Below are 57,671 nucleotides of genomic sequence, written 5' to 3'. Positions count from 1 at the left end.
GCCAACTCATCGTTGAGTTGCTCCAGCTCAGCCATCAGCGACCAGTCATTGCGCTCCGGGTCGGCAGTCAACGCCGCGATGCGTTCGCGATTGCGCGTCAGTAGTTCATCGACAGCGGGCACGGCATGCTCGGGCTGGATACGGCTGAACGGGGGCAGCAGGTGGGTCTCAAGCAGCGGGTTGGACATCGGTGTCTCCATCGGTTGCGGCCTTTCAGCGGTTGTACGTCTGCAGGCGTTCAAAAGTGCACTTTGCTATACAATGGGGACCACAGAGCCTTATTTCAATCGATTCAGGAGCGGTTATGAATATACGCCCTTATCAGGGGATGACACCAAAACTGGGCGAGCGGGTGTTTGTCGATCCCAGCGCGGTTGTACTGGGTGACGTGGAGATCGGTAACGACAGCTCGGTCTGGCCGCTGGTGGTGATTCGCGGTGACATGCACCGCATCCGCATTGGTCGCTGCAGCAGCATTCAGGATGGTTCGGTACTGCATATCACACACGCAGGCCCGTACAACCCGGATGGATTCCCGCTGATTATCGGTGATCATGTCACCGTCGGTCATCAGGCGATGCTGCACGGCTGCACCATCGGCGACCGTGTACTGGTGGGGATGGGCGCGATGATCATGGACGGCGCCGTGGTGGAAAATGAAGTAATCGTGGGTGCCGGCAGCCTGGTGCCACCGGGCAAGACACTCAAAAGCGGCTATCTCTACGTAGGCCGTCCGGCAAAGCCCCAGCGCGAGTTGACAGAACAGGAGCGCGCGTTCTTCACCTATACCGCCGAGAACTACTCACGCCTGAAAGACAAGCACCGAGCGGAGGACTGGGCCCAATAAACATATTTGATAATCATTATCGTTAAATGCAGAATGTGCGGCAGGTCATAACCAACGTATTGGAGCCCACCCCACATGCCTCCGTACATCATGTCCCTGGCGCTGACATTATGTGCTTTTGCAGCACTTAAGGCGCAAGCGTTCTCACCGGATGACTACCGGCAGCCGGCTTCGCAGTGGCCTGCTGCCGAACTGCACAAGCAGGCAGGCCCCGTAGCTGAGCTTGCCCCGCTGCCTGAGCTTCCTCCTGTCGACTGGCATACGCCGGCTATCGAGACGCTGGGACAGCAGCTGTTTTTTGACCCCCGACTGTCAGGCTCTGGCCAAATTGCCTGCGCCAGTTGCCACGATCCTGACTTGGGCTGGGCCGATGGCCGCCGTGTCGCCTTTGGTCATGACCGTCAGGCCGGGGCACGCAACAGTATGAGCATTCTGAATGCCGCCTGGTTCGATCATCTGTTCTGGGATGGCCGCGCCACAGGCCTGGTTGAGCAAGCACTGCTGCCGATCACCAACCCGATAGAAATGAATGCCAATCTGGACCAGGTCCTGACGAGGCTGAACCAGATCCCGGGCTATCGTCAGGCATTCACAAACGCTTTCGGTCCCGGGCCTGCGGATGCAGTGCGGCTGGCCAAGGCTCTGGCCGCTTTTGAGCGCCGCATTGTTTCACGACCCAACAGGCTGGACCGTTTCATTCAAGGACAGTACAACGTCCTCAATGACCAGGAAATCTTCGGCCTGCACCTCTACCGAACCAAAGCTGGATGCCTGAACTGCCACAATGGCCCGTTATATTCCGATGGCAAGTTTCACCACACGGGACTTAGCTACTATGGCCGTAAATACGAAGATACGGGACGAGAGCAGGCAACAGGGCAAATCGAAGATCGGGGCAAGTTTCGCACACCAAGCCTGCGTGATCTCAGCCACACGGCTCCCTGGATGCACAATGGTTTTTTCCCCAGCCTTCGCGGCATACTCAACATGTACAATGCCGGCATGATCGGCGATAGTCAGTTGCATCCCGATCTGCCTCAACTATCGCCACTTATACGCCCACTGCACCTGAGCAACCATGAACTTGATGCTCTGGAAGCCTTCCTGAATACCCTGAGCCGGCGCCCACTGGCCTTGCGGCCGCCTAAGTTACCGCCCAAACAAATAAACCTTAATGATAATGATTCGTATCATTAAATAGTTTACTATGTTGTCGCTTCCCGCTGTCAGCTGCTTCTTCTGACCTGCGGTACACCTGCCATCAAGACGTTTGCCAAGGGACAACATGCGATATATCCATCTTACTCCTCTCATTACCGTGCTGGCCGGACTGTATATGCCACCCACACTGGCAGATGCCCTCAGAGATTCAGGCGAAGCCTGCGATAACGAGGAGCCTTGCATTACATCGTTGCCGCAAATCACAGTAACCGGTTATGACATCGCCACCGGGGTTCAGGTCATCGATCAGACGTTGATCGAGCAGCTACCCACAGGCGAAGGTAACCTGGCCGACCTGCTGCGCATCAATCCGGCAGTGGATTTTTCCCGCAACGGCCGAGGCTCTGCCAACAGCGGCATCATGCGCCCGGAGGAGTTTTCTTTCCATGGTCAGCCGTACTACCAAAACCTGTTCATGATTGACGGCATCGATACCACCAGCGATATAAACCCCGGTTCCGGCGGCGACCTATTCAGCAGTCCCAGTCTGACCGGTGTGATCGGTGGCAGCTCACCCCAGGGCTACTATCTGGACGTGGACCTGCTGGAACAGGTAGAAGTCTACGACAGCAACGTGCCCGCCAGCTTCGGCGGCTTTGCCGGCGGGGTGGTCAGCGCCAAGGTGAAGCATTACGACGGCAACGACTTCGTCAACCTGCGCTACGGCATCCAACGTGACGAATGGGAATCCTTCCACATCGATGCTCGTGACGAGGAAGAGTTCGACACAGCTGACAGCTATAGCGCGGAATACACCCCTATTTATCGCAAGGACAACTACACCTTGTCTGCTCAACAGGGCATCGGTGAGGATACCGGCCTGACCCTGGGTGTCAGTCGACGCAGTTCCAATTTCCTGCAAAGCTACAGTGATGGCCTGGACATGCTGCACCGGGTTTACTATGACGACCGAATCGACAACCTGCACGCCAAGCTGGATCACCGCTGGCATGAGCGACTGCACACCAGCTTCAGCCTGAGGCATTCCGATCGTAGCCATGACGGTCTGACCTCCACCCGCTATGACGACATGTTCACCAAGAGCCACAGCAGCTGGGGCCTGGGTGGTAATCTGGAATACACGCTGGACTCCGGTGCCCGCTTCAACCTCGATATGGCGCTGGATCGCATGAGCGACGAGCTGGACAGCGGCAGCAACCTGTTCACACGGCACGAGTCACTGGAAGGCATCCTGCCAACCCAGTCCGGCGGCTATGGCGATACCAACCAGCAACAGACTGCCTTTTCCCTGTCACCCGAACTGGAGCTGGCTCCCATGGCCTGGGGCAACAGCCGCCATAACCTGATCATCGGCGGCGACCTGAAATACACCGAAAGCTTCTATGAGCGACCGGAAGGCGCCTTCTTCCGCGAATACAACTGTGTCGTCGACAACGGCAGCAACGGCTGCATAGACCAGAATGGCAGTGGTGACAGTGATTTTGGCGACGAATATCTGGCTCGCGCATTCGACTACGGCGCCGGCAAGGTATCACTGGACTTCACCACTGCAGCCCTTTATCTGGACGACCGCATCGAGCGGGGCAATTGGCAGTTCCGACTCGGCCTAAGGGCCGATTACAACAGCTGGCTGGAAAACCTGGATGTCGCACCCCGCCTGAGCGCGACCTGGGATACCTTCGGTGACGGCAGCACCCGACTGACGGCCGGGGCCAACCGTTATTACGGGCGCAGCTTCCTGCGCTATGCCATCAATGATGTCATTCGCAGCTGGAACACCCTGACCTATTACGACACCAACGGGAACATAACCAAGACAACCACCTACGCTGACCTCTCCCGCAGCAACAATCTGGCTACCCCCTATTCAGATGAGCTGATGCTGGGTTGGGCACAGCAACTGGGGCCCTTCAACAGCAGCCTGAAACTGGTGCGTCGTGCCAGCCGTGACAGTATCCGTCGCAACGAGGACGACGACGGCAACTACTACGACAACAGCGGCAGCAATGACACCGATAGTATTACCTGGACACTGGATCATGCCGGTCACCCTTTGAAATTAGCCGGCACTGAAACGGTCGCCAGCCTGTCCGTCGGCTGGAAACAAACCGAATCTGACCTGCAAAGCGATGACGCCTATGACCAGGAACCTAACCCTGTCTATTACAAGGGCCGCGTCATCGATGGCAGCGAGTTGCCCGCCTGGGATTACAATATTCCGCTTAACATCGGCCTGAGCACTATTACACAGGTCCCTGCGTGGAACCTGACCTGGTCCAATTTTGTCAGCTTGCGCAGTGGCGGCACCATCGCCCGTGACAACGGCGACAACTACACCGACAGTGATGGCAGCCGATACGATATCTATGAGGATTACACACTGGCCGACCTGGTGACCCTGGACACCAAAGTGCAGTGGAAACCGCGCCTCTGGTCATCCAACCAGGGTTATCTAATGGTCGAGGTCAGCAACCTGTTCGATCAGGTGGTTAGTACCAAAATCAGTCGCTACGACAGCATCAGCGATACCTACACTCCCGGCCGCAAGGTCTGGCTGGAAGTGGGCATGCGCTTCTAACGTTTTGAGAGAGCAGAGCAGTCCGTCATCCGGGCTGCCCAGCCATATTGATTCAGGAGGTCAGGCCTTGGCCTTGGCGATCTCCCGCAGCCGCTTCACCACCTGCGCATTGATGCTGCGCTGGGTGAAGTGGCCGTCTTCCTTACGCACACCGGCGGTGCGACCCATCAGGATCTCCAGGCACTCATCCACGCTGGCCACGGCGTAGATGTGGAACATGCCATCTTCCACCGCCTTGACCACCTCGGCCTTGAGCATCAGGTGACGCACATTAGCCTTGGGAATGACACAGCCCTGCCACCCGGTGAGCCCACGGGTTTTGCAGAGGTGGAAGAAGCCCTCGATCTTCTCGTTCACCCCGCCAATCGCCTGTACCTCGCCATACTGGTTGATGGAGCCGGTAACCGCATACTGCTGGCGAATCGGGATATGGGTCAGGGCAGAGATCAGGGTACAGATCTCTGCCAGTGAGGCGCTGTCGCCGTCCACATAACCGTAGGACTGCTCCATCGCCAGGCTTGCCGAAACCGCCAGCGGAAAATCACTGGCGTAGGTGTGTCCCAGAAAACCCGAAAGTATCAGAACACCTTTGGAATGGATCGGCTGGCCCAGTGTCACCTCACGTTCAATATCGATAATACCCTTGCTTCCGGGATGCACCGTGGCGGTAATGCGCGCCGGGCTGCCGAAGGAGACGTCGCCTACCTGCAGCACCGTCAGGCCGTTCGATTTGCCAATCGCCTCACCCTCGGTATCGATCAGCACCGTTTCATTGAGAATACTTTCCAGAATTTTCTCTGACAGCCTGCCGGTGCGGCGCTCCTTGGCCTCCAGCGCCAGCTCAACATGTTCGGCATTGATCAAGGCATCATTCTGTTCGCGACGGCGAAAATCCGACTCGCAGAGCAGGTCAACCAACTCCCCCACATGGGCCGACAGCAATTCCTGATCACCCGCCAAGCGAGAGCTGTGTTCAACAAGGCGTGCCACTGCGCGCCGAGTCAGGGGCGCAAGGCTTTCTTCCTGCGCCAGCGTTTTCATCAGCCGCGCATACTGACGGATGGAGTGGGGGGTACGGTGCACATCCTCGTCAAAGTCCACCACCACGCGGAACATCTTCTCGAAGTCGTGATCCAGTTCCTGCAGCAAATAGTAGGTTTCACGTTCACCTACCAGTACCACCTTCACCTTGAGTGACGCTGGCTGCGGACTCAGCGTGATCGCGCTGATGCCGGTATATTCGCTGATCGGGTTTTCGATGCGAATCTCATGAGACTTGAGGGCACGCTTAAGCGCACTGTAAACGAATGGCTGTTCCAACAGCTTCTCCGCTTCCAGCACCAGATAGCCGCCATTGGCGCGATGTAATGCCCCCGAGCGGATAAGGGTGTAGTTGGTGACCATCGAGCCCATTTCGCTGACGTATTCCACCCGACCAAACAGATTCTCGTAGCTGGGATGCGCCTCAAATACTACTGGTGCACCCTTGGTTTTGTGGTTATCGACCAGCAGGTTCAGGCCATAGTTCTGTTCCAGATATTCCCGACGCATGGCATCGGTCTTGGCTTCAAGCGGGCTGTCATCGCCCACCAGATCACCCGAGTTACGGATCAGATCACGCTCTATGTGGTTCAGGTAATCCACAATGCTGTTGATATTGGCGTACTTGTCTCGCAGCGGCTGAACAAGCGGCTGCACGGCCTGTCGTGCAGTTTCTCGGTCCAGCACTTTCATCTGTTCGGCCGCGGTACGGCGCCAGACCGGCAGACCGGTCAGGCTGTCATTCAGCATCTCTTCCAGTTCTGAGATATGCGCCTGGATCGCATCTCGATCTTCTTCAGGCAACTGCGAGAACACCGCTTCATCCATCGCCTGCCCATTGCTGACCGGAGTAAAGCCTACCGTTGCGCCATCCCGATAGACAGCAATGCTGTATTCGCGCCCCTTGCGTTCCACCTGATTGAGGGCGTCGTCGTAATGGCGATTGAACTCGCGCTCAATCTGGCTTTTCATACGCTGGTAAGCGGGGTTTTCAAATGCGGCCGGCAGCTCGGTCAGCACAGTATCCAGCAGCTGACGAGTGTCGCGTTTGAGCTGGGAAGCCCGTCCGGCGGGCAGTTCAAGCACGACAGGGTAGCGGTTGTCATTCAGGTTGTTGATGTAACACCAGTCGCTGGGCTTGCTCTGCTTTTTGGCCGAGCTTTTCAGGCTGTCCATGGCAAAGGAGAAACGTCCCGTATGCGGATTGCCCATTACGAACAGGTTATAACCCGGCCGCTGCATGCCGATGCCAAAGGCCATGGCTTCGATGGCACGGTCCTGTCCGAAAAAGCCGGTGAAGGGCTCCAGTGACTCGGTGGTTTTGAAAGGAAGGAGTTCGGGATCGCAGTTGCGATAGAGCGCCTCGGGCGCCAGGGGCAGATGCTTGTCCATGCGCGCACTCCGCAGACAGAGAATGTTTCTCTGTTATACCGCCTCACAATTGATTGATGCAAGGCGGTTGCGGGAAAAGGCTTTGAAATTCAGTGGGCTGTCAGAGACTCGCGCAGCGCCTGAATAACAGGAGTCGTATCGGGACGCACACCGCGCCAAATCAGGAAGGCTTCAGCGGCCTGCTCGACCAGCATCCCAAGACCGTCCATGACCCGGCCCGCGCCCTGGGCCTGTGCCCAACGGCAGAACGGAGTGGGCTCGGCACCATACATCATGTCATAGCAGGCTGTGTGAGCACTTACTGTCGCTTCGGGAACTGGCGGCAGCTCTCCCTGCAGGCTGGCAGAGGTGCCGTTGATGATCAAATCAAAGGCAGTCGCCGGAATGGCATCAAAACCACAGCCTGTTACACCGGCGGCCGAATCAAACAACTGCGCCAGTGCTTCGGCTCTGGCAGGGGTGCGGTTGGCGATCAGGATAGAGCTGGCACCCGCAGCCAACAGCGGCTGCAATACGCCACGAACGGCGCCACCGGCACCGAGGATCAGCACCCGAGCACCCTCCAGGTCGACTTCATTATTGTCGGCCAGATCACGCACCAGACCGACTCCATCGGTGTTGTCACCGGCAAGGCGGCCATCTTCGAGGCGATACAGGGTATTGACCGCGCCCGCCAGCTCAGCGCGTTCACTGCGCCACTGCGCCAGCGCCCAGGCCCGTTCCTTGAACGGCACCGTGATATTCAATCCCTTGCCATTGCCCTGCAAAAAATCCTCAACAGCCGCTTCAAACGCATCCTCATTAATATGCTCGGCGCTGTAGCTCAGATCCTGTGCCGTTTGATGCGCGAAACGAGCATGAATCTGAGGTGATTTGCTGTGGGCTATCGGATTGCCAAACACGGCGTAGAGGTCGGTCATGTTATACATCCAGCCAGTTGCGCGGTTTCAGGTAACGTTCATAGAGCACGGCTTCCTCGGTGTCAGGCTCAGGCTGCCAGTTGTAGTCCCAGCGCACCTCCGGCGGCAACGACATCAGGATAGACTCGGTGCGCCCCCCAGACTGCAACCCGAAGAGAGTTCCACGGTCATATACGAGGTTGAACTCCACATAGCGGCCACGTCGGTGCAGCTGAAAATCACGCTGCCGCTCACCATATGGCATATCCTTGCGTTTTTCGATGATCGGCACGATCGCCGGTACATAGGCATCGCCGATGGCTCGCATCAAGCCAAAACTGTCGTCAAAGCCCAGCTCATTAAGGTCATCAAAAAACAGACCGCCGATACCACGTGGCTCCTGACGGTGCTTGAGGTAAAAATAGTCATCACACCACTGCTTGAAACGCGGATAGATATCGTCACCGAAAGGAGCACAGGCGTCGTGCGCGACCTGATGCCAGTGTCGACAGTCATCGTCGTTGCCGTAATAGGGAGTCAGATCGAAGCCACCGCCAAACCACCAGACCGGCGCTTCTCCTTCCTTCTCGGCAATAAAAAAGCGCACGTTGGCATGGGAAGTGGGTACATAGGGGTTGTGAGGATGGATGACCAGTGACACACCCATCGCCTCGAAGCTGCGACCGGCCAACTCTGGACGGTGAGCCGTTGCTGAGCCCGGCAACGCCTTGCCATAAACGTGAGAAAAATTGACCCCGCCTTTTTCAATCACGCCGCCCTGACTGATTACTCGACTGCGACCACCGCCGCCTTCGGCACGTTCCCAGCTGTCCTCAACGAATCGCGCCTTGCCATCAGCCTGCTCCAAAGCAGCACAGATACGCTCCTGCAGATCGAGCAGATAACGTTTTACTTCTTGGGTATCAGGGACGGACATATATAATCTCCATTCTCAAGAAAGTAAGTATTTACTTTCGCTATAGAGCTTTAAATTTAGAGCACTCATCGTAGCCAAAAGACTGAGCAGGCAAAAAAAGGGCGCGCACCTTATAAAACAACACCCGTAGGCGTAGTCAACACTTACTTCGCCTGCAGGCCTTTATGAAACAGCCTGGATGAATAGCTCAACTTGCCAGCTGAGCCAGCGCCCATTCGGCAACCACGCTGTCTTCTTCATCCAGCTGAGCACCCAGCGCCTGCAGGCTTTCAGCAAGAGTAGGCACATCAGGCCGACAGATGTTCACGTGACCTACCTTACGCCCCGGACGGATCTCTTTGCCGTACCAGTGTACATGCGCACCCTGTACGCTCAGCCATTCGCGCTTCCAGTTGCGACCCAGCAGGTTGTACATAACCGAGACATCGCTGACTTCGGGGGTGATCAGCGGCAATCCTGCCAGCGCGCGCAGGTGCAGCTCAAACTGGCTGATGCTGGCACCTTCCTGAGTCCAGTGACCGGAGTTGTGCACTCTGGGTGCCAACTCGTTGACCAGCAACTTGCCGTCCACCACAAAGCACTCCATCGCCATAACACCGATGTAGCCTTCGTCATCCATGATGCGCCCCAGCCAGGCTTCGGCATCACGCTGTTGTTCGGCGGGTATGGGCAGGCCGGCAATGCTGGCACGCAAAATGCCGTCCTGGTGCCAGTTGCAGGTAAGGGGGTAGAACACTTTTTCACCTGCGGCATTGCGGGCACCGACCAGTGAAACCTCATGGCTGAACGGAATCATCGCCTCGGCAATGCACTCACCTGCCCACTCGGCTTCGGGTTGATCGCCTTTCTGCCAGCGCCACTGACCACGGCCGTCATAGCCACCACGGCGGCGTTTGACGATAACGCGTTCGCCAACCGACTCCAGCTGTGCCTGCAGATCATCGCCTTCGAGGGACAGCCAGGGGGAGGTCGGTACCTGCAGACGATCGAGCAGCGACTTCTGCCGCTGACGGTCGATCACCATATGCAGGGCAACCTTGTTGCGAAAGTTGGGGTGCTGTTTAAGCTGCAAGCCGCTGACGCTGTCAGACCAGTGTTCGATCTCAACCGTGATCACATCATCCGCACGCAGTTCCAGCTGCACGTCAGCGTTGGGATCAACCGGCATCACTTCCAGTTGCATGGGTGCACCGGCCTGCTGCAACATCTGGCCCAACTGGCCGTTACCGGCTACGACGATTCGTGGCAGCATCACTCAACCTCGCGGATCGGGATTATCAAGTACGGTTTGTGTCTGAGCCTGACGCCAGGCTGCCAGGCGCTGTCCCAGCGCGGAATCTCGAGTCGCCAGAATCTGGGCGGCCAGCAGACCGGCATTGAAGGCACCGGCACCACCGATGGCCAGAGTACCGACCGGTACGCCTCGCGGCATCTGCACAATCGACAACAGGCTGTCCTGACCGTTGAGCGCCTTGCTTTGAACCGGAACACCCAGCACCGGCACCAGCGTCTTGGCGGCAATCATCCCGGGCAGGTGGGCAGCGCCACCCGCACCGGCAATGATCACCTCAATACCGTTGGCAGCAGCGGTTTCGGCAAAGCGGAACATTTTGTCAGGGGTGCGATGGGCTGACACCACTTCTGTGTGATACTCGACACCCAGGGTGCCCAGAATTGTTGCCGCCTCTTCCATGGTGGGCCAGTCTGAACGTGATCCCATCACGATCGCCACTTTTGCGCTCATCGGTTATCTACTCCCGTCATCACTCTGACAGCACCGGCCGCCTGGCGGCTCCGGTACAATCCGGTCGGGTTTTCCGGCCGGACCGGAAAACGGAAAGGCGGAATTATAGCAAGCACTGAGGCAAAATTCCCCACTGGATCAGCGGATACGACACACCCGTGAGGCGGTCAGTTCTATCAGACCTTCCAGTTGCAGCTGCATCAGCAGCGCCTGCAGGCGAGGCAGGGGCAAATCAGACTGGCCGGCCAGCGTATCCAGCCAGATCGGTTCCCAGGGAATTTTTTGCAACAGCTGCTGCAACTCAGGTGCCAATGGCGAGCTTTGCGAAGAAGCCTGATGACGAGTCGGCTCTTGTACCAACAGCCCCAGAATACTGCCCACCTGTTCAACCACGTGGTCAATCGTTTCAACCAGCGTGGCTCCCTCCCGAATCAGCGCGTGGCAGCCACGGCTCAGCGGGTTGTGGATAGAGCCCGGGATGGCAAACACTTCGCGCCCCTGTTCCAGGGCTTGTCGCGCGGTGATCAGGGAACCGCTGCGCAACGCAGCCTCCACCACCAGCGTACCGATTGACAGGCCACTGATAATTCGATTTCGACGTGGGAAGTGCCCCGGCAGCGGTGCTGTTCCTGGCGGGTATTCCGATACCAGCACACCGCCGCTGGCCAGAATCTGCTCTGACAGCCGTTGATGGCGCCGCGGATAGATGCGATCGACCCCGGTCCCGAGTACGGCAACGGTGGCACTATCAACATCCAAACATGCCTGATGTGCCGCCGCATCAATCCCCAGTGCAAGGCCGCTACAGGCGATGACACCGGACTGCGCAAGTGCGGAGGCAAAATCATATGCCAGTTGTACGCCACTTCGACTGGCATGCCGACTGCCGACAATGCCCAACTGCGGCACATTCAGTGCTGCCACTTCCCCCTTGATCCACAGTACCAGCGGTGGGTCTGGAATAGCCGCCAACAACTCGGGGTAATCGGCGTGGCTGAACCCCAACACCTTAATGCCCAGTGTATCAGCCTGCTGCAAGAGCTGATCCGCCTCAGTGAATCGGGCGCCTTGATATTGGAACTGGTGTATCGCCTCGAGCGTATCGCGGCGTAACCGAATGGTGGAGGGCAGGGCGATTTCGGCTCTGAGCAGCCGTGTGATGCAGACACCTTCCTGGCGGAGTCGCGCCAGCGTTGCCGGGCCAATACCCGGCAGTTGGCTGGCAGCGATCCACTCCCTTGGATCGCTCATAACTACTGTTCCTTAACGTCCCGGGGCGCGCAACTCGTCGCCGACAGAGATCACATTGGTCGCCTTGAGTACCAGACCGTAGCTGACACGCTCGAACGCCTTGAACACCATCAGCTCACCGGCACGCTCCGCCGGCAGCGCAACAACCTCTTCCGTCACCGGATCCTTAACCAGCTCGCCTTTTTTGTAAACCGCGAATACATGGCCAGGCTCAACACCATCCGCTGCACCGAAGCTCAGTGCCACGGCGTCAAATTGACCAACCTTAGCGACACCACCCAGTACATCAATGATAACAGCGTCGGTCAGATCAGGGCCCGGCTGAGGGTGGAAGATTGACTGAATTCGCTCTTCTCCACTGGGCAGCAGGCGATCCAGTTTACGCACCTCTTCACGGCTGTTACGAAGATCCAGTGTCAGGATGTCCTCATCTCGAGATGTAATCTGCGCATCTGCCACCTTGTACAGCTCAAAGCCCAAGAACTCACCGGTTACAGGATGATGGTATTCACGCGCCGGACGATAAAGGCTCTGGATCTGGATATTTTCATCTACAGGTATGCCACGGGCGTACACGCGATCACCTGCCCCGGCGATAATGCTCTCGTTGCGACCACCGATAACATAGGGAGCTGTTTCAACCACATCCTGCTCTGTCACAATATTGTCGTTCAGGAAGCTTGCGATATCGCGCAGTGGAATCGCCGGAATCGGCTGATCCAGGGGCTGAACCCTAACCTGCGGGCTCAGTTTGCGAACACCGCGCCTGACGCCCAGTCGCGGCTGGCCATCAACCCATGTCAGGTAAACCACATCGCCTGGATAGATCAGGTGAGGGTTGTCAATCTGCGGGTTAACATCCCACACTTCGGGCCAGCGCCAGGGGCTCTGCAGAAACCGGCCTGAAATGTGCCAAAGAGTGTCTCCCTTGACTACAACATATTCTGTCGGGTGCCCATCCTGGAGCTGTATCCGGTCGGCACGTTCCGCTGCGGTCGCGACACCCGCCCATAACAGGCAGGCCCCGACCAAGCCATAAAGCAATCCTCTCATTCTTCCGCTCCCTTGTAGTTTCTGGCCCGGGCAACCCGCCACACAAGCGTGCTTGAAGGCCGCAAAGCAATGCATCAGGCAAGTTATTCAGTATAATGATGGCAGATCAAACTTTTTGCCACTAAACAGCCGGATTTTAACCTCCGACAAAGCAGATTACCTATGGCCAAGCTCAATATTCTTGAATTTCCTGATCCGCGTCTACGCACCATCGCGGAATCCGTCGAACAGGTTGATGATACGATCCGTCAACTGGTCGATGATATGTTTGAAACCATGTATGACGCCCCGGGTATCGGTCTTGCCGCCACTCAGGTAAATGTACACAAGCGTGTCGTCACCATCGATATCTCTGAAGATGGCAGTGAGCCTCTGGTGCTGATCAACCCGGAGTTCACCGTATTGCAGGATGAATTGGAGCAGATGCAGGAAGGCTGCCTCTCTGTACCCGGTTTCTACGAGGATGTTGAGCGTCCCAATCGCATCCTGCTTAAAGCGCTGGACCGTGACGGCAACCCTTATGAGCTGGAAGCGGAAGGGCTGCTGGCCGTGTGTATCCAGCACGAACTGGATCATCTCAACGGCAAGTTGTTCGTAGATTACCTGACTGCGCTCAAACGCAATCGCATTCGCGGCAAGCTGGAGAAAAAGCACCGGCTTGAAGCCCATCAGGCCTGATCCGGCCACGTGTTCTTAAACAGGTTTGCACACGCAAGCCTGTTTTTGTATGGAGCCCAACCATGAGTGATACACCGCTGCGCATCATCTTTGCCGGCACCCCCGATTTCGCCGCCAGCTGTCTGGATGCCCTGCTCAAGACCAAACACAACATTGTGGCAGTTTATACTCAGCCGGACCGCCCGGCAGGGCGTGGCCGCAAGCTGCGTCCCGGCCCGGTCAAGGCACTGGCTCAACAGCATGACCTGCCGGTATTTCAACCTCTGTCACTCAAGGACCCGACTGAGCAACAGGCACTGCGCGAACTGAACGCAGACCTGATGGTGGTAGTGGCATACGGCTTACTGCTGCCACAGGCAGTTCTGGATGCACCACGTCTGGGTTGCATCAACGTACACGCATCTCTGCTGCCGCGCTGGCGCGGGGCCGCTCCGATTCATCGCGCCCTTCTGGCTGGTGACAACACAACCGGGATTACCATCATGCAGATGGACGCCGGCCTTGATACCGGTGACATGCTGAGCAAGGTTGAATGCCCGATTCTGGCTGACGATACCAGCGGGAGCCTGCATGATCGTCTGGCCGACCTTGGGGCGAGAGCACTGGTGGAGTGTCTTACACCTCTTGCAGCCGGCACACTTGTTCCGGAAGTGCAGGATGGCAGCCAGGCCTGCTATGCACACAAGCTGGAAAAGCAGGAAGCACAGATCGACTGGTCGCAACCTGCAGAGCTTATCGTACGCTGTGTACGTGGTTTCAACCCATGGCCGGTGGCGTATACCCGCCTTGGCGATGACAACCTTCGAGTGTGGGCCGCTACCGCGGACCTCCACGAACCTGAAGCAGCCGTACCCGGCACCATTGTCGAATCCTCTGCCGACACCGTACGCGTGGCCACCGGCAAAGGCAGTGTATTACTGACCGAACTGCAGCTGCCCGGTGGCAAACCACAACCGATCAAAACGCTCATGAACGCCCATCAGGCACGCTTTGCTACTGGAGTTAAACTTGGCTGATTCCATCAACGTCCGAGCGCTGGCCGCCAAGGTACTGGCCCCCTTGCTGCGTCAGCATGGCTCCCTCAGCAGCCATCTGCCCGATGCCCTGCAGCACTGCCCAGAACAGGACCGAGCCCTGTTACAGCAACTCTGCTTCGGCACCATGCGAGAACTGTTCCGGCTTGAGGTAATTGCCGACAGCCTGTTGAAAAAACCCTTTCAGGACCGTGACTATGAGCTGCAGGCCCTGCTGTTAATCGGGCTATGGCAGTTGCGCCACAGCCGCATTCCAGCTCATGCCGCGCTGAACGAGACCGTCGATGCCACATCAGCACTCAACCATGACTGGGCCCGCAAGCTGATCAACGCAGTACTGCGTCGCTACCAGCGTGAAGCTGGACAGCTTGAAGCAGGGTTTGCAGACAATCCACAGTTCCACTGGAACCACCCGCAATGGATGATCAGCAAACTGGAGCACAACTGGCCTGAACACTGGCAGGGAATTCTTGCTGCCAATGACCAGCAGGCCCCCATGACCCTCAGGGTTAATAAGCGCCAACTTACACTGGAGAGCGCGCAAAGCAAGCTGCAGGGCGCAGAGATACCCGCTCAACAGGGCCATTTCAGTGATACCGCACTGGTGCTTGAGCACGCCGTAGATGTACGCCGTATTCCCGGTTTCGATCAGGGCTGGTTCAGCGTACAGGATGAAGCCGCTCAGTTGTCGGCCGGGCTTCTGGACGCAAGAGCAGGGCAGCGCGTATTGGATGCATGCGCCGCACCTGGTGGCAAACTGTGCCACCTTCTTGAGGCCACACCTGGCCTGCAGGATGTTGTCGCCGTCGAACTGGAACCCGCACGAGCACAACGCATTACCGATAACCTTATGCGCCTGGGACTGGAGCTTGAATGCCGACTGCTGACCGCTGACGCCACCAGTCAGGACTGGTGGGACCGACAACCCTTTGACCGCATTCTGATCGATGCACCCTGCAGTGGCACCGGTGTAATTCGCCGTCACCCCGATATCAAGCTGTTGCGCCGTGGCGAAGACATTAACGCACTGGCACAGGTACAACTCAGCATCCTCAGCAACCTCTGGCCGATGCTGGCACCGGGCGGACGCCTGGTGTACGCCACTTGCTCGGTATTCAGCCAGGAGAATGAGCGCATCATTGAGCGCTTCATCAAACAGCACCCTGATGCATGCCATGTGCCGATTAATGCCAGCTGGGGCATATCAAGGCCTTACGGCCGCCAGCTGTTTCCTCAACCTGGAAGCCATGATGGCTTCTATTATGCTGTTCTGACCAAAACGGAGGAGCGCATAGCCTCATGAAGATCATCATTCTGGGTGCCGGCCAGGTGGGCGGATCTCTGGCTGAACACCTTGCCAACGAAGCCAATGACATCACCGTTATTGATACGGATACAGCTCGTCTGCGTGAACTCCAGGATCGGCTTGATATTCGCACAGTAGAGGGCAAGGCTTCCTATCCATCCGTACTGGATCAGGCCGGCGCACAGGATGCCGACATGTTGATTGCGGTCACCAACAGTGACGAGGTCAATATGATCGCCTGTCAGATCGCTCGCGGACTGTTCAACATCCCGACCAAAATTGCGCGCGTGCGTGAGCACGATTACCTGCAGAAAGATCACGCCATCTTCAGCAGCGACAAGGGGATTCCGGTTGATGTTCTGATCAGCCCAGAAGAGCTGGTGACCCAACACATCAAGCGTATGATCCAGTACCCCGGTGCACTTCAGGTATTGGACTTTGCGGGTGGGCAGGCCCAGCTGGTAGCGGTCAAGGCCTACTATGGCGGCCCACTGGTAGGGCGTGAAATATCCTTCCTGCGTTCGCACATGCCTAATATCGACACACGTGTTGCCGCTATTTTTCGTCAGGACCACCCCATGATCCCCAAGGGGGACACCGTCATTGAAGCCGATGACGAAGTGTTCTTCATCGCGGCACGGCGCGATATCCGTGCAGTGATGAGCGAGCTACGCCGCCTGGACCGCTCCTACAAACGCATCATCATTGCCGGTGGCGGCAATATCGGCGCTCGCCTGGCAAGCTCTATTGAAAATGACTATCAGGTCAAGTTGATCGAACGCAACCTGTCACGCTGCAATCTGTTGGCACGCGACCTCAACAACACCATTGTGCTGCACGGCAGTGCCTCCGATCGTGATCTTCTGATTGAGGAAAACATCGAAGACACGGATGTGTTCTGCGCCCTGACCAACGACGATGAAGCCAACATCATGGCCTCCATGCTGGCCAAACGCCTGGGGGCACGCACTGTGATGACCCTGATCAACAATCCAGCCTATGTCGATCTGGTGCAGGGCGGCGTTATCGATATCGCCATATCACCCCAGCAAACCACCATTGGCGCACTTCTTACACATGTCCGCCGTGGTGATGTAGCAGCCGTGCATTCGCTGCGTCGCGGCGCCGCTGAAGCACTGGAAGCGGTTGCTCATGGTGACCGCAAGAGCTCCAAAGTGGTTGGGCGCGCAATTGAGGAGATCGATCTGCCACCGGGTACCACGATCGGTGCCATCATCCGTGGCAATGAAGTCTTGATCGCCCACGACGATCTGATCATCGAGAACGATGATCATGTCATTCTGTTTTTGGTCGATAAACGGCGTATTGCGGAAGTCGAGCGCCTGTTCCAGGTAGGCCTGGCTTTCTTCTGAGGCGACAGTATGCATTTTCATGTCATTTTACGGATCCTCGGCATACTGCTGATGATCTTCAGCATCACCCAGCTGCCACCTCTGGGGGTGTCGCTGTTCTATGAGGATTCCACACACTGGGCGTTCATCTCCGCCTTTGCCATTACGCTGGCGACCGGCTTTATCATCTGGGTACCGGTTTACACCGCCAAGCAGGAGCTCAGTATCCGTGATGGTTTTCTTGTTACCGTACTGTTCTGGACGGTGCTGGGGGTGTTCGGTTCGCTGCCACTGATGCTGGCCGAGTCACCGGGACTGACAGCGGTTGATGCCGTTTTCGAATCGATTTCAGGCCTGACGACTACAGGTGCCACCGTCATGACGGGGCTGGATCAATTACCGCACTCCATTCTCTATTATCGTCAGCAGCTTCAATGGCTGGGTGGCATGGGGATTATCGTGCTGGCAGTTGCCATACTTCCCATGCTGGGTATCGGGGGCATGCAGCTCTACCGCGCCGAGGCTCCGGGGCCGGTCAAGGACAACAAACTGACACCACGCATCACGGAAACCGCAAAGGCACTCTGGTATATCTACCTGTCCCTGACCATCGCCTGCGCAGCGGCATATTGGCTTGCTGGCATGACGCCGTTCGATGCCATCGGCCACAGCTTTTCCACGGTCGCCATCGGTGGCTTTTCCACCCATGACGCCAGTATTGGCCATTTCGACAGCGCCATCATCGAGTCCATCGGCATCTTTTTCATGGTGGTAGCCGGCATCAACTTTGGCCTGCACTTTTTTGCCTGGCGGCACCATACGCTGACACACTATCTGAAAGATCCCGAGGTACAGTTTTACCTGTCACTGCTCGGTCTTGTGATCCTGCTGACACTGTTTGTGCTGGTAATGACTCACACCTATCCTGCGGTAGAAGCTCTGCGCAAAGCCGCTTTCATGGTGGTTTCCGTTGCCACGACTACCGGCTATGCCACGGCAGATTTTGCTCACTGGCCTGCCATGCTACCGTTCATGCTGTTTGTATTGGCTTTCGTAGGGGGCTGTGCCAGTTCGACCGCCGGTGGCATGAAGGCGATTCGTGTCCTGTTGATACTGAAGCAGGGCTATCGTGAGATTCTGCGCCTGATTCATCCCAACGCCGTCATTCCAGTCAAGCTCGGACAGAGACCCATTCCGGATCGCATTTTACAGGCAGTGTGGGGGTTCTTTTCAGTCTATCTGATCGTATTCGTGGTCATGCTGATCGCTTTGCTGGCAACCGGGCTGGACCAGATCACCGCTTGGTCAGCCGTGGGGGCAACCCTCAACAACCTGGGCCCCGGACTGGGCGACGTATCCGCCCATTTCGGCGGACTCAACCCCACCGCAAAATGGATCCTGTGTCTGGCGATGCTGCTGGGGCGTCTTGAAGTATTCACCATGCTGGTACTGTTCACGCCTGCCTTCTGGCGCCGGTGATCAGTCGTAAAAGCGTGGCATACCTTCAGGCTGATGACTGAAGCGGCGGTACTCCCATTGATATTGGGCGGGCAGGGCGCGAACACAGGCTTCCACCGAGCGGTTCATGGCCGTGGCAGCCTGTATCAAATCCTTGCTGTTGATCTCATGTTCAGCCCGTCGAAAATGCAGATCAAACCCCTCAGCCTGCGGCAGACGCTCGGCATAGCCACAAATTACGACCGCACCGGTCTGAGCAGCCAACTGCGGCAGGAGCTTCATAGTCAGAGCCTGATTGCCAAAAAAAGGCACATGAATTCCGCCGCTGGCCTCCGGCTCCTGATCCGGCAAAATACCCACCATCTCACCACGTCGCAGTGCCTTCATCACCATTCGCACACCCCGAGTATCGGCCGGGGCCATCCGGGTGCCCAGCCGCGCCCGCATGCGCTTGATCAGGTTATCCATCAGCTGAAGCCGCGGCGGCTTATACATGGCAGTAAAGGGATAGTGGGCTGACAGCCACAGATTAAGCACCTCCCAGTTGCCCAGGTGAGGGGCTATCAGGATGACACCTTTGCCCTGTACAACCGCCTCACTGACGATCTCTTTGTTATGAATTTGACGTATTTTTTTCAGCGTGCGCTTGGCCGGCCACAGCCAGGCCATCCCCATTTCACACAGTGAACAGCCCGTTTGCTTCAGGCTTTCATGCACCAGTTGGTCCTGTGCATCTGGGTCCAGCTCAGGAAAGCAGCGGCTGATATTGCGCCGAGTCTGGAACGTCATCTTGGCCTTTTCGCCCTTGCGCCACTGCCGATTCCCGAGCCATCGCCCCAGCCCCTGAGAGGCTTTCAATGGCAGCAGGGACAGCAGCCCAAGCACCAGAACCGCCAGTATCGCCTTGACCTGTTTCAATTCGCTCTCCGTTACATTCATATACTGAGTCGATGATTATAAATCACCGGCATGGTTGATGGCGAAAATGCACGCAGATGATGTGACTGAGTCACTTATTCAGTAGCCGTGCAACAGGTCATAAAACCTGCAGATCATGTATAATTCGGCTCTTATTTCGACCACATCCAACAACAATGGTGATTTCCGTGACTGACAAGGTGACTCCAGACGTTAGCACATTCCAGGGACTGATCCTGGCCCTGCAACAATACTGGGCCGAACAGGGCTGTGTCATCGTGCAGCCACTGGACCTGGAGGTGGGCGCCGGTACTTTCCACCCCTGTACGTTCCTGCGCGCCATCGGCCCCGAGACTTGGCGTTCTGCCTACGTACAGCCAAGCCGCCGTCCAACTGATGGCCGTTATGGTGAAAACCCCAACCGCCTGCAACACTACTACCAGTTCCAGACTGTGCTCAAACCCTCTCCCGACAACATTCAGGAACTGTATCTCGGTTCACTTGAGCGGCTGGGGATCGATCTGTCGATCCATGATGTGCGCTTTGTCGAAGACAACTGGGAATCACCAACACTTGGTGCGTGGGGCCTGGGCTGGGAAGTATGGCTCAATGGTATGGAAGTAACACAGTTCACGTACTTCCAACAGGCCGGCGGCCTTGAATGCTATCCGGTCACCGGTGAAATCACCTACGGGCTTGAGCGCATTGCCATGTACCTGCAGGACGTAGACAGCATCTATGACCTGGTCTGGGCACGCTACCCGGATGGCAGCACCGTCAGTTATGGTGACGTATTCCATCAGAACGAAGTGGAGATGTCGGCTTACAACTTTGAACATGCTGATGTACCGGCGCTGTTCCGCAACTTTGACCACTACGAATCCGAATGCCAGAAATTGCTGGCTGCCGACCTGCCGCTGCCAGCCTATGAGATGGTGCTGAAGGCCTCACATACATTCAACCTGCTCGATGCTCGTCACGCCATCTCCGTTACCGAGCGCCAGCGTTATATTCTGCGTGTCCGTACGCTGGCCCGTGATGTCGCCAGTGCCTATTTCGAGAAGCGCCGCGCACTTGGTTTCCCGCTGGCCCCTGAAGCGATCCGGGCAGAAGTCCTGTCTGCCTGCGAGGAGGATAAATAATGTCTCAGCATGATTTCCTGGTTGAACTGGGCACCGAAGAGCTGCCACCCAAGGCGCTGAAAACTCTTTCTGATGCGTTCCTTAGCGGCATCACTTCAGGCCTTGATGCAGCCGGCATCACCTATACGACCGCAACACCTTTTGCGTCACCACGCCGCCTGGCCGTTCTGATCAGCAACATCCAGCCACAGCAGCCCGACCGCAACATTGAAAAGCGCGGCCCGGCCACTCAGGCACCCGAGAAGGCCGTGCAGGGTTTTGCAGGCTCCTGCGGCGTCAGCACCGACCAACTCGAAGTGATGGAGACACCCAAAGGCAGCTACTACGTCTATCGCGGCGTGGAGAAAGGGCAGAGCACCGCTGCTCTGCTGCCTGAGATCATCAGTGAATCCCTGCACAAACTGCCCATCCCCAAACGCATGCGCTGGGGCTCTTCCCGCACCGAATTTGTACGCCCGGTCAAATGGCTTGTCATGCTGTTGGGTGATGAGGTTGTTGATGCCGAAGTACTCGGCCTCAAGGCTGGACGTACAACCCGCGGCCACCGCTTCCACTATAACCATGAGATCGAGATCATGGTGCCGGCCGACTACCAGCAGACGCTGCTGGATACCGGCAAGGTCATTGCTGACTTCGCTGCCCGCCGTGAAATAATCCGCGAACAGGTTATTCGCGAAGGCGAGCGCATCGGCGGTACAGCCCAGATTGATGAGGATCTTCTGGATGAGGTGACAGCGCTGAACGAGTGGCCCGTCGCCTTGACCGGTCGTTTTGAAGAGCGCTTCCTTGATGTTCCAGCCGAAGCTCTGATCTCCTCCATGAAGGAAAATCAGAAGTACTTCCACGCGCTGGATGCCGAAGGCAAACTGATGCCTTACTTCATCACACTGGCCAACATCGAATCCAAAGACCCGCAGCAGGTTATAGAGGGTAACGAGAAAGTTATTCGCCCGCGCCTTGCAGATGCCGCATTCTTCTTTGATACCGACAAGAAGCAGCCTCTTGAGGCCCGCATCGAAAAGCTCAAGAGTGTTGTTTTCCAGCAGCAACTCGGCACCATTTATGAGAAAACCCAACGCATCGAAGGACTCGCAGCCGCCATTGCCAATCTGATTGGTGGCGACAGCCAGTATGCTCAGCGCGCTGCCTCTTTGAGCAAGTGCGACCTGATGACAGACATGGTGTTTGAATTCACTGAACTGCAGGGCCTGATGGGCTATCACTATGCACTGCATGATGGCGAAGCCGAAGAGGTCGCTCAGGCACTGGACGAGCAGTACATGCCCCGTTTCGCCGGTGACAGCCTGCCTTCGACTCGCACAGGCATTGCACTCGCCATCGCTGACCGCCTGGACACGCTGACCGGTTTGTTTGGCATTAACCAGCCGCCTACTGGCTCAAAGGATCCTTTCGCCCTGCGGCGTGCCGCCCTCGGTGTTCTGCGTATCATTGTTGAGCATAAACTTGACATTGATTTGCACGAACTGCTCAGCATCGCTGTTGCTCAGCACCAAGATCTACCCGCTGCCGACGGCCTAGCAGATCGGGTGCTTGATTTCATGCTCGACCGCTTCCGTGCTTGGTACGATGACCGCGGCATCAGCGCTGAAACGTTCCTTTCAGTACATGCACTTCGTCCCACCAGCCCACTGGACTTTGATCGCCGCATTGATGCCGTTAACCACTTCCGCAACCTGCCGGAAGCGGCAGCACTGGCCTCTGCCAACAAGCGAGTCAGTAACATCCTGGCCAAGCAGGGCGGTGACATTTCCACCGATACAAACTCCGCACTGCTGCACGAACAGGCTGAACGTGAGCTTTGTGAGCAGCTTGATGCGATTGAGCGCGAAATTACACCATTGTTTGAACGTGGTGAATACCGAAACGCACTTGAGCGCCTGGCTCAGCTGCGCCAGAGTGTCGATAACTTCTTTGATCAAGTAATGGTGATGGCGGATGATGAAGCGCTCAAACTTAATCGTCTTGCCTTGCTGGCTCGCCTTCGCCGGCTATTCCTCGGTGTTGCCGATATATCACTGCTTGGCTAAACCTTAGGCATAATCTACAAACCCCGCATTGCGGGGTTTTTTTTGCTTCGCACTTAATGTTTCACGTGGAACATGTAAGCGCCGAAACTAAAGCTGCCCCGATTAGAGTTTATGCAGCTGCCTGGCAAAACATGTACAAATGGTTCGCTTCTCTATAAAAACCTGCCAAACCTTTCTTAGCGCTGTCACACAGCTCTCCGGATATTACCCGCACTCCACTTACCGTTTGCGCTTGCAGAGCTGCAACATTATTTCAAATACCTGGTACCAGAACATAGACAGTCGCCAGCCAGTTGTAGGTTGTATCCTAAAGCTATGCATTTATTTTACTTGACGGAATTAAGTTAAGATCCTTTTGACGTGCCATTATTGCTGCAGAAACAACTACAGAAGCTCCCAGATCTACACAACAATGATCCAGTCGCCAGTAAATACTTTTGGTGGTTGTATCAATGATCTTCATCGGTGTTATTAAAGCTTTCTCAGGCTGGCCTGCCGGTCAGTGACTAATTTCTGCACAGGTTCGACATTGATAGCATGCTTCTGCATGTTGCAAACTGAATAGGGTGCCCGCGTGATCTCTACGTGTCACTTGCACCGTATCAGCTGGCAATACCGATAAGGCTGCCAACCATCATCGTCTAACCGGTCCAAGTATAGTCAACCATTCGCTGCACGCATTGATGCGTCAAGCCTGAACTTTCCGTGCTTGGGAGATGACCCGTAACCGCGTAACACTGGCACACCCCGAACAATCGCTGGTACTGACGGTTAAAGCGCGCGGTACAGAAGTGGCATTACCTACCTCCTCAGCACGGGGCACCACTTCGCTGCAGTGGATAGCGATGTGATATCCGGCCCGACTGTGTCTCGTATTTGATGATAATGAACCTCTGAGCAAGGATGAGTTGCAGTAGGAAGCGGCATTCCGTCTTGGAAGCGTCTGGGTCTAGTGCTTTCAAAACATGGAAACAGACCGAAAGCTGCCCTTGGATTTGAGTGTGTCTGGACGAAGAATAATTTTCGATCGATGATCTTCCGGCAATCGTGAACACGTGGGAGCACTTTAGCAACAGGGAGGTCGATACCGTTATGGGAAGGCATAGTAGCGGTGCGTTGGAAACGCTGACGCAAGTGCAGCAGCTGCCTGTGCCTTGTCTTCAGGATTGACGAATAGGGGGCTACAAATGTTCTCGACACGATCATCGATATGCACATACTCTGGCCGACCATGCGCATACAATCGCGCGGACAACAGCGGCGAGTTCGTCGAACACAAGACCACTATCCCAAAATAGTGTTCAAGGAATACCCTCAGGCTGCATAGAAGGGTGTCGAATTTCAGAGTTAGATTAGCGCGCTGTGAAACAATTGAGGCTTTGGAACTCCATCACCACTTTGCAATTTTGGTCCATAGATAGTGACCAGATCACATAACAAAAGCCAATCTCCCTAACAAGCCACGCTTAAGATGCGAAGCCAATGTTTCACGTGAAACATAAACAATGCCTCACATTTCGTGAGATCAACATGGTGCGTTATTCAAGCTCGAATACGAAGGACACTGATGATGAACATTATGATGTTGGCGTAGCAGCTAGGCTGAATATCTAGACGCTCACCGTAAATTTCAAACTTAATCTACCCGATAAGGGTCGCAAACTAGAGTAACAGCAACTGGATCGGGGAATACTGATTAACGGAAGCTCAGCGCTTTTAGGTTTTTATGTCACAAAAAAAGCAGCCAATGGCTGCTTTTGAAGCGTTTCATAATAAAAACGAAGTCGAAGAATCAAACGTCCAGATTGGATACATTCAACGCGTTGGATTCGATGAAGTTGCGGCGCGGTTCTACTTCATCACCCATCAGAGTAGTAAACAACTGATCGGCAGCAATGGCGTCATCAATGGTCACCTGCAGCATGCGGCGTGCATTCGGGTCCATCGTGGTTTCCCAGAGCTGATCCGGGTTCATCTCGCCAAGACCTTTATACCGCTGAACAGAGTTGCCTCTGCGCGACTGCTCCAGCAGCCACTGGATACCGGCCCCCAGTTCATTGAGCGGGAAGCGACGTTCGCCACGCTGAAGGTAGGCGCCATCCTCGAACAGCGACTGCAGTTCATGACCGAGTGATACGATGGACTGGTAGTCACGAGAACGGAAAAACTCCGAATCAAGCGTATAGTCGGAATCAACCCCGTGCTGAATGATCTTGATGACCGGAAGGTAGAGGCTGTGCTCACGATCCAGCTTCAGGGTGCACTCATAGCGTTCACCACCATCTACGTAAGTAGACAGGGCTTCACAGAGCTGCTCCGACCATTGTTGTACCTGCTCGGATGACGACAACTGCTCCAGTGTCAGAGTCGGCAAGTACAGCAGTCGCTTCAATACTTCATACGGATAGACGCGGCTCAACCGTTCGCACATGCGCTCGACCTGACGATAACGGGTAATCATCGACTCCAAAGCCTGACCGGAAATGGCGGGAGAACCTTCACCCGGGAACAGGCTGGTGCCGTCAAGAGCACCCTGGAGCAGGTAGTTATCAAGCGCTTCGTCATCCTTGAGGTATTGCTCCTGCTTGCCTTTCTTAATTTTGTAGAGCGGCGGCTGGGCAATATAAATATGACCGCGCTCAATCAATTCGGGCATCTGGCGGAAGAAGAAGGTGAGCAGCAGGGTACGGATATGCGAGCCATCCACGTCCGCATCCGTCATGATAATGATGCTGTGATAACGCAACTTGTCGGCATTGAACTCTTCACGTCCGATACCACAGCCCAGTGCCGTAATCAGCGTGCCAACCTCGGCAGAGGTGAGCATCTTGTCAAAACGCGCCTTCTCGACGTTAAGGATCTTGCCCTTGAGAGGCAGGATTGCCTGCGTGCGGCGATCGCGCCCCTGCTTGGCAGAGCCGCCTGCGGAATCACCCTCCACCAGGTACAGTTCAGAAAGGGCCGGGTCCTTTTCCTGACAGTCAGCCAGCTTGCCTGGCAAGCCCGCCACATCCAGCGCACCTTTACGGCGAGTCATTTCACGCGCCTTGCGGGCCGCTTCACGCGCACGCGCAGCATCGATCATCTTCTGCACGACCGCCTTGGCATCCTGCGGGTTTTCCAGCAGATAGGCATTCAGTTCAGAAGCCATCAACTGTTCAACCGCCGTTTTCACTTCGGAAGAAACCAGTTTGTCCTTGGTCTGTGACGAGAACTTGGGATCGGGAACCTTGACCGAAATAATCGCCACCAGACCTTCACGGCTGTCATCACCACTGGTGCTGACCTTGCCATTCTTGTTCAGCTGCTCAGACTCAATGTAGCTGTTGAGGCAGCGGGTCAGTGCCGCACGAAAGCCCGACAGGTGGGTACCGCCATCACGCTGCGGGATGTTGTTGGCAAAGCAGTGCAGGCCTTCCTGGAAGCCGTCGTTCCATTGCATCGCCACTTCAACGCCTACGCCATTTTCATGCATGGTGTTGAAATGAAAGATCTTGTTGATCGGTGATTTGTTCTGGTTGAGAAACTCAACAAATGCCGCAAGGCCACCTTCATATTCAAACACTTCTTCACGGCCGCTGCGCTCATCCTTCAGGCGAATGCGAACGCCTGAGTTAAGGAAGGACAATTCACGCAGGCGCTTGGCCAGGATGTCATACTGGAAGCTGATGTTGGTGAACGTCTCTTCAGACGGCTTGAAGCGTACAATCGTGCCGGTCAGGTCTGTTTCACCCACCACACGCAAGGGCACTTCGGGTACACCGTGATGATAGATCTGCTCGTGTACCTGCCCCGCACGCCGAATGGTCAGCTTAAGCTCCGAAGAAAGCGCATTCACAACAGACACGCCCACACCGTGAAGACCACCTGATACCTTGTAGGTGTTGTCGTCGAACTTGCCACCGGCGTGCAGCACCGTCATGATCACCTCAGCCGCCGATACACCTTCTTCCTTGTGAATATCAGTAGGGATGCCACGGCCGTTGTCAGACACGGTAACGCTCTCATCCGGGTGGATGATTACGGCAATCTCGGAGCAGTGACCGGCAAGCGCCTCGTCAATGCCATTGTCGACCAGCTCGAATACCATGTGATGAAGGCCGCTGCCATCATCGGTATCGCCTATGTACATGCCCGGTCGCTTTCTGACCGCATCAAGCCCCTTCAGGACCTTGATACTGGACGAGTCATAATTCTGGTTTTCACCACTCATGTTTGATCTCCTGGCGCACCCCTGTGCGTTAACGTACCGGATTCCACCCTGAACAGTGCAACATCAGTCTCAGGCTGCCAGACCCGACTCAATAGGTCCGGATCCACACAGGTGATAAAGCACTGATTGGCACTCGCCTCTAAAAATTCGCAGAACTGCCGGCAGTGACGCTCATCGAGCTCGGCCGGCAGGTCATCGATCAAGTAAATACAGGCACGGTTGTTGAGGCGATGAAACAACGCACCCTGGGCCAGCCTAAACGCACTGACCACCAGTTTTTTCTGTCCGCGTGACAGCCGATCAGCTGCATTCAGACTGCCTGTCTTGAAGCGCAGGTCAGCACGCTGCGGCCCCAACGAGGTAAAGCCCTGACGCAGATCGCGCTCAAGATTTTCAGTCAGAAGGGCTTCGAGACCCCGCTTGCGATCCCAGCCGGGACTAAACAGCAGGCGTACCTCGACACCCTGTAACAGTGCGCTCAGGGCCTGCTCAAACCCGGGCCTGAGCTGCTCAATATAGAGCTGCCGAAGAGCCGTCATCTGCTCTGCATAGTGAACGAATTCAGCATCCCAGGTTTGCCTCACGCGAGGATCGATTTTACCACACTTCAGCAGTGAATTTCGCTGCTTGAGGATACGCCTGAAACCACGCCACAAGCGGATAAAGGCAGGATCGAAATGAAAGGTACCCCAATCAAGAAACTGTCGCCGAATACCCGGACTGCCATCAAGCAAATCGAAGGTATCACTGTTGATCACCTGTATCGGCAGAAGCTCGGCAAGAGCCGCGGCATCAAGGCTTTCACCGGCATAACGCACACGCACGTCGGCATCCAGGCTGCGCTCAACACCCAGGGGCTTCACCTGTCCGGTACCCAACGAATCGGTTTGGGCAAACACAAGCGCACGCGTCTCTCCCTCCTGCACCAGATGACGAAACTGGTTGCCGCGAAAGGAACGGGTCAGGCCAAGAAAGTGAATCGCTTCAAGCACACTGGTTTTGCCACTGCCATTATCACCATACAGAATATTGATTCGGCTGAGCCGATCTGCAGTAACATTGGTCAGGTTACGGATGTGCTGGATACGGAGCTGTTTGAGGGGCATCGGGAGATACAGACAGGGGGCCGAAAGCCCCCCGAAAACGGTCACATGCGCATCGGCATGACGACGTAGAGCGCATTGGGTTCGTCGTAGCCGCGAATCAGCGCGCTGCTGTTGGAGTCCAGCAGAGTGAAACGCACAACATCGGAGTTAAGGATCGACAGTACATCAAGCAAGTAGTTAACGTTGAAGCCGATCTCAAGCTGACCACCCTGATAGTCGACGGCAACGGTTTCTTCCGCTTCTTCCTGTTCAGGGTTATTGGCCATGACCTGCAGGTAACCATCAGTCAAAGTCAGGCGAACGCCACGATACTTTTCATTCGACAGAATGGCGATGCGACTAAAAACCTGACGCAACTCCTGGCGGTCTCCCAGCAGTTCCTTGTCGCCATTGCGAGGAATGACACGCTGATAATCAGGAAACTTGCCGTCAACCAGTTTGGAGGTAAAGGTAAAATCACCGACATTGGCGCGAATATGGTTGGCCCCGATCACCAGGCGAACACTCTCATCTCCGCCTTGAAGCAGGCGTGCCAGTTCCAAAATACCCTTGCGCGGCACAATGATCTGCTGCTGAGAGCTGCTGTCGGTCTCAACCGGACATACCGAGGTGGCCAGCCGGTGGCCATCAGTGGCGACACTGCGCAGCTCGCCCTCCTTGACCTCAAGCAGCATGCCATTGAGGTAGTAACGCACATCCTGCTGCGCCATGGAAAAACCGGTCTGATCGATCAGGCGGCGCAACGAGGACTGTGGCAGCTTGAGCTCAAACGTCTCGGGGCTGTCTTCAACGTTGGGGAATTCCTGCGCCGGAAGCGTCGACAGGCTGAATCGGCTCCGCCCAGACTTGATCATCATCTTCTGGCCGCTGAGCTCGAACTCGATACGTGCGTCATCAGACAGCGATTTACAGATATCCATCAGCTTGCGTGCCGGCACGGTAACGGAACCGGCTTCTGCAGGCTCATCCAGCTGCACACGGCCCACCAGCTCGACCTCTAGGTCGGTGCCGGTCAGTGAAAGCTGATCGCCTTCGGCCACCAACAGAATATTGGACAATACCGGCAGCGTCTGACGGCGTTCCACAACTCCCGCCACCAGCTGCAGTGGTTTAATGAGCGCTTCTCTGGATATAACAAGTCTCATGATTCTGGCTACCCTGTCAGGATCCTGTACTACGCCGTCAGATGACGCAGCAGATTTTTGTAGTCTTCGGCAATATCGGTATCGGTTTCACGCAACTCTTTGATTTTACGACATGCATGCAACACCGTCGTGTGGTCGCGACCACCGAAGGCGTTACCGATTTCGGGCAAACTATGGTTGGTCAGTTCTTTCGCCAAACTCATCGCCATCTGGCGTGGCCGCGCCACTGAGCGGCTGCGACGCTTGGAGAGCAAATCAGCCACCTTGATCTTGTAGTAGTCGGCCACAACCCGCTGAATATTATCAATACTAACCTGTTTGTCCTGTAACGCCAGCAGGTCTTTGAGTGATTCCTTGATAAAGGGAGTATTGATGGTGCTGCCCGTGAAGTGAGCATTTGCTATCACTCGTTTCAAAGCACCTTCGAGCTCACGCACATTGGAGCGAATTTTCTGCGCCAGGAAGAAAGCAGCATCGTCAGGCAAATTGACCCGCGCTTCCTGCGCCTTCTTCATCAGGATGGCCACGCGGGTCTCAAGCTCCGGTGGTTCGATTGCAACGGTCAGTCCCCAGCCGAAGCGTGACTTGAGCCGTTCTTCAACGCCGTGAATTTCCTTCGGATAGCGGTCACTGGTCAGAATCATCTGCTGACCACCCTCAAGAAGGGCATTGAAGGTATGGAAGAACTCTTCCTGGGAACGCTCTTTGCCGGCAAAGAACTGAATATCATCGATCAGCAGGGCATCAACGGACCGGTAGTACCGCTTGAAGTCATTGATTGCGTTCAGCTGCAGTGCCTTGACCATGTCAGCAACAAAGCGCTCGGAGTGAAGATAGACAATACGCGCATTCGGGTTGCGCTTGAGCATTTCGGTCCCGACCGCATGCATCAAGTGGGTTTTACCCAAACCAACGCCACCATATATAAACAGCGGGTTGTAGGAACCACCCGGATTGTCTGCAACCTGCTGTGCAGCCGCCAGGGCCAACTGGTTGGACTTGCCCTGCACAAACGATTCGAAGGTGAACATCGGATTAAGGTTGGACTGATGACGCACGCTGCCTTCAACTTCAACGCGACGCCCACCCATTGAGTTCATAACAAGGCCCGAATCGACCGGTTCCTGCTGATCGAAAAAGCCCATCTGGGGAGTGGGCTCATCGCTCCATTCGTCAGCGCCTGCCTGATCGTCGGCCATAACAGCCGGGGATGTCGTCTGCACGGGCGCTGCGGCAGGCGCAGCAACCGCAACGGGCTGGTGCTGTGACGCAACTGGAGCAGCGGGAGGAGAGGGCGCACGCTGAACAGTCTGAGCAGCTTGCGCAGACTGACGACGGCTTCGGGTCGGGGCGGTACGATGCCGGGGTGTAGCCGCCATCGCTGCACTCTGCCCGGAGACATCCAGACGCACCTCGGTGCTCATGTCACCGGTGACTTCCGAAACCGCCTGCTGAATGCGGGCCAGAAACTTGTCCGCAACCCAGTCACGCACGAAACGGTTCGGCGCCAGCAGCAAAAGCTCCTGCGAAGCATCATCCTGAGCCCGCAAGGGCCTGATCCAGGTGTTGAATTGTTGGGCAGGGAACTCCTGCTGGAGACTTCTCAGGCACTGTTCCCAAAGCTCTACCGACATCCGTTTACTCCCAACCGCTCAGGCCTTAGAGTCCCGGGGGATCACAAAAATTCGAAGAGAAACATTCTAGCGCCTAAGGCAGTGGTTATCCACAGTTATACTCGATTTTGTGTAAAAAATGCCGACCATGCGCCAAATCGGTATTTACCCCCACGCCAGCACTAAAACTGGACGCGGCGTGAACAAAAAAAGGGTTAAAAACAGCTTTGCCATGTAGTTATGAACAAAACATCCTATTGTTTTTATAGAAAATAAAGTACTTATATACAGAATTACACAATTTCATCACCAACAGGATACAGTTGCCACGGCCCGCGTCTGTTCCAGACAGTCGTTTAGGCCAGAGCCTGCATCCAGTGATCGATAGCTCGTGCAATTCACACCTCGCCCCAAAAAGTGTTTGCAAGATAACCAGCAATCCCCTAGAATTTCGCGTCTTGATTTTATACCCCGTGGATTATCAGCCACCTCACGTACATCAGTGTAAGTAGGACTGAGGCAATGAAAAGAACATTTCAACCCAGCGTTTTGAAACGCAAACGTAATCACGGTTTCCGTGCTCGCATGGCAACTGCAAATGGCCGCCAGGTTCTGAACCGTCGTCGCGCTAAAGGTCGTAAGCGTCTGTCTGCTTGATTCAGATTCTGAATAAGGTCGCATGACTGAATGACCGATTTCCGATATCCCCGCCGTCTGCGACTGCTGACGAGCGGGGATTTCTCGCGTGTATTTGACCGCGCAGATGTCAAAGTACCGGACCAGCACCTGCTGATTCTGGCCCGCCCCAATGATCTTGGTTATCCCAGGATCGGATTCGTAATCTCGAAGAAAAATGTCCGTCGGGCGGTGAAACGTAACCGCGTTCGGCGTATCATTCGCGAGTCTTTTCGCCTGCATCAGCATGAACTCCCGGCACTGGATATGATTATTCTCGCTCGCAAGGGCCTGGATACTCTTGAAGGCACTGAGTTGAATGCCGTTATCAGGCGTTGTTGGTCGCGTGCCGGCAAGAAAGCGCGAAAGCTCACATAACAAACTGATGGTTCTACCACCATGGATGTACAGCGAGTCATACTGATTGCCGCTCTGGCACTGGTATCCTACCTGATGGTATTGCAGTGGAACGAGGATTACGGTCCCTCCCACCAGCCTGAACAACAGGTCACCAGCTCCTCCGCCTATTCCACTGACCCGGCATCAGCCGTTTCAGAACTGCCACAGGCATCCGATGCTGCGGCAAGTGCGGATATTCCCCAGACCGGAACAGCTGCAGAGGGTGCCGTCCAAGCATCTGCCACCAGCCTGATCAAGGTCCGCACTGACGTGCTGGAACTGCTGATCGACCCACGCGGTGGCGACATCATTCAGGCCGCTCTGCCACAACATCAGGGGGCACTGAATTCAACTCAGCCCTTTGTCCTGCTGGAGCAGAATGCCAACCGTACATATGTCGCTCAAAGCGGCTTGATCGGGCCCGACGGGCCTGATGCCAATGTCACGGGCAGGCCGCTTTACACCAGCGCTCAGACTGAATACACACTGGAAAACGATACCCTCACCGTGGATCTTGGCCTCACCACCGACAAGGGTGTTGAAGTGACCAAACGCTTCACCTTTTTCCAAGGTGAATACCGGGTTGGAATGGAATACCTGATCAAGAACCCGACAGAAGCACCTTTCCAGGGTGTGCTCTTCGGCCAGATCAAGCGTGATGGCTCGAGTGACCCCTCACAGCAGAACAGCATGGGCATGCAGTCCTATCTGGGCGCTGTTTTCTCCACCGCCACAAACAACTACCAGAAAGTTGATTTCGGCGATATGGATGATGAGCGGTTCAATGTCTCCAGCCCTGACGGCTGGGTCGCCATGGTTCAGCACTATTTCCTCAGCGCATGGATACCGGAACCGGGCACCGAATACACCTACCAGTCCCGCAAGCTTAACGGCAATTACATTGCAGGATTCCTGTCGCCCACCTTTACAGTGTCCCCAGGACAGTCTGAAACCGTCAGCGCCACTTTCTATGCCGGCCCCAAGGATGTTGACCAGCTCAAGCTGATTGCTCCTGACCTGGACCTGACCATCGACTACGGCTGGCTGTGGTGGATTGCCTCCCCACTGTACATGCTGCTGAAGTGGATTCACTCACTGGTTGGCAACTGGGGCCTTGCGATCATCGGCATCACCATCATCGTCAAGGCTGCGCTGTTCCACCTGAACGCCAAGGCGTTCCGCTCGATGGCGAAAATGCGCAAGTTCGGCCCTGAAATGGCGCGCCTGAAAGAACTCTATGGCGACGATCGTCAGAAGATGTCTCAGGAAATGATGAAGCTGTACCAGAAAGAGAAGATCAATCCGCTGGGAGGCTGCCTGCCGATTCTGGTTCAGATGCCGATCTTCATCGCTCTGTACTGGGTACTGATGGAGTCCGTCGAACTGCGTCATGCGCCTTTCTACGGATACATTCAGGACCTGTCGCAGATGGACCCGTACTTCATTCTGCCGATTCTGATGGGCATCACCATGTTCATTCAGCAGATGCTGAACCCGACACCGCCAGACCCCATGCAGGCGAAGCTGATGAAGATGCTGCCAGTGATCTTCACCTTCTTCTTCCTCTGGTTCCCGGCAGGTCTGGTTCTGTACTGGCTGGTGAACAACATTCTGTCGATTGCCCAGCAGTGGGTCATCAACAAACAGATCGAAGCAGGCAATGCTGCCAAAGACTAAAGGCATGCTCTGCAGGTAAAATGAAAAGGCTCCCACGGGAGCCTTTTTCGTTGTGTTAAGGAGACCACCATGCTCAGCAGTGCGCAGGACACCATCGCAGCCCAGGCAACGCCCCCCGGCCGAGGCGGTGTTGGGATTATCAGACTGTCCGGGCCCGATGCGCTTGCCATCGCTCAACAGCTGCTGGGCTTTACACCAAAACCCCGTTACGCCCACTACACTCCGTTTCTGGATGAACAGGGCGAACAGCTGGACCAGGGCATTGCACTCTACTTTCCCAATCCTCACTCCTTCACTGGTGAAGATGTGGTCGAACTGCAGGGGCATGGCGGCCCGGTCATCATTGACCTTCTGCTGCAACGGGTGATCGCACTGGGCGCACGACTGGCACGCCCCGGAGAGTTTTCCGAGCGCGCTTTCCTCAACGACAAGCTGGACCTGGCCCAGGCAGAAGCCATTGCGGATCTGATCGACAGCTCGTCAGAGCAGGCCGCACGTTGCGCACTGCGCTCACTGCAGGGCGCATTTTCCGAGCGTGTGCATGCACTGGTGGAATCCCTGATTCAGCTACGCATCTATGTGGAAGCCGCCATCGACTTCCCAGAAGAAGAGATCGACTTTCTTGCAGATGGCAAGGTGCAGTCAGACCTGGCACTGATCCTCAAAAATCTGCAGCAGGTGCGTCAGGAAGCACGCCAGGGCAGTCTGTTGCGCGAAGGCATGAATGTGGTCATTGCAGGGCGCCCCAATGCCGGCAAATCCAGCTTGCTCAACGCACTGGCAGGGCGAGACACCGCCATTGTCACCGACATAGAAGGTACAACACGCGATGTGCTGCGCGAGCATATCCATATTGATGGCATGCCGCTGCATATCATCGATACCGCCGGGCTTCGCGACGCCCCTGATGCTGTCGAGCGCATCGGTATTGACCGCGCCTGGGAAGAGATCCGCCGCGCCGACCGCATTCTGATGATGGTCGACAGCAGCCATTCAGCGACCACTGATCCCTCTCAGTTATGGCCCGAACTGGCCGATCACCTTGACGACTTCAGCCATGTCACCCTGATTCGCAACAAAGCCGACCTGACCGGCGAACCGGTTGGCATGCGTCAGGAAGGTGAATACAGCCTGATTTCTCTAAGTGCCAAACAGGGGCTGGGAATTGATCTGCTGCGCGAGCATCTAAAGCAGGTAATGGGTTTCAATGCCACAACGGAAGGCGGATTCATGGCACGTCGCCGTCATGTCGATGCACTGGAACGCACTCGTCAGCTGCTTGAAACCGGGGCCGAACAGCTCGAAGCGCACGGAGCCGGCGAGCTGCTGGCCGAAGATTTGCGCCAGGCACAACAAGTACTCAGCGAGATAACCGGTGAGTTCAGCTCGGATGATCTGCTCGGCAGAATCTTCAGCTCATTCTGTATCGGTAAGTAAGATCAATTTTTATCAAAATCAACATTGAACCTGTAGATTTCTTGGTTATCATGTACACGCTTTTATAAAGAAGGATTCGAGCCATGGATACGGCGCCAAATCTGATGTGGATGGCACTAGCCCTCACCTTCATCACCACGGCCCTCTTATCGTTATTGATTGTCAAATATGGCAAGTCACTGCTTTCAATCTACAACGTCAAAGTAGTAGGGCATGTAGACTCGCAACTTAAGCAAAACTTCGTTTCCACCTCACCGACCCAACTTCTTGCCGCCACAGCTTTGAGTTGCATCCTGTGTGTTGCGGCAGGCTTCTTCCTGTTTGGTTTCTTCGGCGTTGTGCCGGGGCTGATTGCTGGCCTGTCCACCCCCTGGATCTACCACTGGCTCGTCAAACGAAAGCGCCGAGAAGCGTTCGTCTACCAACTTCCAGATGCTCTTTCTTCACTATCAACATCCATGAAAGGCGGAGGCAGCCTGAGCAAAGGGCTCGAGATGCTTGCCATCAGGCAGCCCAGCCCCCTCTGCCAGGAGTTTTCATTGCTGGTCGCGGAAAACAGAGTGGGAAAAGATGTGGAAGAGTCTCTGAAAGACATGAAAGAGCGTCTTAAATGCCCAGAGCTCGAGCTTCTGAATATAGCCATATCCGTCTCTCGTAACGTTGGCGGTAACTTGGCGGATACACTTGAAATTCTGGCAGACACTCTGAGAGAAAAAGCACAGGTCGAGGGCAAAATCGCGGCCCTGACAGCAACGGGCAAGGCACAAGGTTGGGTGATCAGCCTGCTGCCATTCGGTGTAGGGTTGGCTCTCTACTATCAAGAACCCGAGAAAATGTCTGCTCTATTCAACGAGCCTTGGGGCTGGCTGATGCTGGCAGTCATGTCAGCCATGATGGTATTGGCTGTCTGGTTAATCTATAAAATAGTTAATATCGATGTCTGAATCACTGCTTTACATATCCCTGGCGGCAATAGTCACCGCTGTAGTGCTGATCTCGCTGGTACCATTGGTGATTTTGAAAGCTGCCAAAGACCCTGATATCGAACTGATGTCGTCCGGCAGTGATAGCCTCGGCTTTTTTCTGAAGGCGCTGCGTCCACTACTTCGCGCCTACTCAAACGTTTTCTCGAAGAAAACAAAACCAGAAACCCTCGATATAATACGATTAAAACTTCTTCGGGCTGATTTGCTGTTCTCTCTAACTCCGAACGAATTCATCGCGCTACGACGGCTTTCATTGGCCCTCACCACAGGCTTCGGCTACCTGATCATTCAGATACTTGATATGCATGATGCCCCCAAAATAGTGGCAATATTGGGTGGAATGGCCGTTTTGGGCCATATCTACCCGGACATCTGGTTAAACGACACAATCAAGCAACGCAGAAATCAGATAGAGAAGGCATTTCCATTCCTGCTGGACTTGCTGGTTCTGATGATGAGAGCGGGGCTTCCCTTCGCGGGGGCAATCCAGCAAGGCATCAACAAAATCCCCGAAGGGCCTCTAAAAAGAGAATTTGTTCGATACCAGCGTGATATCCGTACTGGGCTGGCGAGGGCTCAAGCACTGGAAAACCTTTCAACCCGCATCGATATCCCTGCGATTACAAACTTCACCGCTGCCATTATTCAGGCCGAAGAAACCGGCGGTAGTATTACAAACATGTTGGCCACCCAAGCAAAGCAGCGAAGAAAGGAGCGCTTTCTGCGTGCCGAGAAAAAGGCTAATGAAGCACCCGTAAAAATGTTGCTCCCGCTTGTTGGACTGCTGTTCCCGATCACATTTATGATTATCAGCGTCCCTATCATTGTCCAGTTCTTGGATTCTGGGCTTGTAGAAAAGCTGTTGAAATGACGAGTGTGGCAGAGTTGCAGTTTGAATGGATGGATACTTTTTCAAAGCGCCTTACTGGGGCTCTTACACGCCCGATTGACAAAACACGTACGATATTAGTTTTTTCACCTGGTGGCTCCATACATACTTTTTTCATGCAATATGACTTACATATATTTTTCCTGGATGCCGAATACAAGATTATAAAAGGCTACCCGGACGTGAAGCCATGGCGTGTAGTTAAAGCACCGCAGGGTACTCACTACGTGGCCGAATCGGCTGCAAGTATTCCATATATGACTGTTCTGTCGAAACTCACTTATCTTATGGCCGTAAAATGAAGCTTTTTTGCACCTTTCTACTGAGTTTGACACTGCTCGGTTGCGCTTTCCAACCTTCGGGCACACCCGAAAAAGCGGATAATGTTCCACCTAAGGAGTTGTGGAAATCCGCTGATAACGCTTACAGAAATCAAGACTGGCAACTCAGCTATAGTCTGTACAGCCAGATATCTGATCAATTAACGGATGCTGACATCGAATTCAGAAAAGGAGTTTCCGCCTTCCGGCTTGGTCGTATTAAAGCTGCTGAGCAAGCTTTCGAGAGCGCTATTGAAATTCAGCCCTCTCATAAAAAAGCATTGTTCAATTTGGCAATAATCAACATATCCAGAGGTTATGCTTTTTTGAACGAATATAATGAAAGCTTACCGATTCAAGAACGCCCTGAAGAAATTGTCGATATTCTTAAAGCACTAGAACGTTTCAGTACACAGTAAAAGACGTGATAAGATTAAAGCCTGTAGTATACCCTGTAATTATTAGTGCAGTTTCATCAATAATAATACCAGGCATTATTTTTTATAAAATAATAGACCAGTATTTACCAATCTATTTAGCATTAGTCATAACACACTTCTTCTATACGTTTTCAATTATATGTATAGCATCTGTAAAAACACGAAACATCTTAGTAAACCTTCTAATCATGACAGGGCTTTTTAGTTTAGCCGACATCCTGTTATCAGCTTTGAGCATTCCTGTTTCATATACGTTCTTCATCAACGAATACCCACTTTTCGATAGACTTTTACCATATGTAGGATCAGAGATAGCATTTGGGTTAATTCTGGGATTGTTTGTAATTATTTCCAGGTTTTCGCTTGCCATTGCTGTCTTCTTATCGCTAATTGCCTGGTTAATACCGAATCCGCCAGCTAATACACCATCACCGTCGACCGGCTTGAATATTGCCATTATTCAAACCGTACTGCCTCAACATGTCACCAGCTACCCGGGGATTTCCGACGGGCTCCATTACTGGAAGACCCACATGATCCGCGCCCTTCGGGAAGCAAACCAGCAAAAAGTGGATGTAGCAATTTTGCCTGAATCTTCCATGCCCAGTTTCCACTCCACTGCGACACCTGTCGTTCAGGAAATACTGAACGCACGCCATTCATACCCACTCATTGCACACCATTATGTAGATACAGAAACGAATGGTATTTCAAGCCAAGTAAGATTCTGGGATCAATACAACCATGTTCAAGCTATCCACGAAAAACGAAAACCATTGCCCATCGCTGAAAAACTGATTATCCCCGGAGAGCAGGCCAGCTTCAGTCTCAAAGGTTTTACTTTGGCATCGTTTATCTGCTCAGAAAGCCTGGATGTATACAATGCGCGCTTCCGTCTATCGACAAGCGATATAGGAATAGTACTAACCAATGAAGCTGAAATAGCAGATACATATCTTCCAGAGTTACACCTGATATCAGACAAGATTCGTGCACGCGAAATGGGAACGCCAATATTAAGAGCTGGCAATATCCGCTTATCAACTTATATTGATGCAAAAGGAAGAGAAGTCGTTACGGCAAAGGACTCAAGCTGGCAAAACCTGTATGTGACAGTGACATCAAATAGTGACACCTTATACTCTTCAACTTTTGTCGCACAACACATACTAATTTTAATGACTCTCCCCATCCTGCTTATAAGAAAAGAAAAAATTCACATTACTTCCCCCCCTGTCGGTATTTACATCCTGATTATGATCTGTATGATTTACGCTCAAATTGCTTATGGATATGAGCACGTCTCGTCAGAACCACTCAAAGCGGAAACACCGTTTTACATTGATGGTTTCTTTCCGGCACGCCAACTCGGCATCAGTGACGCGACGAACATGGAGCAGTTCAGCACATATGTTGATTCCTCTCATATACCAGTTAAAGACATACCGCCTTCTCGTGGAGTGGGAATTATCAATACCATCCATGGGGAAATGTACATCACGGAGCGCCGTGGGGATCGTATTACCACACTAAGTGAAAGGGGGTTTTTAACACTTAAAAGTGCAGACCTTGAGCAAATATCGCTAAGCAAAGTGTTGTGGTACACCTATAAATCTGAAAATTAGTTGACGGAGGTCAAATGAAACGGATATCTGCCACGAATCCTATGGCCAAAAAACAGCGCGGCCAAGGCATGTCTGAATACATCATCATTACTGCATTGATTGCGGTTGCTGCAATCGGTGTATTTGCGGCTTTTGGTGACGTTATCGGTAACCAAACAGCGGCCATGGCTCAGGAAATGTCAGGCAACTCGGGCCAGAAGGATGTGGACGCAGCAAAAACCAATGCTGGACAGGCGTCTACCTACGCACAACAGAAGGATAATCTCTCCACTTACAATGGCCAGAACAACCAGTAATCGTTATTGCTGGCTGATTGTTCGCTAAGAGAGACAATATGAAACGTGTAAAGGGGCAAATACTGCCCCTTATCCTGTTTGCAATTGCCATCGGTGGCGTAATGCTGGTGATCATGTTTAACGTGACGCAAAAAGTCACTGACAAGACCATCTCCAGCAATGCTGCCGATGCTGCTGCATACAGTGGAGGGGTGTGGGCCGCGCGCCAGCTCAACTATATGGCTTATACCAACCGCGCAATGGTTGCCAACCACGTTGCGGCGGGGCACATGATTGCCTATGTCAGCTGGACACGCTACGTGGAAAGTACCACGTCCAATATCAACCAGATTGCGCGCTTTATCCCCTATTTGAATGCTGTTGTGGCAGCACTTGAAGAATATTCTACCGTTGTCAGAGAAGCTGCCGAATACACAGCCGAAATAATGATACCGGCCATTGATACCGTTAACCTTCTTTATGCCACATCCCAGTATCAAGCACAGCTGGACCTCAACCCTACACAGGTCGAGTCAATCATGCGCACCGTGGTGGAGGCACACGACCCCATCCTGCGGTTCAACAACACATCAGACCTGAACGGCAGTAGTGGTAACTCATACAAGCCCGTGATCGATGCTGCCATCACAGTTTATCGAGCAAAATTGCTTGGTGCAGTAGAGATATTGTCACCAGGAGATGACGACAACGAAATGTCCAACCTGGTGGAGCTTAGTTACGCTGGCTCAACCCGCTGGCTGAATAACAGGAAATGGCAGGAAACCCTCGTACCTGGCTTCTTCAAGCTTAAGAAAGAAGGCTCTACCCATCATGAACTGGACACAGACCTTGGATACTGGCAAGCCGATGACGCACTCAAGTTCGGCCAATGGACTCCCAAGGGCTGGAGCTGGAGCACCCTTGGTTGGGGCAGGGCAGACACTGACGAGTTTTACGAAGACTATCAGGGCATACACTCTTACGCGCGTAAGCGATCCGATCCGGATGAAGAGCTTTATATCGACCTGGTGACCTTGGCTACCAAGTTTGACAACGAAACCGTGCCCCGCACCGTGATGGATATCGACAGTAAAGGCACCGTAATCAGCGGCTACAGCAAGGCCCGACTCTACTTTGAGAAACCCGCCACCGGCTTTGCCAACGACACGCCACAGTATTCAAACTTCTACAATCCATTTTGGAAGGTAAAGCTGGTAGAACCATGGCTATGATCCGCAGTTTAACGTTTTGTTTGGCCCTGGCCAGTGCTTCAGTCATGGCGTCAGGCTCGTGCCCGGACGGCACAGTCGAGGCTGTAGAGCTGATCACCCAACATGAGACAACCCTGCTTCCGGGCTCCAAAGGACTCAATATTCGCGGCGAGGGCCGAGGTCAGGTTAAACACTATTTCAGCGTTGGCGGCGAAGAATATATACACGAAGACAGCGAGCGTCGTATCCCTACCGGTATTTTGGAAACGGGCGGGTTTGCCTATCGATGGGCCCCATTCGAAAAAGAGACCTGGCAGGTAGATGGCTACATCTATCGCTCTTCCAAAGGTGATAAACGGGACTACAACAAGCGAAGCCAAACAGCGCCTCGCGATCATAACCCCGCGGTAGCAATCGAAGAAATATCCGCCAAGACAGACAACACCGATGTATTTGCAGGCCACCGGTGCCGAGTATCAACGAAAACGATTGCGTCAGGGGCAACCGTATCCAGCTGTAGCTTAAGAATTTATGGTCGCAACACACCCATAGACTGGCAAGTTGTGCATGAGGGCGGATCAAAACAGACAAAACAGACGCTGTCACTGACCCAGAAATGTGTCGACACAACTGTATTTGAGATCCCCGAGCGCAACTGGCAGTGATGAAATCAGGGGCCATACACATGAGGAAAAATGAAACAGGCGCAGCCACTGTCGAACTCATCATAGGCTGCTTGGCGGCCATACCTTTATTCTTTGGTATCTCGCTACTCGGGAAGTACGCCGATATGCGCCACAAAACTGTCGAGGCGGCTCGCTATGTCGCCTGGGAGGATGTCATATGGCAAGGCGCAAAACAGCAAAGTGACTACCAGATTGAAGCGACCGATCGACTGATGGGGCACCGAAGCGCTTCTGTTGTCGATCGCAGTGTGCTGGACCAGCAGGGCGTATCTGAAGATCCTCTGTGGCGAGACCAGTCAACCCGAACACTGATGGTCAGCGATGGCAGTACGGTTCGCGTGAACGTCAGCCAGGAAGACAATATCGGGACAACCTCGCACCGGGCCGCTACCAGGCAGATAGCATCTCAAGCCGGTTTAGACACCAACACCGTCACGCGCTATCAAGTGTCACTGCCTTCCACCAACCGACTGCGCATTCCAAAACCGGGCCAAGCCACGACGCTTTCCAGTTTTTTTGATCCCGATCATTACCTCTCTCCGAGCGTCATGAATTTTCAAGCATCCTCGGCAATTTTAACCGACACATGGCAGGCCGATAACCTGTCGAGCTATAAACAGCGTATTCGCCGTCTGACACTGGAAGATGAACTTGACCTGGCCGTTGCACTGGGAACCCAAACATTTGGCTATTTCCCCCTGTTCAAGGAAGGATTAGACGGCGCAAATCCTGATATTGTGGCCGCTCCCGAGGCTATTCTTCAGGAGTACATACCATGAAGTGGTTGTTACTTCTTGCCTTGGCTTTACCCCCCCTTTATGCGACGGCACTGGAGCTTGATTCACCCAAGGCTCCTGCTGGCTTGCAAATGTTCTGGATCGCTGAATACATGGAATTCAACGATATTCCAATGAGTATCCGAAGCTTTAAGACAAGGGAACAAGCCAGCTCAGTCATTCCACGACTCAAAGAACACCTCGAAAACATCGGCTCAACAGTCCAAGTCACCCAAGACAACGAAGGTTGGACAACGCTGGCAACAGCCGATGAGAACCGGTTTTACAGCATTCGACTCACAAGCGGACAGACAGAAACCGAAGGCGTATACACGGTTTCCGCAAGAAGCCCTGCCAAAGAGAGCGAAACACGCTTGCCCCTGGGCTTCATCCGCATCGAAAAACAGGTTTTTTTTGATGGCCCCTCTGTTCAGGAATTTACCGTACTTGGCACTCAATCGGGTCAATCTGAAGCACTGGCAGTCGTTGAGCGCATGATGACAAACGACGGCTGGAGCACCACGCGAAATTATCGCTCCACACGCTACTTTTCTCGGCAGGAAGGGCAAGAACATGCACATGCCACAGCCCAACCGGGCGAGAAGGGCATGGGAACTCTCATTCTAATCAGTAAAGAGCTCACTAAATGAAACCTCGAAAATATGCCTCTGGCAGCAGCCTGGTGGAATATCTCGTGATAGCCAGCGTATTAGCCGGTTTGTTTTTTGGTTTGCCCGCCATCCGGAACATGCTTGAACAGCATCACGACCAGGCAGTGGAAACGCTATCCATCCCCAACTGACCATAATCTCAGGAAGTAATTATGAAGGGACGCTTGATTACCATTGCACTCATACTGTTCTCCATTTTGGCGGCCAGTGCGGCGGTGTACCTCTCAAATCAATACATCCAGAACACCCTCCAGGCCAAAGAAGCCGCAATTGACAAACAGTACGAGCCGATAGAGGTGGTGGTCGCCAACTTCGATCTTCGCCCTGGTGATGTCGTTTCTCCACGTACCGTTTCATTGCGCAAGGTACCGTCCGGATTTGTTCATGGCAGTGCCATTCGCAAAGCAGATTTCAGTGCAGTAAGCGGCTTTGCATTATCTGAGCCCCTTGGCAAGGGTGAAACGTTGCTGCGCTCACATATGTCTCAACGCAAGGGAGGAAAGTTTGCCGCCTTGATCGATGAAGGCAGACGCGCCGTGACACTCAACATTGACAACCTGTCATCCGCCGCGGGCATGCTTTCGCCCAATGACGAAGTGGATATCCTTTTGACAACCCAGGACAAGGATAAAAAGGAGCTGATGACAACACTGTTGCTGGACAACATCCGTGTTTTGGCAACAGGAGTGGAAACCTCCGAAAACCCTGCAGGCCAGGTGATCCAATACAACACCGTCACACTTGATCTGTCTCCTGCAGAATCATCCACGGTCACTCACGCTCGCAAAATAGGCGACATATCCTTCGTACTCAGAGGCGCCGAAGAACGCGGCCCCGGCTATGAGGGCGTGGTGTCCAAAACAACCATTCTCGGCAACAACCAGACAGTATCGACTTCAAGCATTGAAATCATTATCGGGGGTTAAGGAAAACCGTATGCAGACTCTTCTGAACATTTACCGTGTGCTTGTTTCATGTTGTCTCATCGCAATATCACCTGGCTTGTTGGCTGTTGAGAACACACAACCACCCACCCAGCAACTCACGGTGGGCGAGACCTATATCATCCCCGCCAAATCCTTGAAGCGTGTCGCTGTGGGCAACGGCGATATTCTTCAGGTTGAAGCGCTTGAAGAAGTGGGCGAAGTGCTTGTTATCGCTAAAGAGCCCGGTATCTCAGATGTGATTATTTGGGATCTGAATGGTAAAAAGAAGCGCGTTCTTATCAACGTAAAAGGCTACGTTGATGGCCCTACTGAAAAGGTGGTCAACGCTCTTTTCTCCGATATCGATGGCATCGAAATACGAAAAATTGACAACAGTTTTGTCATTGAAGGTACCGCTTCAACCGTACGCGAGCATGAGCGTATTCAGGCAATAGCCGAGGCCTACTCCAATATATACTCACTCGTTTTTCCACCTGAATTCGAGCACAAGCAAACCGTACTCATCCACGCCCAGTTCCTTGAAGTTAACCGTAACGCACTGGAAGAGATCGGTATCAACTGGTCAGACGCCATCAATGGGCCGGTTTTTTCATTCCTGGACGACTACTCAACAAACAACTACTTCCGCGGAACCGGCTTACCGGGTAACGCGATTCTGAACCCCGCTCTTTCTGACCTGCCCAACGCCATCTCCGGCTCACAACAATACTTTGGCTGGTCGACTTCGCTGACGTCCGCCATCAACCTGTTGAAAACCAATGGTGACGCCAAATTACTGGCAGAGCCAACGCTCTCCTGCATCAGTGGCGGCAGCGCTGACTTCCTGGCGGGCGGTGAAGTCCCTATCCCTGTTTCAGGTAACGATGGTGAAGTCACTGTCATATTCAAAGAGTTCGGCATCAGCCTTAACATTCAACCACTTGTGGATGAGTCCGGTTATATCCAAACAGAAGTCGCGATAGAAGTCAGCGCGGTGGATGAGAGCGTCAGTGTTTTAGGTATTCCCGGCTTCGCCTCACGCAAGGCCTCCACCGAAATGCATGCGGAAAGCGGCCAAACCATCGTACTGGCCGGGCTGTTCAGCCAAGAAGGCTCAAAGTCTGTCGATAAGGTTCCTGGTCTTGGTGACCTGCCCATCGTGGGAGAACTGTTCAAGTCCCGTGCGTTCCGTAATAACGAATCCGAACTCATTGTGCTGGTCACACCGCGCATCGTTGATAACCAGGCCGAGAGCGAAAAAGGAATGAAGCTCTTCGAGCGTCTGCAGCAGGAATCAGACGATGCTCTCAAATTCAGCATCATGGATTAAGCAATGTTTACGTTAGAAATAAACTCAGCCTCTGAGTCGCCTCAACGACGGGAACTGGACCCGGGTGTGTACAAGATAGGCCGATCTATCTGGTCTGATATCCGCATCAAGTCGAGTACATTACTCAAGCACCACATGACACTCGCCGTACAGGAAGACGGATTCAAGCTGATCGCGTTCGGTGAATTAGAAGTCAATGGGCGTCCGGCTCAAAGCCTGATTACTCCCAAATCCGGTACCCGTTGCCGCGTGGGAGACGTAGAGCTGGTCTTCATTCACCCCTACAAGACTGCGGAAGAGCTTCTGGACGAGTCTGATAGCCGCTACGAAGAAAGCCGGGCTCAGGTCCAACCGGAAAAGCCCAAAGAGGATAGAGAGATACCGGCGACAATATCGCCTGTAGCCCCTACGGTCAGCCCCAGTGCTCAAGATATAAAAGACTCTCAAGCCTGGATTGCGACCAAGAAGGCACTGCAAAAAGCGATCCTGGAAAAAATGGACCTGTATAAACGTGGCATCATCGACGGATTGAACGATGAAGACTTGCGTGCCGAGGCCACCGATACTGCTCAGTCCATCCTGGCCAGCCAGCATATCGAAGTACCCGCACATCTGAACAAGCGTCTTCTGATTCAGGAAACCGTAGCTGAATCCATTGGTTTGGGGCCGCTTGAACCACTGTTGGCTGACAACACCGTCAGTGAAGTCATGATTAATGGCCCAGACCAGATTTACCTGGAGCGCAATGGCAAAATCGAGCGCTCCTCCACCCGCTTTACCGGCAACAGCTCTCTACTGAGCGTGATTGAGCGCATTGTCTCGCCGTTGGGGCGTCGTATCGATGAAGGATCGCCCATGGTAGATGCCCGTCTAAAGGACGGCTCTCGCGTGAATGCAATTATTCCACCGCTGTCACTGATCGGCCCGGTTGTCACCATCCGAAAATTTTCCGCTGAAAAGTACAACCTGGACAAACTCGTCGGTTTTGGCTCCCTCAGCCCAGAAATGGCGCGCTTCCTGGAAATTTGTGTACGCCATCGCAAAAACATCGTCGTCTGTGGCGGCACTGGCTCAGGTAAAACGACATTCCTTAACGCCCTGTCAGATTGCATTCCCCACTTCGAACGCATCATTACCATCGAAGACGCCGCGGAACTGCAGCTGGCACAGGAACACGTTATTTCACTGGAAAGTCGACCCGCCAACGTAGAAAAAACCGGAGAAGTCACCATCCGCGATCTGGTAAAGAACTCTCTCCGAATGCGCCCTGATCGCATCATCGTTGGCGAGTGTCGCGGAGCTGAAGCCCTCGACATGCTTCAAGCCATGAACACCGGCCACGAAGGCTCCATGACCACGGCACACTCCAACTCACCACGAGACCTGCTGTCACGGCTTGAAGTCATGGTGCTGATGAGTGGCATGGACTTGCCGGTTCGCGTCATACGCGAGCAGATCGCCTCGGCGGTAGACATTATCGTGCATCAGTCCCGCTTTTCAGACGGACGCCGTCGCGTCACATCCATCGTGGAAGTCGATGGCATGGAAGAAGATGTCGTACTGATGCAAAAGCTGTTCGAGTTCCGCCAAAGCAGTATTGATGCAGACGGTCGCCTTCATGGCGAATTCAAAAGTTTGGGTATTGCTCCACGTTTTTATACCGAGCTTCAAGAGGCCGGTGTCGAACTGGACCGCTCAATATTCATGTCCACAGCCAACGAAACCAGCACCTGCTGAGAGCCACCAGATTCAGGGATGAAACCATATGGGCAACATGATCAGGACGCTTACACACCGTATCCGTGAACGCGGGGCCGCCGCCGTTGAATCGCTGATCGCGCTGCCCATTGTCATCATACTGATGATGGGCGCAGCCGAGTGGGCCCGCGTCTACGAAGCCAAGACAACTCTCGACCATGCTGCCGTTCAGGGTGCTCGGGCCGGTGCCGTCGATCACGCCCAACCGTCTGCCATCCAACAGGGCATTGCACGGGGCATGTTACCCTTCTACGCCCCGCGGTCCGGTAACCTTATCCAGACACAGGCTGAACTGGTCGCCACACTCGGCACTCAGTCGCGCCTGCGTATTCTCAACCCCACGCCAGAAACCTTCGACGACTTCGGCCTGACCGAAAACGGCCGTCGCGTACTGCCCAACAGTGACCTGAAAAACCGCAGTACCGCTATCGGCGCCAGCAGTGGTCTGAATATCCAGGATGCCAACCTGCTCAAGGTGGAGACCACTTGGGGCGTCGAGCTGCGCATGCCGTTCATCCGCCAGGTGATCAGCTTTATCGGCCAGGGCACAACCACACCCGGCAGCTTTGAACACCAGCTGTACCGCAACGGAATGATCCCGGTCAGTGCCACCACGCTGGTGCGCATGCAGAGCGAGGCCTGGGAGAACAGCCTGATGGTCTCCATTGCTGACCAGGGCACCGAGCGTACACAGGGGGGGCCACAAGAACAGCTGGCCACCGGCGGAACGTCAACCCCCTGGGGCGGCCAAACAGGCTACGACGGCAGCCTGGCCTCCAGTTATGTACCCGATCATCTCGGCAACGGCTCTGACTTTGCGCACCCCGACTGGGCCGATGGCCATGGCCAGGGTGGAACAGGTTCGGATCTTGATACCGGTGACACCGGGGGCAACAGCGATACTCCTCCTTCGGATACCGGCAACGAAGACAGCAACCCACCAGGCACCGATACACCCAAAGGGCCTGAGTGCCAAACCACGTGGGATGATCCCAAGTATCAGGTGGAAGAGTGCGACAGCTGGTATTGCAGGGGCATCGGTGAGACGTTCCATAACCTGGCCCAGGGCGTCAAAGTCGCCATCCACGTTCTCGGTGACTTCATCGAAGGCCTGATTGATGGCCTCGGTGACCAGGTCAAAGATCTGCTGGAGATCCTTGAAGATCCCTCCGTGCTGCTGGACGTCGCCAAGGCTTTCGCCACCGACCCCATCGGCACCATGGAGGAGCTAATCGGATCGGTACTCGACGATGTCGAGACCGTGATGCAGTGCGGTCCCTACGACATCGGCCGCATCCTGGGGCAGCACATCAACCCAGCCGTCGCGCTCAAGGTCGTGGGCAAGCTGGCCAAGCTCAGCGGCAACGACAGCCTCGCCCGGTATGCCGACGATCTGGAGCACGATATCGAGTGTGCCAGTTTCCCGGCCGGTACCCTGATCTGGACGCCCACAGGCCCTGTGCCCATTGAGCAGCTCAGCGTGGGCGACCGGGTTGAGTCTCGCAACACCTCAGGCTTTACTGATGCTGATCAGCCGATTATCCAGGAGCTCAGCCGCACCGCCCCCGGCTACCAGCGCATCGACACCGAGTTCGGCACCCTTACCGCCACCCCGGAGCATCCGTTCTGGGTACAGGGCAAGGGCTGGACAGAAGCCAAGGACCTGGAGTGGGAAGACCCCATCGCTACTCTGGAAGGCGATGTAGTGGCCTATGGCAACACCTACGTTGAAGAACCCACCCAGGTATACAACTTCAGCGTGGCCAACACGCCGAACTACTTTGCCGGTGAGGCGAAGGCCTGGGTGCATAATGCGAATTGCGAGGTGCCTCCTCCTCCCCGCATCACCCATATAGAGAACGTCGGGACCCAAACACTCTCCGATATTGCCGACACTCAAGTCAAAGGGATGGTGGGCGAGGCCAAGATCAACCGTATCTTGCGCGAAGAGCACAAAATGGAGCCCATGGGTAACCAGAACGTGGACTACCTCCGGGTAGAGAGCAAAAACACCTTCCAAGATGAGTTCAACGCCTATAGAGGCAGCCAGGGCATCGACGGTATCTACCGCGGCGACGACGGCAAGATCTATATCGTAGAATCCAAGGCAACCGGTGCTAAATACCCCAAAAACCCCGAAAACTGTAAAGCAGGCGGCCTGTGTATGACCAAAGAAAGCGGGCAGCAGATGAGTAAGGACTGGATCAATGCAGAGCGGTTGCGAAACGCGGGCCTTGACGATGATGAAATTAAAGAAGTACTTCAGGGCCTTGAAAAGGACAATGGAACCGTCGTGCGTCTGTATGGCGGCACCAACGCCGCCGGTAATACAAAATTCTATGAGATCCATGACCAGCCGGGCTCCACATCAAGGGTAAAAGTGGACCCTGCCGGCTCCCCATATCAGTTTTACCGATAAGGAAGGATAGACGATGAGACCGAATCGATTTTTTACTGACCTGGACACCTCTGCCAGTATTCAATGGCTGATTAATAATTCTGAAGAATTGTGCAGTGAGGTCTATATCACCCGGGAGATTGAAGAGTGTAATGGCCGCCAGGAAATACGCGTTTTTAGTTACAGAATGTCATGTTCTCTTTCCATGAACCTGCTGCGAGCGCTCTATCTCCGGGGGGACAGTATTGAGTCTTTGCGCCCTGTTTACCTGCAGGCCCGCGAGCGGTTGCGTCTTCTGGAGGAGAGTATCCATGCCTGCGGGATGGAAAAGGCCAAAATGGATATTATCAATCCGATTGAGGTCGGCATCCTCCTTGCCTTTGGCCATGCTCTGGGTGAAAGCAGGAATGAGATCGGACGTAATACCCGCGCTATGTCAGCTGGCTATGATCTCTTTATCGACCGTCTCCTGAGCATATATGACCCCACACGCCCATTAGCTGATGATATAAATCACAAACCTGTCTACAAAAACCTCTATGCGGTGTTCGATGCGCCACCGGACAAGCGCCCCGGCATGATCGCCCGCTACCTGGATCAGTGGGAAAAACTGCTGCTGAGCAATAAAATCCTGGGGGAGCTATACCCTGTACCTGAACGCCTTCAACGCGAATGGAGAGGCTTCTGGTGTTACCCCGCCGCCGCCGTGGTCGCTGCGCTGAATATCGATGACAGCAGCTTTATCGATCATGAGTTTTACCCCACCGACCTGATGCTCGCCTGCGCCCAATACCGGGGCGAGCCGGTCATCCTGCCGCCACTGCAAGAGCCGGCCTTGCCGGAACCCCCGAAACGCTCGCCGCGACGCAAGGTCGCCCCGTCGATGCTCAAGCCCTGGCAATCACTGTTCGATACACTGACCTCATCGCTGCCCAAAAGTCTGCAGAATACCCTGTGGAACGCTCTGGTTCAGTGGCTGAACGACGAGTGGGAAGAGGAGCAGTTCGATGTCGCCGATCTTCTCTGTGCCCTGTCGACGGCCCAGTGGGAGATGGAGCTGCTGCAGACCTATCGTCGCCTGGTACTGCTGCATGTGGACTGGAAGGATGACGAAAGCGCATTGTCGTTCTGTGCCGATCTGGCCCGTACTCTGGCGATCGAAGAGGCGTTCGAGCCGGACCCGCTAAGCTTCAGCAGTTCCCACCGGGTCTGGGAGGTGCTGTACCGCTTCCACCTATGGCTCAACGAGCGGGGCTTCCGGCTGATCTCGCCAGATACCGGCGACGACAGCTATTACGCGCTGGCGGTCAAAACAAAAGACGCTGATACGCTCATTACAGCACTGGAGCAGACGGGACTGAAGGTGAAGATCTTTGCCGATGATCAGCCATTTTAAGGCAGGGGAGTGACCTGTAAGTAATCGGCCTATGAACCACGAGGAAAACAGATGACCGTACAGAATGTGGGTACCCGCTGGGTTGCCAACCCGGGCAATCATTTTCAAATTTGCATTCCGGAACATTGGAAAGCATCCGGCTACCGGGATAACCCCGGCCTGTTAATCGTCCAGTCCGACGACGATAGCGTCACCCTGACCATCTCCGCCTATGCCCGCAAGCCGGATATGGATGTAGCCCGGTTTGCCGATGTACGGCTTTCTCTGGTAGACGACAACCTGCAACCGGTGAGCGACCGCTGCGAAGAGCAGGGCGTCATCTTCCAGCGTTTCGAGGGACTGGCAGAAGGTGAGCGTGTGCATGCGCACTATGTGATTGCCATCACGGATGTTCCCGGCGGCTACTTTTCATTCTCACTGGTGACCGATGCCGATAACTTCGAGCGTAACCGCGCCTTTTTCCTACAGATGCTCAGAACGGCAGATGCTATCGCTGCCCGCTAGACGAAAAGCAACGGCAACAAGCCTAATCGTCACTCATCCATCACGGCAGTTATGCTGACACCAGTGCTGGCTGTGAACCCCAAATATGGCAATAGGAGGAGGCAAAGTGGACTACTTAGAAATTACGCAAATATCGTCACGGCATAACCTCACCTATACCGAATCGACAAGGGAATGGTTTTTGGGAAATGAAAGGTCTGTGAAAGAGTGGAGAAGGCTTGCTTCTCTTCGCTTTTATCAGGACCCGAACCTGCTGCCGACATCAACCCTGCCTGTCATTCAGATTGAAAACTACAAAGGTTACGGAGCATGGTTTGATGAGCACTATACCCTGCCTGAGGGGCGTTTGCTGGACCTGTTTTCAATAGTGCTTTATGACTTTGTATCGCCCCGCCTCAAGGCATTGCTCGAAGAGGCCGCCGTTGAAGCCTACTTTACAGAGGTAGCAGTGACGATTAAAGGCGAACCCTATCCGGAGCCCTATTACTTGCTGTGCCCCAGAGATATGCTGCCGGTATTCGATGAGGAAAACTCTCTTTTTACGACAGATACAGACACTAGTGGAAAGTTAAAAATAAAGTCGGTTGAACATTATGTACTATTGAATAATGAAATACCGGAAAATCAAAAATTGTTTTATATGTATATAAATGGAAAAAGCAGTCCTTTAATGCTGCGCTCAAACATTGTAGAAAAAATGAAAAATTCAGGTATGACAGGGATAAAGTATACCCCCGTTGATGAAATGCGAAGTATATAACCGCATTGAATCAGCCAGGCTCTACGTCAAGGAGACCCAATGAGACCGAATCGATTTTTCACTGAACTGGACACCTCTGCCAGTATTCAGTGGCTCACCGATAAATCGCAGACTTACTGTAGCGAGGCTTATATTATTCAGCGCATTGAAAAATGCGATGGCCGCCAGGAAATGCGCGTCTACAGTTACGAAAGGTCATGCTCTCTTTCCATGAACCTGCTGCGAGCGCTCTATCTCCGGGGGGACAGTATTGAGTCTTTGCGCCCTGTTTACCTGCAGGCCCGCGAGCGGTTGCGTCTTCTGGAGGAGAGTATCCATGCCTGCGGGATGGAAAAGGCCAAAATGGATATTATCAATCCGATTAAAGTAGGTATGCTTCTGTCAGTTGGCCATGCTCTGGGTGAAAGCAGGGATGAGATCGGACGCAATACCCGCGCCATGTCAGCCGGCTATGATCTCTTTATCGACCGTCTACTGAGCATATATGACCCCACACGCCCATTAGCTGATGATATAAATCACAAACCTGTCTACAAAAACCTCTATGCGGTGTTCGATGCAGCACCGGAAAAACGCCCCAGTATGATCGCCCGCTACCTGGATCAGTGGGAAAAACTGCTGCTGAGTAATAAAATCCTGGGGGAGCTATACCCTGTACCTGAACGCCTTCAACGCGAATGGAGAGGCTTCTGGTGTTACCCCGCCGCCGCCGTGGTTGCAGCGCTGAATATCGATGACAGCAGCTTTATCGATCATGAGTTTTACCCCACCGACCTGATGCTCGCCTGCGCGAAATACCGGGGCGAGCCGGTTATCCTGCAGCCACTGCAAGAGCCGGCCTTGCCGGAGCCACCCAAACGTTCACCCAAGCGCAAGCCCGCGCCCGAGCTGCTTGCCTCCTGGCAGCTGCTGTTCGAACGGATGGCAGCCACTTTGCCCAAAAGCCTGCAAGCCAGTCTGTGGAATGCTCTGGTCGAGTGGCTGAATGAAGAGTGGGAAGAGGAAACCCTTGAGGCCGGCGGTTTTCTCTGCGCCTTTTCCGCTGCGCAGTGGGAGATGGAACTGCTGACCACCTACCGCCGCCTGGCCCTGCTGCACGTGGACTGGAAGGATGACGAAAGCGCCCTGAGCTTTTGCGAGGCGATCGCGCGCACTCTGGGCATTGAGGATGCCTTTTCACCAGACCCGGTTACGCTGAACCGCCCCGAGCGAGTCTGGGAGGTACTCTATACCTTCCATCAGTGGCTGGCGCCGCACGGATATCGCCTGATCGCTCCGCTCACCGGCGAGGACGCCTACTATGCACTGGCGGTCAAAACAAAAGACGCCGATACACTCATTACAGCGCTGGAACAGGCTGGGCTGAAGGTAAAGACCTTTGCCGATGATCAGCCTTTTTAATGCCGTACGGCTTTCACTGGTAGACGACAACCTGCAACCGGTGAGCGACCGCTGCGAAAAGCAACTCCAAAAAGCCTAACCTTCGCTCATCCATCACGGCAAGCTGTGTCACACTCGCTCTTTAATAAACCGGAACAAATACTCCGGGCACCCTCGCACACATTAACAGTGTCCGGAGTCATCACCCAGCGTGTCCAAAACGCCGAACTACTTCGCCGGTGAGGAAAAGGCCTGGGTGCATAATGCAAGCTATCAGATAATAAAAGCAGCAAGCATTTCAGAATTTTTAAGCAAAAATACAGAAGTATACTAAAAAATATATTACATAAAACAAGTACAGTGTTTAAAGAAGAAACCGTTTATCAGATTAAAGGGAAAGAAAATAATCCCTATTTTAAAAATAGGTGATCAGTTTTAATTGGACACTCAGCATTATGATCACATTGAGGTATTTGATAAAAGAGATAAGGTCAAAGCGGTATTGAATTTGGATGAAAATTTGAATTCAAAAAAGACAGATAAAGCAATAAGTGAAGGCCGCAGAATTCCATAGAAAGGATATTTTATGCATGAAGAACTATCAAAGACATTAGATATAATCCTAAATCTTAATAATGCATGCGCAAAAAAATAATCACTCAGGAAGAAATAAATGAGCAGAAAGATAATCTTGAAGATTACAAGATAATGTTTTTTGAAATTGAGAATATCCTGTCAAAAATAGAAAGAGATAACTTAGATTCAGTAGATGCTACTGTTGAAGCACTTGTACAGCTTCATTTGAAATATTCAGACTATATATGGCATATAGACCAAATACACGAATTAGTTAAGAAGATGATAGGCAACTATCGGAATAATTTTAAAAATCAAAATGAGAAATTCAAATCATAGTGATATATAACTAATCCAGCTTGATTTTGAGTATTATTTTGCAATACCCGGTTCAACGTGTGAGTCTCAGGTATGGCAATAGGAGGAGGAAAAGTGGACTACTTAAAAATTACGCAAATATCGTCACGGCATAACCTCACCTATACCGAATCGACAGCAAATTGGTTTTTGGGGAGAGTAGAAAGATCTGTCGATGAGTGGAAAAGTCTTGCTTCTCTTCGCTTTTATCAGGACCCGAACCTGCTGCCGACATCAACCCTGCCTGTCATTCAGATTGAAAACTACAAAGGGGAGGGAGCCTGGTTTGATGAGCACTATACCCTGCCTGAAGGGCGTTTGCTGGATCTGTTTTCAATAGTGCTCTATGACTTTGTGTCGCTCCGCCTCAAGGCATTACTCGAAGAGGCTGCCGTTGAAGCCTACTTTACAGAGGTAGCAGTGACGATTAAAGGCGAACCCTATCCGGAGCCCTATTACTTGCTATGCCCCAGAGATATGTTGCCGGTATTTGATGAGGAAAACTCTCTGTTTACGATTGAGACAGACACTAGTGGAAAGTTGCAAATAGGATCAGTCGAGCACTATGTACTATTGAATGATGAGATACCGGAAAATCAAAAATTGTTTTATATGTATATAAATGGAAAAAGCAATCCTTTAATGCTGCGCTCAGATATTGTAGAAAAAATGAAAAATTCAGGTATGACAGGGATAAATTATACACCCGTTGATGAAATGAGAAGTATATAGCCGCATTGAATCAGCCGGGCTCTACGTCAAGGAGAACCAATGAGACCCAATCGATTTTTTACTGATCTGGACACCTCTGCCAGTATTCAATGGCTGACTGAAGTGTCGCAGAGTAGATGTGGCGAAGACTACTTCATAAAAGATATTAGAAGAGTTTGAATAGTCATGTCATTAGATATTTTGATATATACAGACAAAGAAAATAAGATCATCTCTATGTCTGAGACGCTTCATAAAAGTATTTTTTCATATGATGATTATAAAAATTATAAACAATTGAGAAAAATAAAGGATTATTATTTAGCTAATGCAACTTTCTCCGGAGCCTCCCTTGCAAATTTAATAGCCGATTTTGAAAAAGTGAAAGAGCATGGAAACATGGAATTGAAAGATGAACTTATCATACTTATTGATTATTTAAAGAACAAAAATGTTAAAACTGTGCGTTTTTCTGGAGATTAACGAATCTCTATGCAATCCGTAATACAAAATTCTATGAGATTCATGAGCAGTCAGGCTCCACATCGAAGGTAAAATTAGACCGCACCGGCTCCGAATATCAGTTTTACCAAAAGGAGAGATAGATGAGGCCCAACAGATTTTTTAGCGACCTTGATATCGATACGTCATATAGTGTTCAGTGGTTAATTGATAACTCAGAAGAAGAGTGCAGTGAAGCCTATATTTTGAAATATATCGAAGAGTGCAATGGTAACCAGCAGGTACGGGTTTACAGTTATCAATACTCATGCGGCCACTCCTTGGATCTTCTACGAGCACTCTACCTGCGTGGCGCCACACGGATATCGCCTTATCACGCCACTCACCGGCGAGGACGCCTACTATGCACTGGCGGTCAAAACAAAAGACGCCGATACGCTCATTACAGCACTGGAGCAGGCGGGACTGAAGGTGAAGACCTTTGCCGATGATCAGCCTTTTTAGTGCCGTACAGCTTTCACTGATAGACGACAACCTACAACCGGTGAGCGACCGCTGCGAAAAGCAACTCCAACGAGCCTAACCGTCACTCATCCATCACGGCAGTTATGCTGACACCAGCACTGGCTGTGAACCCCAAGTATGGCAATAGGAGAGTCAAAGTGGACTACTTACAAATTACGCAAATATCGTCACGGCATAACCTCACCTATACCGAATCGACAGCGAAATGGTTTTTGGGGAGAGTAGAAAGATCTGTACGGGAATGGAAAAGACTTGCTTCTCTTCGCTTTTATCAGGACCCGAACCTGCTGCCGACATCAACCCTGCCTGTCATTCAAATTGAAAACTACAAAGGGGAGGGAGCCTGGTTTGATGAGCACTATACCCTGCCTGAAGGGCGTTTGCTCGACCTGTTTAAAGTGGGAATTTACTTATTTGTGTCTCTCCGCCTAAGGGCGTTGTTCGAAGAGGCCGCCGTTGAAGCCTACTTTACAGAGGTGGCGGTGACGATTAAAGGCGAACCCTATCCGGAGCCCTATTACTTGCTGTGCCCCAGAGATATGTTGCCGGTATTTGATGAGGAAAACTCTCTTTTTACGACAGAGACAGACACTAGTGGAAAGTTGCAAATAGGATCAGTCGAGCACTATGTACTATTGAATGATGAGATACCGGAAAATCAAAAGATGTTTTATGTGCATCTAAACGGAGGATTCAGACCTTTAATGCTGCGCTCAGATATTGTAGAAAAAATTAAAAATTCAGGTATGACAGGGATAAAGTATACCCCCGTTGATGAAATGAGAAGTATATAAACACATTGAATCAGCCGGACTCTACGTCAAGGAGACCCAATGAGACCGAATCGATTTTTCACTAACCTGGACACCTCTGCCAGTATTCAATGGCTGACCGACAGCGCAGAAAACATTGCAGTTAAGCCTATAATCGAAGAGTACAATGATAACCAGCAGGTACGGGTTTAAAATCACCTTAATAATTAGCTTCAATCAATTTATGTAATTGAGTTTGAAGATTAATCTATTCATCAGATGGCCTCCTATATAGAAAACACCATTATGAGGCATTTATTAAAATAAAGTGAGGTTTAATTGTTTGTATTAGAGGGTTTAAATATGCTTTCAGAATATGATTTACATATAGAAATAAAAGAAAAACTTGAGCTTCCAATCTATTATAGTGAGAATTTAGATGCTCTTTGGGACTGTCTCACAGGCTGGATTGATCTGCCTGTTGAAGTGGAGTGGAAGGATTTTGATTTAGTTGAAGACTCACTTGGAGATTATGCAAAAAAAGTATTTCAACTATTCCAAGAAGCTGATGGTGTTAGTATAAAAAGATCTTAACCCAACGGCGATTTTTTACTCACTCCCAAAATAACGACCAAGGTTAGAAGGTTAAATAATGAAACTTGACTGGAAAAGACTACTTCATGAGCCGATAGAAAAAAGCATAAGAAGAGGCTCTCTAATAAAGTTGAAAGATGATTCATGGTGTGATGAAGTAGTTATATTCATGATTTGTGAATGGATTGGAGATAACGATTTTCCAATTTCTATTGTAAGAATTTCCGGTAGTAAGGGT

At 53.2% G+C, this 57,671-nt stretch carries 56 protein-coding genes (2 of these 56 only partly in view); 42 read left to right on the top strand and 14 right to left on the bottom strand.

Annotated features, from left to right (window positions below; all coding sequences use genetic code 11):
• Positions 1–188, bottom strand: partial view of an oligopeptidase A gene (gene prlC, locus ACAM29_RS14750; RefSeq protein WP_369624565.1) — the start only. It extends 1,843 nt beyond the left edge of the window; the window shows 188 of its 2,031 coding nt (coding positions 1–188); the start codon lies at positions 186–188; the stop codon falls past the left edge of the window.
• A gap of 116 nt (positions 189–304) precedes the next feature.
• Here prlC and ACAM29_RS14745 point away from each other — a divergent pair, with 116 nt between their 5' ends.
• From ACAM29_RS14745 to ACAM29_RS14735, 3 genes are all read left to right on the top strand, one after another.
• On the top strand, positions 305–847 hold the full coding sequence (locus ACAM29_RS14745; RefSeq protein ID WP_369624564.1) for a gamma carbonic anhydrase family protein: 543 nt from the start codon (positions 305–307) through the stop codon (positions 845–847).
• 75 nt (positions 848–922) lie between these two features.
• A complete protein-coding gene (locus tag ACAM29_RS14740) occupies positions 923–2,044 on the top strand; it encodes a cytochrome-c peroxidase (RefSeq protein ID WP_369624563.1) in 1,122 nt (373 codons plus the stop codon).
• An 88-nt stretch (positions 2,045–2,132) separates the two neighbouring features.
• Positions 2,133–4,607, top strand: a complete 2,475-nt coding sequence (locus tag ACAM29_RS14735) for a TonB-dependent receptor plug domain-containing protein (RefSeq protein ID WP_369624562.1) — start codon at positions 2,133–2,135, stop codon at positions 4,605–4,607.
• A 60-nt stretch (positions 4,608–4,667) separates the two neighbouring features.
• Here the strand turns inward: ACAM29_RS14735 and ACAM29_RS14730 are convergent, their stop codons facing one another.
• The 7 genes from ACAM29_RS14730 to ACAM29_RS14700 form a co-directional block, all read right to left on the bottom strand.
• The gene (locus ACAM29_RS14730; protein WP_369624561.1) at positions 4,668–7,040 is read right to left on the bottom strand and encodes a Lon protease family protein; all 2,373 of its coding nucleotides are present in this window, start codon (positions 7,038–7,040) and stop codon (positions 4,668–4,670) included.
• An 89-nt stretch (positions 7,041–7,129) separates the two neighbouring features.
• Positions 7,130–7,960: a shikimate dehydrogenase gene (gene aroE / locus ACAM29_RS14725; RefSeq protein ID WP_369624560.1), complete on the bottom strand. Its 831-nt coding sequence runs from the start codon at positions 7,958–7,960 to the stop codon at positions 7,130–7,132.
• Between the two features lies 1 nt (position 7,961).
• The gene (hemF, locus tag ACAM29_RS14720) at positions 7,962–8,876 is read right to left on the bottom strand and encodes an oxygen-dependent coproporphyrinogen oxidase (RefSeq protein ID WP_091827506.1); all 915 of its coding nucleotides are present in this window, start codon (positions 8,874–8,876) and stop codon (positions 7,962–7,964) included.
• A 187-nt stretch (positions 8,877–9,063) separates the two neighbouring features.
• Complete coding sequence (purK, locus tag ACAM29_RS14715; protein WP_369624559.1) at positions 9,064–10,128, bottom strand: 5-(carboxyamino)imidazole ribonucleotide synthase; 1,065 nt, start codon at positions 10,126–10,128, stop codon at positions 9,064–9,066.
• A gap of 3 nt (positions 10,129–10,131) precedes the next feature.
• Positions 10,132–10,620, bottom strand: coding sequence for a 5-(carboxyamino)imidazole ribonucleotide mutase (gene purE, locus ACAM29_RS14710; RefSeq protein WP_369624558.1), 489 nt, complete (start codon positions 10,618–10,620; stop codon positions 10,132–10,134).
• A gap of 138 nt (positions 10,621–10,758) precedes the next feature.
• Positions 10,759–11,871, bottom strand: coding sequence for a DNA-processing protein DprA (gene dprA / locus ACAM29_RS14705; RefSeq protein WP_091827509.1), 1,113 nt, complete (start codon positions 11,869–11,871; stop codon positions 10,759–10,761).
• Between the two features lie 12 nt (positions 11,872–11,883).
• The gene (locus tag ACAM29_RS14700) at positions 11,884–12,924 is read right to left on the bottom strand and encodes a LysM peptidoglycan-binding domain-containing protein (protein ID WP_091827510.1); all 1,041 of its coding nucleotides are present in this window, start codon (positions 12,922–12,924) and stop codon (positions 11,884–11,886) included.
• 162 nt (positions 12,925–13,086) lie between these two features.
• On the opposite strand from ACAM29_RS14700, the gene def reads away from it, so the two are divergent.
• The 5 genes from def (at position 13,087) to ACAM29_RS14675 (ending at position 18,773) form a co-directional block, all read left to right on the top strand.
• A complete protein-coding gene (gene def / locus ACAM29_RS14695; RefSeq protein ID WP_091827511.1) occupies positions 13,087–13,602 on the top strand; it encodes a peptide deformylase in 516 nt (171 codons plus the stop codon).
• Positions 13,603–13,664: 62 nt separating this feature from the next.
• Entirely contained in the window at positions 13,665–14,618 is a 954-nt protein-coding gene (gene fmt, locus ACAM29_RS14690; RefSeq protein WP_369624557.1) for a methionyl-tRNA formyltransferase, read from the top strand.
• Positions 14,611–15,939, top strand: coding sequence for a 16S rRNA (cytosine(967)-C(5))-methyltransferase RsmB (rsmB, locus tag ACAM29_RS14685; RefSeq protein WP_206837678.1), 1,329 nt, complete (start codon positions 14,611–14,613; stop codon positions 15,937–15,939). Before fmt ends, rsmB begins: the two co-directional genes overlap by 8 nt.
• Positions 15,936–17,315: a Trk system potassium transporter TrkA gene (gene trkA, locus ACAM29_RS14680; RefSeq protein WP_206837675.1), complete on the top strand. Its 1,380-nt coding sequence runs from the start codon at positions 15,936–15,938 to the stop codon at positions 17,313–17,315. Before rsmB ends, trkA begins: the two co-directional genes overlap by 4 nt.
• 9 nt (positions 17,316–17,324) lie before the next feature.
• Positions 17,325–18,773, top strand: coding sequence for a TrkH family potassium uptake protein (locus ACAM29_RS14675; RefSeq protein WP_369624556.1), 1,449 nt, complete (start codon positions 17,325–17,327; stop codon positions 18,771–18,773).
• On the opposite strand, the gene ACAM29_RS14670 is transcribed toward ACAM29_RS14675, so the two are convergent.
• On the bottom strand, positions 18,774–19,691 hold the full coding sequence (locus ACAM29_RS14670; protein ID WP_369624555.1) for a lysophospholipid acyltransferase family protein: 918 nt from the start codon (positions 19,689–19,691) through the stop codon (positions 18,774–18,776).
• A gap of 155 nt (positions 19,692–19,846) precedes the next feature.
• Here ACAM29_RS14670 and glyQ point away from each other — a divergent pair, with 155 nt between their 5' ends.
• The 3 genes from glyQ (at position 19,847) to ACAM29_RS14655 (ending at position 23,711) form a co-directional block, all read left to right on the top strand.
• Positions 19,847–20,812: a glycine--tRNA ligase subunit alpha gene (gene glyQ, locus ACAM29_RS14665; RefSeq protein WP_091827515.1), complete on the top strand. Its 966-nt coding sequence runs from the start codon at positions 19,847–19,849 to the stop codon at positions 20,810–20,812.
• Positions 20,812–22,860: a glycine--tRNA ligase subunit beta gene (gene glyS / locus ACAM29_RS14660; protein ID WP_369624554.1), complete on the top strand. Its 2,049-nt coding sequence runs from the start codon at positions 20,812–20,814 to the stop codon at positions 22,858–22,860. Before glyQ ends, glyS begins: the two co-directional genes overlap by 1 nt.
• Positions 22,861–23,576: 716 nt before the next feature.
• Complete coding sequence (locus ACAM29_RS14655; RefSeq protein ID WP_369624553.1) at positions 23,577–23,711, top strand: hypothetical protein; 135 nt, start codon at positions 23,577–23,579, stop codon at positions 23,709–23,711.
• Positions 23,712–24,652: 941 nt separating this feature from the next.
• Here the strand turns inward: ACAM29_RS14655 and gyrB are convergent.
• From gyrB to dnaA, 4 genes are read right to left on the bottom strand one after another with little or no spacing between them, the layout of a single operon-like run.
• Entirely contained in the window at positions 24,653–27,073 is a 2,421-nt protein-coding gene (gene gyrB, locus ACAM29_RS14650; protein ID WP_091827518.1) for a DNA topoisomerase (ATP-hydrolyzing) subunit B, read from the bottom strand.
• Positions 27,070–28,179 carry a DNA replication/repair protein RecF gene (recF, locus tag ACAM29_RS14645; RefSeq protein ID WP_354408874.1) on the bottom strand — a complete coding sequence of 370 codons (1,110 nt, stop codon included), beginning with the start codon at positions 28,177–28,179 and terminating at the stop codon, positions 27,070–27,072. Before recF ends, gyrB begins: the two co-directional genes overlap by 4 nt.
• 41 nt (positions 28,180–28,220) lie before the next feature.
• Positions 28,221–29,324 (bottom strand): DNA polymerase III subunit beta, encoded by a 1,104-nt coding sequence (gene dnaN, locus ACAM29_RS14640; RefSeq protein ID WP_091827520.1) that lies wholly within the window; start codon positions 29,322–29,324, stop codon positions 28,221–28,223.
• Positions 29,325–29,353: 29 nt separating this feature from the next.
• Complete coding sequence (dnaA, locus tag ACAM29_RS14635) at positions 29,354–30,958, bottom strand: chromosomal replication initiator protein DnaA (RefSeq protein ID WP_091827521.1); 1,605 nt, start codon at positions 30,956–30,958, stop codon at positions 29,354–29,356.
• Between the two features lie 501 nt (positions 30,959–31,459).
• Between dnaA and rpmH the strand changes: the two genes are divergently transcribed.
• From rpmH to ACAM29_RS14595, 8 genes are all read left to right on the top strand, one after another.
• Complete coding sequence (gene rpmH, locus ACAM29_RS14630; protein WP_091827522.1) at positions 31,460–31,594, top strand: 50S ribosomal protein L34; 135 nt, start codon at positions 31,460–31,462, stop codon at positions 31,592–31,594.
• Positions 31,595–31,624: 30 nt separating this feature from the next.
• Positions 31,625–31,990, top strand: a complete 366-nt coding sequence (rnpA, locus tag ACAM29_RS14625) for a ribonuclease P protein component (protein WP_091827523.1) — start codon at positions 31,625–31,627, stop codon at positions 31,988–31,990.
• A 21-nt stretch (positions 31,991–32,011) separates the two neighbouring features.
• Positions 32,012–33,688 (top strand): membrane protein insertase YidC, encoded by a 1,677-nt coding sequence (gene yidC, locus ACAM29_RS14620; RefSeq protein WP_369624552.1) that lies wholly within the window; start codon positions 32,012–32,014, stop codon positions 33,686–33,688.
• Between the two features lie 69 nt (positions 33,689–33,757).
• Positions 33,758–35,125 carry a tRNA uridine-5-carboxymethylaminomethyl(34) synthesis GTPase MnmE gene (gene mnmE, locus ACAM29_RS14615; RefSeq protein ID WP_369624551.1) on the top strand — a complete coding sequence of 456 codons (1,368 nt, stop codon included), beginning with the start codon at positions 33,758–33,760 and terminating at the stop codon, positions 35,123–35,125.
• A gap of 83 nt (positions 35,126–35,208) precedes the next feature.
• Complete coding sequence (locus tag ACAM29_RS14610; RefSeq protein ID WP_091827526.1) at positions 35,209–36,069, top strand: type II secretion system F family protein; 861 nt, start codon at positions 35,209–35,211, stop codon at positions 36,067–36,069.
• Entirely contained in the window at positions 36,062–36,982 is a 921-nt protein-coding gene (locus ACAM29_RS14605; protein WP_369624550.1) for a type II secretion system F family protein, read from the top strand. Before ACAM29_RS14610 ends, ACAM29_RS14605 begins: the two co-directional genes overlap by 8 nt.
• A 5-nt stretch (positions 36,983–36,987) precedes the next feature.
• Positions 36,988–37,302, top strand: a complete 315-nt coding sequence (locus ACAM29_RS14600) for a hypothetical protein (RefSeq protein ID WP_369624549.1) — start codon at positions 36,988–36,990, stop codon at positions 37,300–37,302.
• Positions 37,299–37,739 (top strand): tetratricopeptide repeat protein, encoded by a 441-nt coding sequence (locus tag ACAM29_RS14595; RefSeq protein WP_369624548.1) that lies wholly within the window; start codon positions 37,299–37,301, stop codon positions 37,737–37,739. Before ACAM29_RS14600 ends, ACAM29_RS14595 begins: the two co-directional genes overlap by 4 nt.
• A gap of 142 nt (positions 37,740–37,881) precedes the next feature.
• Here the strand turns inward: ACAM29_RS14595 and ACAM29_RS14590 are convergent, their stop codons facing one another.
• The gene (locus tag ACAM29_RS14590) at positions 37,882–38,217 is read right to left on the bottom strand and encodes a hypothetical protein (protein WP_369624547.1); all 336 of its coding nucleotides are present in this window, start codon (positions 38,215–38,217) and stop codon (positions 37,882–37,884) included.
• 76 nt (positions 38,218–38,293) lie between these two features.
• On the opposite strand from ACAM29_RS14590, the gene ACAM29_RS14585 reads away from it, so the two are divergent.
• From ACAM29_RS14585 to imm45, 23 genes are all read left to right on the top strand, one after another.
• A complete protein-coding gene (locus ACAM29_RS14585) occupies positions 38,294–39,385 on the top strand; it encodes a nitrilase-related carbon-nitrogen hydrolase (protein WP_369624546.1) in 1,092 nt (363 codons plus the stop codon).
• Positions 39,386–39,399: 14 nt separating this feature from the next.
• Positions 39,400–39,681, top strand: a complete 282-nt coding sequence (locus ACAM29_RS14580) for a Flp family type IVb pilin (protein WP_369624545.1) — start codon at positions 39,400–39,402, stop codon at positions 39,679–39,681.
• 38 nt (positions 39,682–39,719) lie between these two features.
• The gene (locus ACAM29_RS14575; protein ID WP_369624544.1) at positions 39,720–40,892 is read left to right on the top strand and encodes a hypothetical protein; all 1,173 of its coding nucleotides are present in this window, start codon (positions 39,720–39,722) and stop codon (positions 40,890–40,892) included.
• A 44-nt stretch (positions 40,893–40,936) separates the two neighbouring features.
• Positions 40,937–41,536 (top strand): hypothetical protein, encoded by a 600-nt coding sequence (locus ACAM29_RS14570; RefSeq protein WP_369624543.1) that lies wholly within the window; start codon positions 40,937–40,939, stop codon positions 41,534–41,536.
• Positions 41,537–41,556: 20 nt separating this feature from the next.
• On the top strand, positions 41,557–42,336 hold the full coding sequence (locus ACAM29_RS14565; protein ID WP_369624542.1) for a hypothetical protein: 780 nt from the start codon (positions 41,557–41,559) through the stop codon (positions 42,334–42,336).
• On the top strand, positions 42,333–42,983 hold the full coding sequence (locus ACAM29_RS14560; protein WP_369624541.1) for a hypothetical protein: 651 nt from the start codon (positions 42,333–42,335) through the stop codon (positions 42,981–42,983). Before ACAM29_RS14565 ends, ACAM29_RS14560 begins: the two co-directional genes overlap by 4 nt.
• Positions 42,980–43,135 carry a hypothetical protein gene (locus ACAM29_RS14555; RefSeq protein ID WP_369624540.1) on the top strand — a complete coding sequence of 52 codons (156 nt, stop codon included), beginning with the start codon at positions 42,980–42,982 and terminating at the stop codon, positions 43,133–43,135. Before ACAM29_RS14560 ends, ACAM29_RS14555 begins: the two co-directional genes overlap by 4 nt.
• A gap of 21 nt (positions 43,136–43,156) precedes the next feature.
• Positions 43,157–43,930 (top strand): Flp pilus assembly protein CpaB, encoded by a 774-nt coding sequence (cpaB, locus tag ACAM29_RS14550; RefSeq protein WP_091827537.1) that lies wholly within the window; start codon positions 43,157–43,159, stop codon positions 43,928–43,930.
• A 10-nt stretch (positions 43,931–43,940) separates the two neighbouring features.
• Positions 43,941–45,260, top strand: a complete 1,320-nt coding sequence (locus ACAM29_RS14545; protein ID WP_175527690.1) for a type II and III secretion system protein family protein — start codon at positions 43,941–43,943, stop codon at positions 45,258–45,260.
• A 3-nt stretch (positions 45,261–45,263) separates the two neighbouring features.
• A complete protein-coding gene (locus tag ACAM29_RS14540; RefSeq protein WP_369624539.1) occupies positions 45,264–46,997 on the top strand; it encodes an ATPase, T2SS/T4P/T4SS family in 1,734 nt (577 codons plus the stop codon).
• Positions 46,998–47,025: 28 nt separating this feature from the next.
• Complete coding sequence (locus ACAM29_RS14535) at positions 47,026–49,437, top strand: polymorphic toxin-type HINT domain-containing protein (RefSeq protein WP_369624538.1); 2,412 nt, start codon at positions 47,026–47,028, stop codon at positions 49,435–49,437.
• Between the two features lie 13 nt (positions 49,438–49,450).
• Positions 49,451–50,812, top strand: coding sequence for a PoNe immunity protein domain-containing protein (locus tag ACAM29_RS14530; protein WP_369624537.1), 1,362 nt, complete (start codon positions 49,451–49,453; stop codon positions 50,810–50,812).
• A 51-nt stretch (positions 50,813–50,863) separates the two neighbouring features.
• A complete protein-coding gene (locus tag ACAM29_RS14525; RefSeq protein WP_369624536.1) occupies positions 50,864–51,316 on the top strand; it encodes a hypothetical protein in 453 nt (150 codons plus the stop codon).
• Between the two features lie 106 nt (positions 51,317–51,422).
• Entirely contained in the window at positions 51,423–52,076 is a 654-nt protein-coding gene (locus ACAM29_RS14520; RefSeq protein WP_369624535.1) for a DUF1629 domain-containing protein, read from the top strand.
• A 39-nt stretch (positions 52,077–52,115) separates the two neighbouring features.
• The gene (locus tag ACAM29_RS14515) at positions 52,116–53,477 is read left to right on the top strand and encodes a PoNe immunity protein domain-containing protein (RefSeq protein WP_369624534.1); all 1,362 of its coding nucleotides are present in this window, start codon (positions 52,116–52,118) and stop codon (positions 53,475–53,477) included.
• Positions 53,478–54,095: 618 nt separating this feature from the next.
• The gene (locus ACAM29_RS14510) at positions 54,096–54,371 is read left to right on the top strand and encodes a hypothetical protein (RefSeq protein ID WP_369624533.1); all 276 of its coding nucleotides are present in this window, start codon (positions 54,096–54,098) and stop codon (positions 54,369–54,371) included.
• A gap of 93 nt (positions 54,372–54,464) precedes the next feature.
• The gene (locus ACAM29_RS14505; protein WP_369624532.1) at positions 54,465–55,121 is read left to right on the top strand and encodes a DUF1629 domain-containing protein; all 657 of its coding nucleotides are present in this window, start codon (positions 54,465–54,467) and stop codon (positions 55,119–55,121) included.
• 165 nt (positions 55,122–55,286) lie between these two features.
• The gene (locus tag ACAM29_RS14500) at positions 55,287–55,583 is read left to right on the top strand and encodes a hypothetical protein (protein WP_369624531.1); all 297 of its coding nucleotides are present in this window, start codon (positions 55,287–55,289) and stop codon (positions 55,581–55,583) included.
• Positions 55,584–55,829: 246 nt separating this feature from the next.
• Positions 55,830–56,066 carry a hypothetical protein gene (locus tag ACAM29_RS14495; RefSeq protein WP_369624530.1) on the top strand — a complete coding sequence of 79 codons (237 nt, stop codon included), beginning with the start codon at positions 55,830–55,832 and terminating at the stop codon, positions 56,064–56,066.
• A 158-nt stretch (positions 56,067–56,224) separates the two neighbouring features.
• Positions 56,225–56,881 (top strand): DUF1629 domain-containing protein, encoded by a 657-nt coding sequence (locus tag ACAM29_RS14490; RefSeq protein ID WP_369624529.1) that lies wholly within the window; start codon positions 56,225–56,227, stop codon positions 56,879–56,881.
• A 39-nt stretch (positions 56,882–56,920) separates the two neighbouring features.
• Entirely contained in the window at positions 56,921–57,052 is a 132-nt protein-coding gene (locus ACAM29_RS14485; RefSeq protein ID WP_369624528.1) for a hypothetical protein, read from the top strand.
• 126 nt (positions 57,053–57,178) lie between these two features.
• Positions 57,179–57,433, top strand: coding sequence for a barstar family protein (locus tag ACAM29_RS14480; RefSeq protein ID WP_369624527.1), 255 nt, complete (start codon positions 57,179–57,181; stop codon positions 57,431–57,433).
• A gap of 58 nt (positions 57,434–57,491) precedes the next feature.
• Positions 57,492–57,671, top strand: the 5' portion of a protein-coding gene (gene imm45 / locus ACAM29_RS14475) for an Imm45 family immunity protein (RefSeq protein ID WP_369624526.1). The gene runs 162 nt beyond the window's last position; 180 of the gene's 342 nt are visible here — the first part of the coding sequence; the start codon lies at positions 57,492–57,494; the stop codon falls past the right edge of the window.

Origin of the sequence: Marinobacterium sp. BA1 (assembly GCF_041155135.1) — a bacterium.
GTDB classification, from domain to species: Bacteria; Pseudomonadota; Gammaproteobacteria; order Pseudomonadales; family Balneatricaceae; genus Marinobacterium; species Marinobacterium iners.
Note: the sequence above shows the minus strand (reverse complement) of the source record. Positions and strands in the feature narration are given on the sequence as shown.

Coding starts and splice junctions, on each gene's coding strand:
- ACAM29_RS14745 (WP_369624564.1), top strand. CDS start 305: ATGAATATACGCCCTTATCAGGGGATGACACCAAAACTGGGCGAGCGG.
- ACAM29_RS14740 (WP_369624563.1), top strand. CDS start 923: ATGCCTCCGTACATCATGTCCCTGGCGCTGACATTATGTGCTTTTGCA.
- ACAM29_RS14735 (WP_369624562.1), top strand. CDS start 2,133: ATGCGATATATCCATCTTACTCCTCTCATTACCGTGCTGGCCGGACTG.
- ACAM29_RS14730 (WP_369624561.1), bottom strand. CDS start 7,040: ATGGACAAGCATCTGCCCCTGGCGCCCGAGGCGCTCTATCGCAACTGC.
- aroE (WP_369624560.1), bottom strand. CDS start 7,960: ATGACCGACCTCTACGCCGTGTTTGGCAATCCGATAGCCCACAGCAAA.
- hemF (WP_091827506.1), bottom strand. CDS start 8,876: ATGTCCGTCCCTGATACCCAAGAAGTAAAACGTTATCTGCTCGATCTG.
- purK (WP_369624559.1), bottom strand. CDS start 10,128: ATGCTGCCACGAATCGTCGTAGCCGGTAACGGCCAGTTGGGCCAGATG.
- purE (WP_369624558.1), bottom strand. CDS start 10,620: ATGAGCGCAAAAGTGGCGATCGTGATGGGATCACGTTCAGACTGGCCC.
- dprA (WP_091827509.1), bottom strand. CDS start 11,871: ATGAGCGATCCAAGGGAGTGGATCGCTGCCAGCCAACTGCCGGGTATT.
- ACAM29_RS14700 (WP_091827510.1), bottom strand. CDS start 12,924: ATGAGAGGATTGCTTTATGGCTTGGTCGGGGCCTGCCTGTTATGGGCG.
- def (WP_091827511.1), top strand. CDS start 13,087: ATGGCCAAGCTCAATATTCTTGAATTTCCTGATCCGCGTCTACGCACC.
- fmt (WP_369624557.1), top strand. CDS start 13,665: ATGAGTGATACACCGCTGCGCATCATCTTTGCCGGCACCCCCGATTTC.
- trkA (WP_206837675.1), top strand. CDS start 15,936: ATGAAGATCATCATTCTGGGTGCCGGCCAGGTGGGCGGATCTCTGGCT.
- ACAM29_RS14675 (WP_369624556.1), top strand. CDS start 17,325: ATGCATTTTCATGTCATTTTACGGATCCTCGGCATACTGCTGATGATC.
- ACAM29_RS14670 (WP_369624555.1), bottom strand. CDS start 19,691: ATGAATGTAACGGAGAGCGAATTGAAACAGGTCAAGGCGATACTGGCG.
- glyQ (WP_091827515.1), top strand. CDS start 19,847: ATGGTGATTTCCGTGACTGACAAGGTGACTCCAGACGTTAGCACATTC.
- glyS (WP_369624554.1), top strand. CDS start 20,812: ATGTCTCAGCATGATTTCCTGGTTGAACTGGGCACCGAAGAGCTGCCA.
- ACAM29_RS14655 (WP_369624553.1), top strand. CDS start 23,577: ATGACCCGTAACCGCGTAACACTGGCACACCCCGAACAATCGCTGGTA.
- gyrB (WP_091827518.1), bottom strand. CDS start 27,073: ATGAGTGGTGAAAACCAGAATTATGACTCGTCCAGTATCAAGGTCCTG.
- recF (WP_354408874.1), bottom strand. CDS start 28,179: ATGCCCCTCAAACAGCTCCGTATCCAGCACATCCGTAACCTGACCAAT.
- dnaN (WP_091827520.1), bottom strand. CDS start 29,324: ATGAGACTTGTTATATCCAGAGAAGCGCTCATTAAACCACTGCAGCTG.
- dnaA (WP_091827521.1), bottom strand. CDS start 30,958: ATGTCGGTAGAGCTTTGGGAACAGTGCCTGAGAAGTCTCCAGCAGGAG.
- rpmH (WP_091827522.1), top strand. CDS start 31,460: ATGAAAAGAACATTTCAACCCAGCGTTTTGAAACGCAAACGTAATCAC.
- rnpA (WP_091827523.1), top strand. CDS start 31,625: ATGACCGATTTCCGATATCCCCGCCGTCTGCGACTGCTGACGAGCGGG.
- yidC (WP_369624552.1), top strand. CDS start 32,012: ATGGATGTACAGCGAGTCATACTGATTGCCGCTCTGGCACTGGTATCC.
- mnmE (WP_369624551.1), top strand. CDS start 33,758: ATGCTCAGCAGTGCGCAGGACACCATCGCAGCCCAGGCAACGCCCCCC.
- ACAM29_RS14610 (WP_091827526.1), top strand. CDS start 35,209: ATGGATACGGCGCCAAATCTGATGTGGATGGCACTAGCCCTCACCTTC.
- ACAM29_RS14605 (WP_369624550.1), top strand. CDS start 36,062: ATGTCTGAATCACTGCTTTACATATCCCTGGCGGCAATAGTCACCGCT.
- ACAM29_RS14595 (WP_369624548.1), top strand. CDS start 37,299: ATGAAGCTTTTTTGCACCTTTCTACTGAGTTTGACACTGCTCGGTTGC.
- ACAM29_RS14590 (WP_369624547.1), bottom strand. CDS start 38,217: ATGGCAATATTCAAGCCGGTCGACGGTGATGGTGTATTAGCTGGCGGA.
- ACAM29_RS14585 (WP_369624546.1), top strand. CDS start 38,294: ATGATCCGCGCCCTTCGGGAAGCAAACCAGCAAAAAGTGGATGTAGCA.
- ACAM29_RS14580 (WP_369624545.1), top strand. CDS start 39,400: ATGAAACGGATATCTGCCACGAATCCTATGGCCAAAAAACAGCGCGGC.
- ACAM29_RS14575 (WP_369624544.1), top strand. CDS start 39,720: ATGAAACGTGTAAAGGGGCAAATACTGCCCCTTATCCTGTTTGCAATT.
- ACAM29_RS14570 (WP_369624543.1), top strand. CDS start 40,937: ATGGCGTCAGGCTCGTGCCCGGACGGCACAGTCGAGGCTGTAGAGCTG.
- ACAM29_RS14565 (WP_369624542.1), top strand. CDS start 41,557: ATGAGGAAAAATGAAACAGGCGCAGCCACTGTCGAACTCATCATAGGC.
- ACAM29_RS14560 (WP_369624541.1), top strand. CDS start 42,333: ATGAAGTGGTTGTTACTTCTTGCCTTGGCTTTACCCCCCCTTTATGCG.
- ACAM29_RS14555 (WP_369624540.1), top strand. CDS start 42,980: ATGAAACCTCGAAAATATGCCTCTGGCAGCAGCCTGGTGGAATATCTC.
- cpaB (WP_091827537.1), top strand. CDS start 43,157: ATGAAGGGACGCTTGATTACCATTGCACTCATACTGTTCTCCATTTTG.
- ACAM29_RS14545 (WP_175527690.1), top strand. CDS start 43,941: ATGCAGACTCTTCTGAACATTTACCGTGTGCTTGTTTCATGTTGTCTC.
- ACAM29_RS14540 (WP_369624539.1), top strand. CDS start 45,264: ATGTTTACGTTAGAAATAAACTCAGCCTCTGAGTCGCCTCAACGACGG.
- ACAM29_RS14535 (WP_369624538.1), top strand. CDS start 47,026: ATGGGCAACATGATCAGGACGCTTACACACCGTATCCGTGAACGCGGG.
- ACAM29_RS14530 (WP_369624537.1), top strand. CDS start 49,451: ATGAGACCGAATCGATTTTTTACTGACCTGGACACCTCTGCCAGTATT.
- ACAM29_RS14525 (WP_369624536.1), top strand. CDS start 50,864: ATGACCGTACAGAATGTGGGTACCCGCTGGGTTGCCAACCCGGGCAAT.
- ACAM29_RS14515 (WP_369624534.1), top strand. CDS start 52,116: ATGAGACCGAATCGATTTTTCACTGAACTGGACACCTCTGCCAGTATT.
- ACAM29_RS14510 (WP_369624533.1), top strand. CDS start 54,096: ATGCGCAAAAAAATAATCACTCAGGAAGAAATAAATGAGCAGAAAGAT.
- ACAM29_RS14500 (WP_369624531.1), top strand. CDS start 55,287: ATGTCATTAGATATTTTGATATATACAGACAAAGAAAATAAGATCATC.
- ACAM29_RS14495 (WP_369624530.1), top strand. CDS start 55,830: ATGGTAACCAGCAGGTACGGGTTTACAGTTATCAATACTCATGCGGCC.
- ACAM29_RS14485 (WP_369624528.1), top strand. CDS start 56,921: ATGAGACCGAATCGATTTTTCACTAACCTGGACACCTCTGCCAGTATT.